This window comes from Enterovibrio norvegicus DSM 15893, from assembly GCF_900115495.1.
Classification (GTDB): Bacteria; Pseudomonadota; Gammaproteobacteria; order Enterobacterales; family Vibrionaceae; genus Enterovibrio; species Enterovibrio norvegicus.
Genome location: NZ_FOWR01000006.1, coordinates 57672 through 115342, shown reverse-complemented (window position 1 = coordinate 115342; position 57671 = coordinate 57672). Strand labels below are relative to the sequence as shown.

Sequence of the window (57671 nt, the reverse complement as noted above, 5' to 3'; positions counted from 1 at the left end):
CTTGTTGACGAGCTTGCTGATTGTAATAAAAGGAAGGGAAGTTACCGCCGACTACCCAACCTACACGTTCAATGTCGTCGTTCTGCAAGATGATGGCTTCGATCTCTCTTGTGGTGTCGAGTGACGCGTTAATGCTGGCTTGGGGAGCAAGAAACACCTGAATTTCAAACATGTCTCTGTCTGATGGTGGGAAAAATTGTTCTGTTAACTGACCTGCCGCCCAAAAGCCCGAAAAGGGCACGGCAAATACCAGTGGAATAGTGAGTAACGGATAGCGAATCGCACCATAAACCGTGGTTCGGAAGGTCTTGCTTAATGCGGGCAAACTGATACCGGCGTGGTACCAACGCGTGCTCGACTCTCCGGAGGGTAACCAGCGCGCGGCGAATCCCGAAACCAATAACATGGACACCGTATAAGAGCCGATCAAAGAAAAGCTCACGGTAATAGCAATGGCACCGACAAATTCCCCCGAAGGCCCTGGCATCAAAAAGATAGGGGCGAATGCAAGGATGGTTGTGAGTGTTGAACCGAGCAGTGGTAGCCACAAATGACGGATTGAACGCATGGCGGCGTCGATGCGTTTCACCCCTTGTTGTCGGTAATGCTGGATGGTGTCGACCATGACAATGGCGTTATCCACCATGATACCGAGTGATACGATCAAACCCGTTACGGACATTTGGTGAATCGGTAGGCCGGTAAAGCTCATCATACCGAGGGTGAAGGCGGCGGCAATTGGCAATGATAAGGCAACAAGCACGGCAGAGCGCATACCTAGCGTGACGAACAACACGGCCAATACCAAGCCGAAGCCCATGGCGAGGCTATCCATCAGATCGGACAATCGTGTTTCCGTGTAGCGGTTTTGTGTGAAAATCGGTGTTAAGACGATGTTGTCGGGCAGTTCAGCACGAAATACGTCAAGCATCCTGTCTGCGGAGGCCGTCCAGCGATCAACACGAATATCGCTCTGCATACGCGCCGACACGAGCACGGACGGTTTACCATCGATTAAGGCTATCTGATCAGGTGGCGAGGCCGCCGAACGAGTCACGGTCGCAATGTCTTCCAATCGTATCAAAAATCCGCTGTTATCAATGGCGACAGGCACTTGTTTAATACGATCAACGGAATCGAGTGCGCCAGCCACTTCTAACTGAAAACGGTTATCTTTGCTGTACAATTCGCCTGCTGAATTTTTCGCATCTGCGCCTGATATTGCGTTGGAGAGGGAAAGCGCGGATTTTCCTAAAGCGCTGGATGCTGCCACGTCTAAGGTCACCAGAATCTCTTCGTCTGGCACACCGTGTGTATCAACAAATTCTGTGCTGCCAAGATTTCGCCAGCGTTTCGCTAATTCTTTTGCATAGCGACCGAGAATGAGTGGATCGACTTGAGAGTCACCTTGCCATTGAAGGGCGGTGATATACGTAAATGCGTTGGAATGGTCGTTATCAAATTGGGGGTCAAAGGCACCGGCTGGTAGCAGAGGTGCGGCATCGCCAAGTTTATCTCTGACTTTTGACCACACGGTTTCTGTGTCGGTGAGTTCGTCATTGAGCTCTATTGTGACGACAGAAATGTTGGGTTTAGACGTGGACTCAATTAGTTTGATTTCATCCAATGTACGCAATGAAATCTCTATCTGTTCACTGACAAGCGCTTCCACACGCTCAGCACTCGCACCGGGGTAGGCGGTTGTAATGGTTGCCCAGCGGTTGATCAACGCCGGATCCTCTGCGCGAGGAAGGGTAGAAAGCGCAGAGAAACCAGACACCAGCAGTAACACGATGAACAAAACCAACAGGCGCGTATTTGAGAGCAATTTTTCCATGTGCTGTTACTCCGCTGCCAGTTTCACGCGTTGCCCTGACACAATGCGATGAATACCGTCAGAGACGACTTTTTCACCGTCTTTCACAGCACCGGACACATACGCTTTATCACTGTCAGCGTGAAGAACTTGCACTGAGCGGCGTGCGATTTGATAAACGCCGTCTTCGTTTTCTACTGCTGCGTAAACATTCCATGTGCCACGGAGTCCATCTGTCAGCCCCGTTAACGGTACCCAAAATCCTTCACCGGGATTCTGGGTTTCAAATTGAAGATAAGCGAGCTGGCCACTTAACACATCAGTGTCTTCAGGCAGCAGATAACGCAGCATAACAGTGCGTGAGCGCATGTCGATCGCAGCACCCGGGTTGAGCAGAGTGACATCGTAAAGCGATTCGCCAATGCGAACTTGCGGTTGTTCGCGTTGACTAAGTTCGAACAATTGCTTAACAGGCACACCGATGTGCGCTTCTTTTTGTGTGTCTGCAAGTAACGTGAGAGTCGGTGCGCCGACATTTACTACGTCGCCATGAGACACAAAGCGTTCGCTGATCAGGCCGCTATAAGGCGCGTACATGGTCGATTTTTCTTTGCGAAGTTTGGTTGAAGAGAGTGACGCTTTAAGTTGACGCACGTTTGCGCGCAATGCATCGCGTTGGCTGATCAATGAGTCTATGTCGGAATCGGCACTGAATCCTTTTTTCTTGAGCTGCCGTTGGCGCTGAAGATTTGTTTGTGTGAGATCCAATTGCGCATCGAGTTGTTCTAATTGTGCTGTGAGCTGCTGTGCTTCCGTGTCGAGCAGTTGTGTATCTAGACTGAGTAATGCAGCGCCTTTTTTAACGCGATCACCGACATTAACGAGAAGTTCATTTACCTTGCCGCCCAGTTCAAAACCCAGATTAGCAGTTTGTCCGGCTTGAACCGTACCCACATATTCACGATCAACCGCGTAGGTCGGTGCCATATTCACCGTCATGACATTGACCGTTGGTGCGGCATCAGGCAAAGCTTCACTCTTGTTCTCTGCTTGTGAGTTACAGGCAGACAAGAACACGGTCGACAGTAGCATGATGAACTGAGGGTGACGTCTTTCCATGGCGAAATTCTCATTGTCCGATTAATATTTGGACTAGACTGTCCAGTCCAATATTTATAAAAGTAGTGTAATCAAACTAGACTGTCCAGTGTGATTCGTACTATATTTGTTGCAAGGTTTTCGTGGAGATAGCGCATGAGCGTGCAGGGTACTGATCGAAAAGAGCAAAAGCGTCAGCAAATATTAAATGCGGCTTCTGAACTTTTCTGCCAACAAGGGTATGGCATATCAATGGATGCAATTGCTCAATATGCAAATGTGTCCAAGCAGACTGTGTATGCGCATTTCAGCAATAAAGATCAACTCTTTGAAACCTGCATCATCGAAAAGTGTAAAAACGCAGGGTTGGATTGGGATTTGGAGCGAGATGAGCGACCACCACATGTGGTGTTGCGTGAATATGGCTGGTTGTTCCAATCTATGCTGTTGGGGCACGAAGCGCGAAGCACGTTTCAAAACACGGTGCGACAATCGGATTCTCACCCAGAACTTGCCAGGATCTTTCTTGAACAAGGTCCGAAACGAAACGTGTCACAGCTTGGTCGCTATCTGCAGAAATTGGTGAACCAAGGAGACATGCCGTTTTGTGAAGATGTCGAATCCGCGGCAATGCAAATGTTGCTGATGCTGCATGGCCGTCCAGTGTACTGGGGTTTCTTTGGGTTTGATGCCAATGAAGATGAAGCAACACGTCGCACTTATATTGATAGCAGCATCGACGTGTTCCTGAGAGGTTATGGTTACACTGAAGCAAAACTTAATGGCGCTTGATGTCGCGCCGTTCCAATCCTTTTATTGATAGTACCTTGAGCACCACTAATTACTGAACACCACTAATTGCTGACCACGAGAGATTTGTATTCATCGAACGCAAATTGGTCTGTCATGCCACTCACATAATCCTGCAGTAAACGACAGCGTAAATAAAACTCCCAAAGGGCTCTGTTTTCGATGCTGGTGTTTATCGCAATGCCGCTTTTGTTTTCCTTGTCGCTATTACGCTCGTTTAATGCTACTTCATACGCGCCAACGTGTTTGCGCGACAGCTTGTTAAATAAGCGCTTCTCAACGGGGTAGCTTCTGCTTCCACCGCCTTTAACGATATCGCTGAATGCGTCTTGAGAAAGCTCGAGTAAGGGACGGTATTCCGTGAGTAACCCACCAATGATTTTATACCCTTGAAGCTCCAAGGTTTCGACTTCCGGGTCGTTAAACACATGCTTGAGCGCGACTTGTTTGAAGGTCTTGGCCAGTGCGTGGAACTGGCTGTTGTCTTCTATCAGTGCGCGGTTGAAGTCACCGTGGTAAACCTGCTCGAGGTTGTCGATAAATTGCTTAGAGGCATGGGCAACCAAAGGGTGAACCATTTCGACACGCAGGCGAATAAAGAACTTGTGGGTTTTGCTTATCTCATCGTGAGATGCGTCTTGAAACACATCTTGAAGCAGCACATCGAACGTTTTGTCTTTTTTGATGGGACGGTTCGCAGGTTCCAGTTCCTCAAAGGTTTTTGATAAATACTTGGTGAGGGTTTCGAGCGAGAGAATACGCTTTTCAACCGCATCTTCAAGATCGGCCAGGCAGTAAGAAATGTCATCAGCCGCTTCCATGATGTAACTGAGTGGATGACGGCAATACGGTGCCATGTCTAGCGCTGTCATCATGGCCTCAACATACGGTTTTTCTGTGACGTAATAACCGACTTTTTTGGTGAGGTAGTTTTTATCTTTCGGTACTTGCTCGGCCGATTCAGTCGCAGGGCGGGTGTATTTCAATACTGACGCAGCTTGGCTGTATGTAAGATTAAAACGGTGAAGTGATTGCACAAGGCGAATGGCTTGCGCATTGCCATCAAAATGACAAAGCTCATGGTGAATGGGGGCGAGTTCATCCTCTGAGCATACTTGAGCCAGCGCTTTCATGGGGGCCAGTGTCGTCATATTTTGCGTGAACCAGCGGTTAATGGCATCTTCCCCGCTGTGACCAAAGGGCGGGTTGCCCATGTCGTGCATCAAGCAGGAGATTTCCACTAAGGATTCCACCGCGCGTTCAAGGCCGTCTAAACCGTATGCGGATTTTTGCTGTTCAGTCAGTCGATCAAAGATGGTTTGAACAATGAAACGGCCCACTTGTTGTACTTCTAACGAATGCGTGAGGCGGCTTCGAACCGCGGAGTTTCGCTCAAGGGGGAACACCTGGGTTTTCTGCTGCAAGCGGCGAATTGGCGCAGAGTTGATGATTCGACCGCGATCGCTTTCCAACGCGCGCTGCAAATCTCGTCCATAGGGAAGAGGGCGCTCTAGGCTGATTTTCTTTTTGAAATCGATGAGATGGGGATCTTGGGGGCGACGATCTGCCTGTGTCATGCATGCTTCCTTGAATGAAAACCGTGTTTTTAACGTATACCCAAATAACTAGAAGATGCCGGATTCAGCGAGCTTTACTGACGTTATGATCAAGGCGTCCTTTTGCCGATGTAGTGAGCTCCATCAAAAAGGGACAACACCGAGCATGGCGTCATTAAACTCGCCTGATGGTCTCTGAAATCGAGCATCTTCTAGTTGTTTGGGTATATATTCATTACCTTAGCGCTGCGTTGAAAAATTGTACACTGGTTCGACGTAGATATGCGGTTTTCGCGTGTTGTAGCGGCATGAATAAGAAAGGAAAAGGGTATAGCCGAAGAGATTAATCTAAGGCATTGATAGGCAGAAAAAAGAGAGCAAAGCGCAATGCGTTGCGCAATCATTGGATGATGCACTTTGCTGTGGAGAAGTGTCCACAAGAAGGCGGTGATTAACGTTGAATAGAGTGGGGCGAGCCCTGAAGACCGTTAGCCGATGACGCCCATGGCGATCGCGATGCTGCCTGCAGCGCCAATACCTGCGCCAATCGTGAATATGGTGAGTCCTAATAGACTTTGTTGCTTTCGTTTTGAGTGAGTCATAGTGTCGTCCTCATTCTTGGTTGCGATGCCAATTCCTTGTCTCTATCAAATACAAACAGCAAGTACAGTGCCAACTTGGTAAAGCATTGAAAATATGTGTATTCAATGTGCTGACCGCGATCTCTCCCTAGACAGACTGTATGAAGTTGGCGAAAATTACCAAGAGTTGGTAAAAATTATACGCAATGAGGATAAAACATGTCTGTAGTATCGGGTGTACACCATGTGGCGCTGATTGTAAGTGATTATGAGGCATCAAAACGCTTCTATACCGAAGTGATGGGCTTTTCGGTGTTGGCGGAACATTACCGTGAAGAACGTGACTCATGGAAACTGGACGTCGCATTGTCGGATGGGAAGCAGTTAGAGATATTTTCGTTCCCGAATAGCCCTGAGCGACCGTCTTACCCAGAAGCGAGAGGGTTAAGGCACCTTGCCTTTGTGACCGAGAATATTGATGCTTCGGTGCACGCGCTTGAAGGGCATGGTGTGAGTGTTGAAGCCATTCGTGTTGACCCTTATACCGGTGCGCGTTTTACCTTTTTTAATGATCCTGATGGGTTGCCGCTTGAACTCTACGAGCTTGCTTCGCTGTAAACACCGTAAAAACGATGGGCTTACGCGCGTCTTTACGGTGTTTTTTTCAAACGACCGTTTAATTTCTATCTGTCTCACTTTTGTTTCACTATGGCGTTATGCGTCTGAATTAATATGGTGATTCAAAGTTAAGATAGGTGTAAGAATGACCGACATTCGTCGTTGGAAACGTTTCCTTTTAAATCCAAGAGTGAAAGGCCAGCTTTACTGGGCTCACAAGTACTTGCCGCGCGTAAGTATTGTGATCACTGATATTTCTGAGAAAGGGCTTGGATTTATCTCTGAATGGAAACTGGAAGAGGGAACGTGTGAGCTTAAAATTACGTCACTCCCGACGCTGCAAGTGACGATCAAACACAAAGTGACCATCAAACGCGGTGGACGTACTTGGTATCGCTATGGCTTATCACTGCGCAGAAAACTGCATTCTATCCAAATGTGGCAACTGAAAGATGCGAAGAAAGCCGCCTAAACAACGACAATGCTTCTTCGCCAACGCACGGCTTTTTTCGACACTGCGAATTGTTAGAACCGTCGTGAGCAATAGAATGTCGGTTTCCGTTTTTGCTTCTGATGTCCGCTCTATTGCCGATATCAATTCTCCTACCGGCAGTTCATCCTTGATGGCTCACCTTTGTTCACCGACAGAACCTACTGTTCACCGATAGAGCCTACCACCGATTCGAACATTCTCTGGCACATTCGTAATTTCTGTGTTTCTCATGTAGATATCGCCGCCCACTTGTAAATCGGGAGGGAGTTGCTTCACCTTTGTATTGGTGAGAAACAAATTGCCTTTAACGTTGAGGCGTCTTGGCAATGCGCGGATGGGTGTATTCACCAAGCTAAGATCGCCTTTCACAGTTAAACCTGCGGGCAGTACCTTGAGTTTTGACCCCGTGAGATTGATGTATCCACCAACGTCGATCTTTGGCAGGGTGGTGAGTTTGGAGTGTGCGGCGTTCAAATGCCCCGTGATGGTGAGCGTGTTGGGTAAACGAATGATCTCACTGCCTTCAATGTCTAGAAAACCCTTCACTATATAGTTTTCTGGTAACTCCGTGAGGGCCGTGTTTCCCAGTTTGAGGTTGCCATAGGAATCCACATAGCCGTGAAGCTTTAGGGTGTCGACAAAGGCGGGTTTGGTTTTGCTCATGGCGTTAGTCGACATGAAAATACTCAATAGAAGTAGAAAAAAGCCCCAAGTACGCAAATCAGAAACCACTTATACAATTAATTATTAGATTTATAATTTAGCAGAAAACGGCACGCTTTTTTATGTTAATTACCATTACAAACTCTGCGTGCTTTATCGCCACATTTTTTTTGGGAGAATTTGCAGGCAAACGTTTGCGCGAAATTAACATCTATTAACAACTAAAAATATTTTATTCATATCTATGGAAATAATGTTTTTAAAATGTTGTCGCTTGGTGTGCGGTGAATGTTTGATCAAAGAAAGATTACCGTTCATTGTTGCTATGGATTTTCTTTAGCCCTTATAGCTATAGGCTCCAAGGTGATCTAGGAAGTAATGCTGGGATGGGTTTCTAGCACGTTTTAACAGTGAGGTTCGTGATTTTAATCTCAAATTGAGAGCCTTGAGATATGTAATTTCACATTACATTCACTGAGTAAATGGGAACGAAAGAAAATTTAAGGTGAAACAATACTACCTGTTGCTTTCATTATGCGAGGCACTACAATACTCCCGCTTGAGACTTAAGCACATATTAAATTTATTTTGTTCGCCTTTATATTTTTGCGGACTTTTTTGGCCAGGAGACTTCCTGGTGATTTATAAGTGAACGTGATGAAATCGAAAATAAGCAAGCCATTGTTGTCGCTGTTCAATCCATACAAACTGGATGCAGTGACGCGATCATTACGCGCGATGCGTGATGGTATGCTTTGGCTCGTGCCGTGTTTAATTGTGTCTAGTATTCTTGGCTTCATTGCAAGCATGCTTGAATTTCTAGGCGTTGATATGCCTGGGTTTATCAATGAACTGAATTTGTTACGGCTCTCTTTAACTGCGCTGTATCCGTATTTGTTTTCAGCATCCATAAGCATGATGCTTGCGATCCAGTGGCGCCTACCAAGGCCGCCGATTGCGGTGCTTTGCATCTCTTACGTTGCGGTGGCTGAAAAAGTACTGGCGTGTGAACCCCAAACGTCATCCATATTGCTGACTTTCGTTGGCTTAACCTTGCCGCTTTATGCTGTTCCGCTCATTTCAAAACTTAAGAAAATGTCTTGGGCGCGATTGGTAGAAGATGAAGTGGCAGGGAAGTTGGTGAAAGATGCCATGAACCTCATCATTCCGGGTGTGATTGTCACTGGAGTGGTCGTTCTGGTCACCAAAGCGCTTGCCTTGGCGAATTTGCATTTGGACGTTGAACTGCTTATGCAGAACTTTGATCCGAGTGCTGAGCCTTACAGCGTTGGCGCAATCTTTGCGAGTTTGAATTCGCTGCTCTGGTTCTTGGGTATTCATGGCTACTATGCACTGACGCCTTTGGTGCAACCGCTTATTGATAGCTTAGACGTTAACCGTGCCTTGTATCTGTCTAATGGCATCCCTGAAAACATCATGAACTTATCGACCTTGTCGTCTTTTGTGTTTATTGGTGGGTCAGGCGCAACCTTGGGCTTGGCGATTGCGATTTTGGCTTTCTCACGCGATAAAGTGTTTCGTGTAATTGCACTAGCCAGTATCCCGCTTGGCTTGTTTAACATTAACGAAATCCTGATGTTTGGGTTGCCGATCATATTTAACCTTCGTTTGTTGCTCCCGTTTGTTATAGCGCCAATGGCAAATATGCTTGTAGCACTGGCAGTGCTGAAGGTTGGTTTGGTTGCAGTTCCTGTGGTTATGGCGCCTATTACTAGTCCGCTCATTTTGAATGCCTTCATTTCGACGGGGGGTGACTACGGTGCTGTGATCTTGCAAGTCGCGCTGGTGGGCTTGAGCACATTGGTGTATTGGCCATTTGTGCGAATGTTGGATTCTCACGCCAAAACCCGAGACCTTTACATTCCCTCACTGGATACGACGTTTACCCGTCGCGAAGAAGAAGCGTATGTGTTAGCTGTCGATCCTGTCACAGAATCCCTCAGTAAAGTGCGCGAATTTGAAGGTGTGCAGAGGCAGCTCGAAGATTTTGCCACACGTGAATTCTACTTGGAATATCAACCTCAAGTGAGCAGCACAACAGGTCAAGTTGTGGGCGCGGAAGCGCTTATCCGTTTGCGCGATAGCATGGGGAATGTCACGTCGCCAGTGACCTTTTTGTCGGTGTTTGAGAAAGCAAACTTGATGACAGACATCGATCTCTGGGTACTGAAACAGGCGCTTTGCCAAAGTAAGAAATGGCGCGAACAAGGTTTTGAGATGCCCATCTGTGTGAACATTTCAAGCCACACTTTGACTAACCGTGCCGCGATGGAAGAGATTGTTACCCTCATATCTGCAACGCCAAGATGTATTCATTTTGAAATCACAGAAGACACTTTCATTGAAAAAGAGTGGATGGTTGAGAAGTCCATTGAGCGCCTTCATTCGGCGGGTTCTATGGTCAACATTGATGACTTTGGAACAGGGTACAGCTCGCTCAGTTATTTAAACCGTTTCGATGTCGATGTGATTAAAATCGATCGCAGTTTTGTGTTGGCGTTAGACACTGAACGCGGTAAGCAAGTGTTCTACAGTCTAACAGGCATCGCCAATCAATTAGGTTTGATGGTGGTGGTTGAAGGTGTTGAAACACAGGAACAATATGACATTGTGGCGAAAGAAGAAGGCACCATTATTCAAGGTTGGTACTTCAGTCGTTCTGTCTCTGCCAGCGAATTCAAAAACTATAGCCTTCAGCGTGTTGCCCTTGGGAATTGTGCTGGGAATATGCCAGTCACGGCGGCGTAAATTTCTTCAACGTTAAGTTGCGTGACTCTGTGATCCGATAAAATACACATGTCCTCCTCGAAAAAGAGGGGGACTTTTTCTGCAAGCTTGTTCCTTCATGGTCCGGTATCAAAGGCCTTTTCAAGGGCTTCTAGCAATCGTTTTCCTTGCTTTCCCGTCATCTCTATATATTTCTCTCGCACAGGCTTTGCGCGTTGCTTGAACGCTCGTTTTTGTTGGCTGTTCAGCGTTAACATCACCATGTCTGGCTTTTCACGTTTAATGGTGTTGAGTTGCGAATGATTGAGTGCTTCTTGGCGTTCATGGATGATGTCTGTCATTTCGGTGATGGTACTTCGTAGCGCTTTTTTTTGGTCCGCGGGTAGGCGTAAATACCACGCTTGATTGGCGATGATCGACGTGATGAATTTCTGCTGACCTGACCAAATCATGTAATCCGTTACTTCGTAAAATCGCATTTCTTCAATGGCAAAGATGGGGTTGCTCTGTCCATCTACACGATAAGACTGAAGCGCGCTGTAGATCTCTGAATAGGGGAGTGACACAGGGTCGGCGCCATACAATCGAAAAGTATCAATGTTTAGGGGGGCACTCATGACACGCATTTTGAACGCATCAAAATCGCGAGGATGCCGGATCAGTTCATTGGTCGTCCAGACCATGTCACCTTCACTGTATAACGTTAATAGCCGCAAATTTTGGTCTATCAGCGCATTCCCTAATACGCCATAAAGCGTCGAGTTTGAGCTGAGAATGCGTTTGTTTCGTTGACCGTCATGAGACAACAAATACGGCAAAGTGAACACCTGCATTTCGGGAATGCGTTTCCCCAAAATACCGGTAGAGGCATGGGCGAGTTGTACCGTGCCTTGCGCGGTTAAGTTGGTCAGATCTTCTGATTCTCCCAATGTGCCATAAGAATAGATATCAACGTCAATCGCGCCTTGAGTTTTCTCTTCGATACGTTTTTTAAACGCTTTGGCGTAGATGTGCTGAAGCGATCCTTCGATCTCTTCCAATCCAAAACGCCACGTAGTGGGCTCTTTTTCGACATCATGCTTTGGAAGCGTTGATGCAAAAAGCACGGTCGTCGATGTGAAATATGAGGCGATCACCAGTAACAGCGAAGTCAGCGTGGACAAACTGAACCTTCCTCTGCGTGATCTCTGTTTTTTTTCCATCAAGTACTCACTCATCAGTCACGGAAAAATTCCTCGCTTTTAAATAGATAATCTATGAAGTGGGGTTTGATCAGTGCTGCGTTTGAGAATGGGAAAAGAAAAAGGTGATGTTGTCTCAGATTTCACAATGAGGCTTTCAAGTCGCTGAGCCCCATTTTGCGAGGCTCCAGTAATTGTCGATAAATATCATTGAGTTAAATTGGTACAAACGGTGGAACTTACTGATGATGAGTAAGGGATATTTCAAGATGTAAATAAAGTGGAAATCCCTCAACCCTACATTGATAAGGAAATTCATCATGCACAAACCGTTACTCTACTCCGCGGTCACGCTAAGTATTGCTGCTGCATTCCCTGCGTGGGCTGTGGATTGTAACTCCCTTCCTTCATGGGAAAGCGGCGCAATCTATACCAGCGGTACAGAAGTCGCGCATCAAGGAGATGCGTACAAGGCAAACTGGTGGACGACAGGCAATAACCCTGCCGATCATTCGGGCCCATGGCAAGAGTGGGAAGCGCTCGGCCAATGTGATTCAACGGGCGAAAATCAACCGCCTTCTGTGTCTGTTAACTCTCCGCTGAACAATGCCCAATTTACCGAAGGTGATGTCATCACTGTCTCTGCATCTGCTTCCGACAGCGACGGGTCTGTGTCTGATGTTGCGTTCCTACTTAACGATGTCAGCTTAGGCGTGGTATCAAAAGCCCCTTACCAACTGACTTGGACAGCAGAGCAAGGCGATTTCATTGTCACAGCTGTGGTGACGGACAACGAAGGCGCAAGTCGTTCGGATGAAGTCAGTGTTTCTGTGGTATCACAAACGGTCGGTGTGCCACCTTCTGTCGATTTAACCAACCCAACGTCTGGCGCTCAGATCAAAGCTGGCGATCAAGTACTTGTTACCGCCAATGCAGTGGATGCAGATGGGCCAATAGCGCGTGTTGATTTTTACGTCGACAACGCCGTTATCAGCTCTGACACCACGGCGCCGTATGAAGCCATCTGGGATGCTGCCGAGGGGGCACACACGTTCAAAGCGAAGGCAACAGATCAAGACAACTTATCTTCATGGTCTGGTGAGGTCACCGTTGCTGTCGCGGGTACTTCGGTGGGTGGCGGTTGCGCTGGCGTACCGACTTACAAAGCAGGTACGGCGTATTCGGCGGGCGATATTGTTCAGAACGCGAATTACAAATATCAGTGTGATGTGGCAGGTTGGTGTTCATCGGATGCAGCATGGGCGTATGAGCCGAATGTGGGCGCGCACTGGCAAGATGCTTGGACCGAATTGGGCATTTGCGCCATCGTACCAACGGTGACGTTTACATCACCTACGGACAACGCAACAGTGCTTGCTGGCGAAACGGTGAATGTCGCGGTTGATGCAACAGATGCTGACGGCAGTGTTGATGGGGTCGAGTTTTTTGCGGCAGGCCAGAGCCTAGGAATAGATACTGTCGCCCCATATAGTGTGGATTGGTTAGCAGCAGGCAAGGGCAATGTCAGCTTAACGGCGATTGCCACTGATAATGAAGGCAACACCGGTGATGCGGGCGTGTTGGTGAGCGTGAGTGACCAATCTTTGGTCGCGAGCTTAACGTCGCCTTCTGCGGGCACAACGGTGGGCTTAGGCAAGGCTGTCACGCTTGCAGCAGAAGCCAGTTCGTTGAATGGTGCAGTATCTAAAGTCGACTTTATGGTGAACGGTTCGGTTGTCGCGACCGACACAACATCGCCATACGATGCCGTTTGGACGCCTGGCGCAATTGGTAGCTATTCTGTGTCAGCACTGGCGACAGACAGTAATGGTCTTACCGTCACCACGGACGGTGTGACCGTCAAAGTGTTTGAGCAATCTGCCGTGAAACACAAGCTGATCGGTTACTGGCATAACTTTGTGAATGGTGCGGGTTGTCCGATGAACCTGAGCGAAATGTCAGATGCGTGGGATATTGTTGATATTGCGTTTGCTGAAAATGACCGCAATAGCGATGGTACGGTGCACTTCAATCTCTACAGCGGCGACATCTACAGTGATTGTCCTGCGTTAGATCCACAACGCTTTAAGCAAGACATGGCAGCGCTTCAAGCGCAAGGTAAAGTGTTCGTGCTGTCGTTGGGTGGCGCTGAAGGCACGATTACGTTGAACAATGACGTGGATGAAGCGAACTTTGTATCGAGTCTTACCGACATCGTGAAAGAGTGGGGCTTTGACGGCTTAGACATTGATTTAGAGAGCGGATCTAACCTGCTTCACGGTTCGCAAATCCAAGCGCGTTTACCGGGTGCGTTAAAACAGATTGAAGCGAACATGGGCGGTGATATGTACCTGACGATGGCACCAGAACACCCGTATGTTCAAGGTGGTATGGTTGCGTTCAGCGGTATCTGGGGGGCATACATTCCCCTGATCAATGAACTTCGTGACACATTAGATCTGCTTCATGTTCAGCTTTACAACAATGGCGGTATGCCTAACCCGTATCTGCCTGGTGCAGCGCCGGAAGGGTCAGTGGACATGATGGTCGCGCAATCCAAAATGTTGATTGAAGGCTTTGAACTTGCGAACGGTCAAATGTTTGAACCATTACGTGATGATCAAGTTGCGATCGGCTTGCCCTCAGGCCCAAGCTCTGCAAATTCTGGTCAAGCACCCACGCAGAACATTCTGGATGCTTTAGATTGCTTAACCAAAGGCACATCGTGTGGCACGGTTGTCCCTGCGTTTAATTACCCGAACTATGGCGGTGTGATGACGTGGTCTATCAACTGGGATCAGCATGACGGTTATAACTTTTCTGGTCCGGTAGGCGACAAACTGGATGCGATGAATGCAGCACAGTAAATCGAACCAATTCTCGCGATGATGCGTGAATGAACCGAAACGGGAGCTCTGCTCCCGTTTTCGTTTTTATGTCTCATTGTAGAGGGGATGTTCCATCGCTTAATCAACATGTTGACTATGATTTCAACAACAACTGATCAGGAGCTGCGTATGCATTCATGGAAAGAACAGTATCTTACGAATTTTGATGTTGAAGTGATTTCTAAGCGCTCCATTGGGAATCCTGGTACAGATTACCAAGCGTCAGGGCATGGTGATGCGTGGCACTATTGCTTAACAGTTGAACTTGAAGGGTTTAATGATATCCGGAAGTTGCGTCTCGATGACATTTGGAAAGATATGATTGAACATAAGAAAACACAATTTTCTGGCGTGGTCTTGGCGCTTGAAACCCTTGTTAAATTTGGCGACCAAGTAACACTCGAAACACCCTATGATGTGGTTATCAACGTTGAGTATTAATGCGCGTTAGCTCTGTCGATTTCTTCTAACGTATTCTCCTCATTCTTTTACGTACAAACGTTACGTTTTTGTAAAATATCATCCTGCAAATCCTTAATAGTCACAAACACCTGCCTAGAAAATTGGAAAAAAGTGGCCGAGAAGATCTATTTAACGCGACGCTCGTTTTTGCAACAGGTTTCGCATGTCATTTGTGTTGTTATGTCATTTTTAGTTTATTAGCAAGTTCGAACGTTCGTTGTCGCCACAGGCTGCGTTTGTTACAGGACGTTAGACAGAAAACATAAGAATAGGACGGCGATTCATGGAATTTCGTTGTCATTCCATCAGTAATTTAGGTTAGGGAACACAACGTAATGCTCAAGTTGACTCTGCTTGGAACCGGAGCCGCTGGCGGCGTTCCGCTCTATGGCTGCGAGTGCTCTGCATGTGATCGTGCAAGGCGACAACCCGCGTTTGAAAGAAAACCCAGCAGTGCGATGATTGAATGGGGAAGGGGAAGCAGTAAAGAAAGGCTGCTTATAGATGCTGGGCTTATGGATTTGCACGCTCGATTTCCTGCGGGTACCTATAATGGTTTTTTGTTAACCCATTTTCACGTGGATCACGTTCAGGGCTTCTTCCACCTAAGGTGGGGTAATCCACCGCTTATTCCTGTGTGGTGCCCGGACGATCCTTCAGGTTGCGCAGACCTACTCAAACACCCAGGCTGTTTGCAGTTCAAGCCTATCCTTCGTCACGGGGAATTATTCACGGTGAATGGCCTGCGCATCGTGCCTTTACATATGCATCATTCACGTATCACGTTCGGTTTTATTTTTGAGTTTGCGAACAAGCGATACGCATACCTAACGGATACCAACGGTTTGCCAACAAGCAGCATGGACATTCTGCTGAGTCAGGAACAACTGCACGCTGTGGTGTTGGATTGTAGCTCTGTAACCGCTGAGGACGATGCAAATCATGGCGGATTGGCAACTGCAAATGAGATCTACAAAAAACTTCAGCCGAAAGAAATGATTGCCACGCACATAGGGCATGAACTTGATGCCTGGTTTATGAAGCACGGCACACCAGACTGGCTTGAAGTAGGTAGGGAAGGCATGGAGATTCGTTAGTGTCCTCCATTTGAGTGTGCATGAGACACATTAAAAACCGCCCATGAGGCGGTTTTTTTCGCTGCTTAGCTTCGTTGTTTAGCATCGTTGTTTATATTGATACTTCGCTAATTTGCAACAGAACGATAGAAGTATTTCTCATAGCTTCCGCCATCCAGCAGTTTTGCTGCACGAGAAATGATACCAACGAGTACCAGCGCAAACAGCAGTCTTCCCCAGAAAATGGTGTTGAAATCTGCGCCAATGACCAGCATCAGTAGGGTGTCTTCGATCAAGCTGTGGAGAAGGCCAAGTAAGGTGATGGCAGTGAAAATATCGCGAGGGGCAATGTGGCCTTTTTGTGCCTCATTGATCAATAACCCTCCGCCATAGGATAAGCCTAATGTAATGCCAATCAAGGTTAGGTTTGTCGCTTCCTTACTGATACCAAGTAAGCGAAGAAAGGGGCTGAGTGCCTTGCCAATAAGCTTCTCGACGCCAATCACTTTGAGAACATTGAGCGTGAAGATCAACACATTGATGATAACGAATACCAGTACCAAGTTTTGAACTTGGGTGAGTGCCCAATTTAGCAAAGAAGGATCTGCAGTCCCGCTCGGTTGCCAGACCATGTTTGCAGGTTGTTGAAGTGCGTCGGTCGCCATGTAGAGTTGGTTTAGAATCCAGCCTAGAAGATAGGCTCCGCCAACACGAACCAATAATGTCCACCAGATTGAGATCCCCGATTTTTTTGCTAACCCAGTTTCAATTGGCATCGAATGCGCTAGCAAAATAAGGGAGCTTAAGATGGAGGCTTGTGCGACGGTCATAGGAACATCAAGGTTGATCAATACCACCAAGCTTGAATAGATATTGATCAGCATCGCTGTTGCCCAGACGATGCCCATTTCACTCGGCAAACCTACCGCATCCATAAGCGGGGAAATAAGCGAAGAGAACCAAACCACACCACCAAATTCTTGGAATATTTTCACGACGATGATGGTTGGGATCATGACTTTGTATAGTGTCATTGATACGTTAAAGCTGTCGACAACGGTACGTTTAAAAAACGCGACCACCTTGTTCATTCGGTACTCCCTGCGTGTGATTGTTTTTCCTTTTTAGTGACGTTATCAGATTTTCGAATTGATAAGTCTCTTTGTTAGAGAATTATTTTCACTTCACTGGCCACAGTCTCGGTGGCGGTCTTGCCGCTGCGGCAGCGATTCTTACGGGCGAGCCTGCGACAGTGTTTGATGCTTCTGGCCTCGGTAATTCGGTGCTAGAAGAAGTGAAAACAGCACTTCGTGCGTCGGGACAAGATGACAGCGTGTGGTACAGCAATGCGCTCAATATTGATAACTTCAACCTTGAAGGCGAGATGGTATCAGATCTTGATTATCAGCAAGATGCAGACACTTTGGGCGTGGATTCGAAACTCTATGGTGATGTGTACTACCTCTCGGCAAATCGTTTTACACCGCTGTTTTTCCTCAATACAGGACTTTCTCGCCATTTCACTACGCCGCTAAAAGAAGAACTCCAATTCTTGTCACAGCCTATTTTCCGCGTTAATACAGCCGATCTCGTGAGCGTCGATAACGACATTGTTCCGTTTCGTTCTCTGTTTTACATCGATTGGACAGATGACACCTTAGATCTTCTCACATGGCAGGTTGAGTATGCCATAAACTCGTTTCCAAGCTTTCTAGAAGATCTGTAGTTATACAGCACAGTGGAGAAGCGTTGATTTGGCATTTCTCCGCGCTGTTTGGATGTAAGTGTTCTCATGTTTCAATGGATTTTAGGGATGCTGCGAGCATCCCTCTTTTTACTCATTCATCGGCTGTAGATTAACTGATTGAAAGAATGAGGTTAATTCTCAAACGGTATCATGCAGGCGATTACGCACTTATGCTCGATAAAATGATCGAATCCCCGCTTTTCAGGGTATTACTGCCATATCTTCTGTTCTAATACCCAAAGAGAATTCATCATCATGCATTTCAATGAAAGCCGTTTAAGCGCGTTAGAACGCCGCTATAAAGCGCGGCTTATCAATAGTCTATCCGGATTCAAAAGCGCAAACCTTGTTGGCACAGTGAGTGCTGAAGGGATAACGAACTTGGCTATGGTTAGCTCTGTGTTTCATCTCGGGGCGAATCCACCATTAGTGGGCATGATCATCCGGCCTCATTCCGTCACGCGCGATACGTTAGAGAACATAGAAACCACTGGCGTATACACACTTAACCAGGTTTCAGCGTCATTTTGGAAACAGGCCCATCAAACGTCAGCACGCTACGATGCGGAAACATCCGAGTTTTATGCAACCGGGCTAGGCGAGCAGTTTCGAGAGGGCATCACCGCGCCATTTGTCGAAGAAAGTGCGTTGTCGTATGCACTTAAAGTGGCGGAGATGACGACCTTGGCGGTGAATGATACCGTCATGGTGATCGGTGAAATCACGGATATCTTTGTGGAAGACATCGCCGTGATGGAAGATGGATACATCGATATAGAGACATTAGATACCGTCGCCGTGTCAGGGTTAGATGCCTATCACGTGACTCAGCGATTAGGGCGATTGGCTTATGCAAAACCTGATCTGCCAACGCGATGTTTGGGTGACGATGAATAACCCATTTTCGTGACCGTTAAGAACCCAATTTATGAATGACGAGAACGCAGCCAAAGAGGCTGCGTTTTTTTGTCTTCACGAGGTATTAGTTGGCGATTCCTCGCAGTGGTTACGAACGTTCAATAGTGCGCGTTTTTTTGATCTTATGGCCGTCTTCATCAATCACAAAGAAATCGATGCGCTGCGTCTGTTGTGGTGACAAAGAGAAATACACAAAGCCATTCTCGTCGGTGGATTTAGAGCCTAATGCGTTGATGGATGTGGATACGTCATAGCCAGAAATTGGCTCACCATCTTGTGTTACTTGAACGAAAGCGCCGCCGCGTACTGTGGTCACACTCAGCTCAGTTGTCGGCGCCTGTGCAAAAGCAGAAGAGGAAGCAAGCATGACTAAAACTGCGGTTAATGTCTTTTTCATTGTTATCTCCAACGTTTCATTATTATTGAGAACGAAATCACCATAACAACGGAGGTTGGTTGCGAAAAGCGATAGTTGAATTGTGTTCAGGCGTGATTCAGCGAGTGATAACACATTGAGCTTTAGCTGAATATCGGCTGAATCATGAACATGAAATCTCGCCCCTTGAGCGAATGCAGTCTTTCTTATTGGGCAAGAATCGTTGGGTGAACTGTCAATTTTGTGCTCGGTATTTGACGACAAAAGAGAATTCTCACTGTGAAGACATAATGTGGGTACAGCAAAACATACAGTTATACCCAAACAACCTGAAGATGCTCGATTTCAGAGGCCATCAGTGCGTTCAGTTCAAGGCAAACTCTTTTAGGAATAGTCATTCTATTTCACAGAAATTTAACGATGAAGTGGACGCACTGAGGGCCTCCCTTCGGGCGAGTTTACTGACGCCATGCTCGGTGTTATCCCTTTTTGATGGAGATCACTACATCGGCAAAGGGACGCTTAGATCATAACGTCAGTAAACCTCGCTGAATCCTGCATCTTCAGGTTGTTTGGGTATAGAGGTAAAGTCACATTGGCAGGGAATGGAATGACAAACTGGCCAGAACCAAGAGACATCGTAAGAACGGGAAACTTTCCGTATGTGTTTAAGATAGAAGAAGACTTCGTTTACGAATCAGGTTGGCAAATTGACCAACACTTTGCATCCCAGTGGCTGGATATATCTACAAACGGAACTATCACCATCAAAGCCAATGAAACGGGATATGCGTGGGATGGGTGCACACCAAAATGGAGTGTGCTCAATCTCGTGATCATTGGAACACCGGACGGACATATTGATTATCGCACCATGAAACCTTTTTGCTTTTATGCATCCTTGGTTCATGACGCGCTCTATCAATATTTGGATTCAGTGCCTGTGTCTAAAAAAGACATCGATCTGCTGTTTTTGGAGATGTTGGGAGATTTTAAACTTCGCAAACTCTACTACTTCTTTGTGAAACATTTTGGAGGGCGAGGTGTTGTTCAACGCGGCTTTTGAGTATTCAAACACTTTTGGTAGAAAATTTTATCGATGCCCCGTAATGGGTAATCGCTGTATCTCCCAGTTTGTCGAAAACCCAGGTTTTCGTAGAAGGTAGGGGCTTGAAACGAATAGGTATCGATGAACAAATTCACAATGTCTCCTTTCTTCGCTTCAGCTTCCACGCGTTCGATGAGTTGGCGACCGAAACCTTGCCTTCTCATGTTCTCATCTAACCAAAGATAGCGAATGTGCATGGAGGTAAAAAATTGCTGACCTGTCAGTCCGCCAACGATGTGATTTTCTTCATCATAAATAAACAGCCCGAAGCTATTTTCGTTCGGCGTAGGAAAGTGCTCCCGATTAAAACCCACTAACCCTTGATAGATGGTTGATACATCATCCTTTGATGGTGCCAATGTAAATGTGAAGTCCAATTTTTCCCCCTTGAGTGGTTTTAATCCTTATGTGTCAGCAATGCGTGGCGTTTTTCTTTTTATATGCGCCAAGTTTTCTAAGTGATTGGTGACTAAGTGTGAATTGGTGCATTTGCACCAAAATGAGTTTACGAATCGCGTACTAAATAGCTCACTAAATTCATGGGAATACGCACTATGTATTGAAAAGTAATCACATTCTTATTTTTGAGATGAGGCGGGTTTTTAGAGTAAATGAGTAATAAACACATCCGACCACATAATTATTCAGTGAGGAAAATAGAACGGTCGTGCTATAACTTAATACAGTCGTATGGGTAGTTGAAATAATGAACAAGAAAAAGCAAACGCGTGAACAGATTCTGATGGTCGGTTTTGAGATGGCAAGCCTTGAAGGGCTTGAAAGCTTAACGATCGGCGAACTTGCAAAGCGTGTTGGCATGTCAAAAAGTGGATTGTTTGCGCATTTTAACTCCCGCACAAATTTACAAGCGGCTGTGGTTTCTTATGCAGGTGAGCGTTTTACGGAGCGTGTGATTGCGCCTTGTCGAGATGCTTCGCATGTTAGCTATGAAGCTAAGCTACGTCAGATGCTGGACAATTGGCTCACCTGGAACAGCTCCTTTCAGGGGAGCTGCATGTTTTTGGATGCGTGGCGCGACGGGCATGCCGACGATGATCCTATGCAAATGATGTTAGAAGTGATCACCAAGCGCTGGTTAGGCTATCTCAATATTCAATTTGAAAAGGGTATTGAGTCCAAAGAGTTTCGCGCTGATCTCGATTGTTGGCAGACTGTTTACGAACTGTACGGTTTGTATTTGAGTAGCCATTTATTTCGAACCTTGTCTCTTGAAACACAGGGTGCACAAAAATTTTGGAAGGGCATAGACGACCTCTTTGCTCGGATTCGATATACCGCAGATTGATCGTCTTTATGGACTGAAAAAGTGCGTATTGATGCGCTTACGTCCAATAAGAATAGGCGTTTGCGTTTAATCAAAAATAGCACGGTCGTTCGATAAAAAAGGGAAAATCTATGAGTAGCAAAATCTACTTCGGACAAAAAAAGGGTTTTAGCTTCCGCCGCAGTGCGCTGAGCGTTGCAACACGTTTTCATCATAGCGTTGCGCCTAAACATGCACTCAAAACGGCGCGTCGCTTGTTTCTTACGCCAGCAAAAATGAAAGACATCAACCCAACGCCAGAAGGCATGGTGGTTGAAGCCATCGACACTCAAGAAGGCAAAATAATGTCTTATCAACTGGGTTCAGGGCCGACTTGGGTTCTCACACATGGTTGGTCAGGCTCTGCAAATCAGTTTTTTCCTTTGATGGAACATATCGCTGCGGCGGGTTACACCGCGCTGGCATATGATCACCCTGCTCACGGCAAGAGCGAAGGGAAAGAAGGCAGTATACCGGCGTTCCTTTTTGCATTGGATGGCATCTTAAACCGACAAGCACAGATTGAAGGCGTCATTGCGCACTCGATGGGCGGTGCTACCTTACTTGAGAGCGAGCACCCATGCTTGCAACATAAACCGATTATATTGGTTGCTCCGGTACTGAAATATTGGGAAAACCTGTTCGGCACCGTTGAAGCATCTGGCTATTCCATGAAGTTGTTTCGTGAAGTCATTGACGATGTTGGCCGTCAGTACAATTTCACCGTGGATGAGATTGATCCGTTTACTAAGCTACAACACCGTGGTGCGCCTGTGGTGATTGTTCACGATAAAGGGGATCGCTTCGCGCCGTTTGCGGTGTCTGAAGAAGCCAATCGTTTTGACCATGTCTCGCTCGTCGCAACCGAAGGGTTAGGACATGGCCGCGTATTAAAAAGCGATCCGCTAAAAGAAGCATTTAATGCGTTGATCAACCGTTAATGCTGCATGTGCTTGGTCTGGCGTTGGTTGTTGGGCGATGCTCGCATGCATACGGTGTCAGCCAACCTAAAGAAGTGCTGCACTTTCGAAAGGTGGGCGTGGTGCTACCTTCGTTGTATTGCTGGTCGCGTCGCTTTGGAACCTTGTTCTTGCTGTGTTCTAAGGTCTTAAATAGTGAGTGTGTAGCGTTAGTTGCACAATGTATGAATGTGTTATGCTCGGCGCGTATTTATTGATGCTAGGTAGGGGAATCCTTTGAAGAAAATCGCTGTTTTTGCCGATGTCCAAAACGTGTATTACACCACTCGGCAGGCGTATGGTCGTCAATTCAACTACCGAGGTTTGTGGAAAAAGCTGGAAGGTATGGGTGAGGTCGTTTCTGCGACCGCGTATGCGATCCGTCGTGATGATGATCAGCAAATCAAGTTCCAAGATGCATTACGTCATATTGGATTTGATGTGAAGCTGAAGCCTTACATCCAACGCAGCGACGGCAGCACAAAAGGTGATTGGGATGTGGGTATTGCGATCGATGTTCTCGATGCTGCACCTTATGTCGACATGGTTGTGCTTCTATCTGGTGACGGTGATTTCGACTTGTTGATGGAAAAAGTGAAGACAGGTTATGGCAAGGAATCTGTGGTGTTTGGTGTTCCAATGCTGACAGCCAATTCCTTAGTAAACAGCGTTGACCGCTTTATTCCCATCGAAGAAGACATGTTGCTCTAGCGTCACGACGTTGAGTGCTTGTTTGACATAAAAAAAAGAGCCCGAAGGCTCTTTTTTGTTAAGTGTTGAAGGCGGTTTATTTACCGGCAATGTTCAGTCGCCCAAAACGAATCAATGGCGAGAAGAAATGACCGTCATAGTTCGGGACGACTGTGTTTCCAACGGCATCGATTTCTTTAATCATGGTGTAGAAATTACCTGCAACGGTAATACCACGAACGGGTTTGATGCGTTTGCCATCACGACAGAGGAAACCGCTCGCGCCGAAAGAGAATTCACCGCTGATCGCATCAGCACCCGAATGTACACCTTGAAGTTCTACAAGCTCGAGGTATTCACCGGCCGTGACTTCTGCTTCACTGCTTTTTCCTGCACCAATCACATCATGACGCGAAGTGACGCCTAGTGTGCCTTTTGCAGAACGCCCAGCATTCGCTGTAGGTGTTACGCCAAAGTGTGCTGCTGTGGCGGAGTTATGAAGCAAGCCGACGAGCTTACCGTCTTCAATCAACGAGGTGTCACCCGTGGCAAAGCCTTCGCCATCCCAGGCTTTGATGGCATGACCACCAGGCATATACGCCACGTCTTTGAACGTAAGCAGTGGGCTGGCGACTTGCTGACCCACTTTTTCACGCCAAGGGTTGATGCCTCGCTTAGCGGACTCCCCAGAGAAGCAACTACCAAACGCGCCAAGCACTTCATTCAAGGCATCTTGTTCGAAGATCACCGAGTACTGACCTGTGGCGATAGGTTCACCTTCAAGCAAGGCTTCTGCCATGTTGTAGGCGTCTCTAATCACGCGATCTGCTTCCAGACCATCAAAGGTACGTGCAACGGACGCAGCCACGTGCATGGCTTGTTTGTCGTTGTGGTCAATCAATGCTGCCGTGTAACAACTCAGGGTGCGCTCTTGGTGCGAGCAACGTGTGCCTAGCGTGTTGCCTAACAACAGAATAGAGCTGCTTTCGCTATAGCCATTGTAAGGCGCAGATTTCGCCAGTGGCTTTTCGCGGATCTGACGTTCAAGCGACAGGGCCAGTTCAATCTTTTGCTCTGGTGTGGCGTTGTCTTGTTGGTATATTTCAGGCTGTTTGGTTCGCAGTGTTAAACCTTCGGCGCGAATTTTCTGAAACGCGTCTTTCTTGGTGTAGCTCGCGTTCGTTAGCGCTTGATTTACCATTTGAGCGAGGCTTTCTGGCTCTAAAGATTCAGAATAGCTAATGGCGACGTGTTCATCTTTAATCACACGTACACCAATCACTTGGCTTGCTGTTACCTTATATTCCGACAATTCACCTTGGTCAGATTTCAAGCTAAAACTTTCGCTGCTTGAGGCAATAACATCTGCCGTTGCACCTTGTTTGGTAGCAAGCTCAAGGACTTGCTCAAGGGCATTTTCTAGGTTGTTCAATTCACTCATTAGCTGCCACCTCCCACAAGAATGTTATCGACCTTAAGCGCTGCTTGTCCCACGGTTGTTGGTACAGAACCACTGACTGAGCCACACATACCCGCAGCCAATGCAAAGTCTTTGCCGACCATGCTGATTTCTTTCAGTACTTTAGGGCCTGTGCTGATCAGCGTTGCCGATTTCAGCGGTGTGGTCACTTTGCCATTTTCAATCAAATAGGCTTCTTGAACTGCGAAGTTGAATTCGCCTGTTCCCGGTTGCACAGAACCGCCGCCCATTTTCTTCGCGTAAATACCACGTTCAATGCCAGAGATCATGTCATCAAATTCGGCGTCGCCAGCTTCGATGTAGGTATTGCGCATGCGTGAGGTCGGTGCATATTTGTAGGATTCACGACGACCTGATCCCGTGCGTTCATAGCCCGTTTTCAAGCCGCCCATGTGGTCAACCATAAAGCCTGTCAGCTTACCGTCTTTAATAAGCTGCGTATGCTGGGTTTCCATGCCTTCATCATCAATGTTGATGGAGCCCCATTCGTTGGTTAGGAGGCCGTTATCCACTGCGTTCACAACAGGGTTGGCGATCATCTCACCCATCTTGTCGTGGAAGACTGAGGCTTTTTTCGCTACAGATGTGGTTTCTAGCAAGTGACCACACGCTTCGTGGAAGATAACGCCACCGAAGCCATTACCAATAACAACAGGCATTTCACCCGATGGGCAGGCACTTGCACCTAACTTAATCAGTGCTTGTTTTGCGGCCATCTCACCGAGCGCTTCGGGGTCGACGCTTGAATTGAACTCCCAGCCCGACAACATGCCTGGTGCTTCATACCCTGTTGATTGCTCTGAACCCAGGGTTGCAACCACAGACGAGGCAATACGGGTGTAGTGACGGGTATCCTGAATGTGTAAACCGGTGGAGTTGAAAATTTCAATGTGTTGTTCGCGTTGTGCAATACGGCCAATTACCTGAGAAATTTTGTCGCTTTCTGCTCGCGCTTTTGCATCGACACGTTTCAAAAAGGCAATCTTCTCTTCAACGCGGTTATCGACGGAAAACGGCATGGTCGCTGGGTGACGATCTGCATTCATGATCAGGTTCAATGCACCCGCATTGGCGATTTGGTCGCGTTTATCTTTTGCGCAGAGCAGGGTAGTGACGCGTTTTAGTTTTTCTTCATCCTGACTGTTGGTGTAGCCATAAAGCACTTTATGACCAAAAAACAGGCGGATACCAATCCCAAAATCAATACCAGAGTTCACTTTGTCGACGTCGCCCGACAGCACTTCTACGCTGCCTGAATGGTGACGCTCTACAAAGAGCTCCGCAAAGTCGGCACCAAGAAACAGTGCGTGATCAATCACCGCTTTGGCAGTGTTCGGATTTAACATTCCTTCCTCCTTTATACAGAGTTGACTCTTTTCTAGTCTTAACACTTTTAGAATATCAGCTAGATAAGAAGGCACCAATCTTCTTTACCTGTTAATGCCATAGGAATAACTAATTGGACGCTCGTTTGGTTATTTATTGTTCAGTGATCACGTATTGGTAAGAGAAATTTCACCTTTATCACTTTTATTTGATGCATATATTTTTTGCGAATTGAATCTTTGTGTTTTTACATTTTCTCAAAATCAGTGTCACTTTGAGAAATGTCTGATTTATATCACATTTACCACTTGTTCTATCATTTTTAATTAGACACCAATATTTAATAAGTTACTGAAATTAAACAATTAAAAATTTAATTGTATAGGTGGCAGGCTTTTTGCTTTGGAGACAGTAATGAAAGGCTAAATGAGGAGGAATTATCGAATGTCATCGATATCTACAGTACCACTGTTAATGTGCGGGATTGTTGCTTTATCAGGCTGTCAGTTAATTCAACAAACGCGCCATGAGCAAATTTATGATCCAACTGAAATTGCTGCATACCAATTACCCGCACTATTAGAAGGTGTAGAGACTGTAAAGAGTTTCCGACAATCACGAAATGATGAAACCTGGTTTTGGACGCAATTAGAAAATAATACTTATCTACCTGGTGAAAATTATGTTGTTCAAATAATCAGCAGGTCTCCATTTAAGCAACCGCCAAACATGTTTTCTTTCACCGTACCAGAAGGTGACGGGCAACTTGTCTACAACGACATTGGACCCTATCAGCAGTGGACCGAAACGAGGGAAGGGGGTGAGCGTTGCTTAATTGCCCGCCAAAGCACACGAGGCGATAACTTCTGGCTCTCTGTGTTTACCCATTACTGTACCGCCAACGAACATCAGGATCTTGTTTGGATCCATCAGCTAAAACCCTCACTTCTATTAGAAGGATTCTAAGATGACGTCGAACTTACCGAAGCAAATATTTAAATTGCTCATGGTATTTTGCGCGCTGTATTGCCTGTTTATGTTGGCGACGCTAAATATTTCAACTGACACCCACATCTGGCTTGCGGGTAGCGCTTTTCTACTGATTTTGTTGTTGTCGCGTAATTTTTCAACGCGTGCAACAACCTTTATTCTCATCATCGGTGCGTTTATTTCATTTCGCTATATCTATTGGCGATTTCACGAAACGTTACCCTGGGAAAGTAGCCTCGATTTACCGTTCGCATTATTGCTCTTTGCTGCTGAGTGTTACGGTATCCTGATTTATGTGATGGGCATGTTTGTGACCGTCAAACCCTATGAACGTAAACGCGTGCCTATCGACACTGAAGCACCGTTGCCTACGGTTGACGTTTACATTCCTACCTACAATGAGCCCATTGATGTTGTTGAGCCTACGATACTTGCCGCTTCGCGTCTTGAATATCCGGGACAGTTTCGCGTGTTTGTACTCGATGATGGCGGCACAGATCAAAAGCTGAGCGATGAAGATGTTGATGCAGCTGCAGCAGCCAAACGTCGTGCGGACACATTAATCGCCTTTTGTGAGGAAGTAGGGGCAACCTACATTACTCGAGAACGTAATGAACATGCGAAAGCGGGAAACATCAATCATGCCCTGAAAAAAACAGACGGCGACTTGGTACTTGTTCTGGATGCTGACCATGTACCGACACGCGATTTCTTGCTCAATACGATTGGTTTGTTCCAAAAAGAACCAAAACTGGGTTTTGTTCAAACGCCGCATTTCTTCGTGACGCCAGGGCCTGTTGAACGCAACTTGGGCATCGAAGATAAAGTTCCTTCCGAAAACGAGATGTTCTATAACAAAATTTTACTTGGGATGGACTTTTGGAATGGCTGTTTTTTCTGCGGGTCTGCGGCTGTTATTCGTCGTGTTGCGCTAGAGGAAGTTGGCGGTATTTCGACCAAAACTATCACTGAAGATGCAGATACTGCATTGAACATTCATGCAAAAGGTTGGCAAAGTGCCTATTTAAACCGTGCGATGGTCGCGGGTTTGTCGCCAGATACGTTTGGCGCATATGTCACGCAGCGTTCTCGCTGGGCGCAAGGGATGATCCAAATATTCTTGCTTAACAACCCATTGCTAAAACGCGGCTTAACGATGGGGCAGAGGATCTGCTACCTCAATTCGACGTTGTATTGGTTCTTCCCAATATTTCGTACCACATTCTTGTTGTCTCCATTGCTTTATCTGTTGCTGGATTTACAGATCTTCGTTGGCAACGCCACTGACTTTCTCATCTTTGTTGTTCCGCACTTAGTGATAAGTGTGATGATAACGCAGCGACTGTTTGGGAAAACACGGCGTGCATTCTTCTCTGAGCTCTACGAGACAGCACTGTCTATTTACCTCTGTTTACCTGCTTTATCCGTGCTGTTTAACCCTAAAAAACCCAACTTCGTGGTGACACCAAAAGGAGAGACCACGCGTAAGGTTTGCTTTTCAAAACTCACGCCTTTTATGGCTTTCATTTTCGGGCTGGTGGTACTTGCTGAAGCGTGGGGGATCTATCGTTACATCCAATTCCCAACAGAACAAAGCCAGCTCATTCTTGTGATCATCTTTAATAGTTTCAACTTGATGCTCATCGTGCTTTGTCTTGGTGCCATGTTAGAGAAGCAACAGCGCCGCAGCGAACCGCGTCTGTTGGTGAATGAAAAAGCCATGATTCAAATGGATAGTGAAAGCTATAACGCAACGCTTAATGATATCTCTATTAAAGGGGCGCGCTTAACCCTACATGAAGGAGAAAACATCTTTCACCGTGGCGACATGGTGGATGTGACGTATTTCACCGAGAAAGGGAAAAGCAAGAAAACCAAGAAACCGATGTATCAAATGGTGCAGCTCAGTATGCGAGTGGTGGCTCTCAAACATGGTCACCAAGGCGTTCAAGTGTGCTGTTTGTTAGAGAGCAATGTTGCGTCGGACATGCAGGTGCAATACGCAAAAGCCTATGGACAAAGTAGCCGTTGGAAAGAGCGCCGTCGCTATGAAGAAAGCTTAAACCAAGACGTGTTGTCGTCTGCATTGAGTCTTTTCTCTCTCGCTTGCTCCAATTTAACACGCGTCTTCACGACATCCGTGAAAAACAAAATCGAATCGGCATCTGCTTCTGGCAAGAAGGAGTTTCAAAATGAATAAGTTCATCATCGCTTTTCTTCTTCTATTTGCGTGTGCGGTGCAAGCAGAGAAAACGGTCAAGATTCCACTGACTTATGCCATGGATACGAAGGAAGACATTGTTCTTCGTGGGCAAAGCCAGATCATGCCCATCCCCATTTCTATTTTGGATGGGCAAGAGGTTGAAAACGTGCGTCTTTCTCTCGCGATTTACAACAACAATATTGTTGATAGTACGGTGTTGTGGCTGGCTGCGGGCAACCGTTCACTGGCAAATATCGAGGTGAAACAGCGTCATCAGTTTCAGTACATAGAAGCCACGTTTCCAGCCGGGTTGCTATCGAAAGAAAACCCGTCACTGAATTTGCGAATTCAGCATCTATCCAACGATCCAAACTTGGTGATTGATACTACTGGGCTGAATACGACCATCAATGTGAAAGCGTCTTTCTATGAACTGAACTATCAGGAAAGTGGCACTTTTAATCAGAAAACGCTCGCATCCTTTGAGGAGATGATGCGAAGTGGCCAGCACCATGATGCACCCATTCACATGATTTCGGCGATAACTGACACTGATCTATCGTTATCTTTGGCTGCCTACTTGGTGCAGGGCTGGACATTGAAAAGTGGGTCTGAGGACTATCAGTTCGATTACCGAATGGAGTCAAAATACGGAGAGCGACGTCTTGGTCCTGTGATTGTTTATGGCACCAGCGACGCACTGCTTAACGCCGGCTGGGTAGATCAAGAAACACATAAGGCTGTTTCTGGCCCTTACCTTGGTATTGGAGACAGCACGAAAGGGGATGAATGGTTACTCATCATTTCGGGGAAAAATGAGCGAGAGGTGAAACGTGCTGCCAAAGTCTTTGCCAACAACATGCGTCGTTTTCCTGAGCGAGGCTCAATGGTGGTCGTCAATGAAGATAACGTCATTGACCGTTCATTAAAAAGTGAAGCCACGTACTTGATGTCAGAGTTTACCGAGCAAACGGACTTGACCGATTCCCCTTTGGAGCTGGATTTGGTGATGCCGAGTAACATTTTGTTTAGTGACGAAGACAACGCAAAAATCAATCTATTGCTGTCGCACTCTAGGGTGGCGCCCGGTGCGGGCTCAATGATTCTTCGTGTGAATGGTGAATACGCAAACAGTCTTCCATTGCGTTCGAGCTATTGGCGAGACACTCAACACTATCGATTAAACATCCCGATGCGTAAATTCACACCAGGTATTAATCGTGTCTCTGTTGAAATCTATGGGCCGGTAGATGTGCAAAATCAAGACCGTCGATTCGCCGTCTATATGTCAGAAAAGTCGAACCTAAGGCTGAGTTCTTGGGTTAAGTTCATTCCCACGGAAGGGCATAAAGTATCAGCGCATGACTTTTTTGCCATTGCGGATGACTGCGGTAAACAAGCACAAATATCAGTAGATAAAAAGGACCCCGTTCAGCTGGCAAACCTATGGCGCCTATTGAGTTATGTTTCACACCGTACGCACAAAGCCATGCCGGGCTTGATGATCACGGGCGAGACGGAACAGCGCCGTCCTTTCCACATTTCGTTGACAGAGATCGAGGTTGCGGAGCCATACATTTTACCAGCCCAGAATGTATCACGTTGGGATGGACTTAAAACGCACTTGTTTGACTTTGTCGCTGGCAAAGGCGAGGCAGAACAAGAGAACTTTTATACCTCTGACATGATGTTTTCTGAACCGACAAGTGAGCTTGCAACCATTAAACACACCAATCAAGAAGGCTGGTACCGCATTCAATTTGCCGAAACGACCTATGAAAAGTTCGATGATTTCATGCGTAGTGAGTCAAGCTCTGCTCCTGCTGGTGTGCTGAGCGAACGCGAGTTTTCAAGCAGCACATCTCAGTTTTTTAAAGCAGCTTTTATTGGCTACCCAGCAGGCCTATCTATCCTAGCGTTATTTATCATTTGGTGGATGTCAGCGTTTGTATCGCGTGCGCTGGAGGCGAGAAAATGAGCAAACCATTACTTTCAATCGCCATGTTGTTTTCGCTGAGCGGCAGTGTTGACAGTACCGCATCGCCATCTATATGCGACAGTGATAAACGTATGTGGACGCTTTATAAGAGCAGCTTTATTGCAAAGGATGGTCGGGTAGTCGATACCGGTAACCACAACATTTCACACAGTGAGGGACAAGGCTATGGCATGTTGATGGCGGCATACTTCAATGACCGTAAAACGTTCCACGGCATCTGGTCTTGGACGAAAACCCATCTTCAACGAGACATGGACCCGCTGTTTTCATGGAAATGGCAACCGCGAAAACCACACATTCCTGACCGAAACAATGCAAGTGATGGTGACATGCTTATTGCTTGGGCGCTGCATCGCGCTGCTGTGAAATGGTCATCCAAACAATACGCGAAAGAAGCGAGCGACATTATTCGGGCACTGCAAAGCTCTCATCTTCGTCCTGTTGGCGGGGAGGTGATCATGTTACCTGGAGCAATGGGGTTCACATTCAAAAACCGCACTGTCGTCAATCCGGGCTACTGGGTGTATCCCGCCATGGATGACTTTGTTCGATACAGTCGTAAATGGTCAACATTGGCAAACAGTGGGTTACGCATTTTAAGTCAAAACCAGTATGGCAAAAGTAAGCTGACGTCTGATTGGGTCGAGTACCAAAACGCGGGTTGGCAGCCAGCACAAGGGTTTCCTTCCCAGTTTAGCTATTCGAGCTATCGCATTCCGTTATACATGGTTTGGGGTGGGAGAAAGCATGCATTCAACCGTCAGTACACGAAGTGGCTAAAACAAAATGACACGGCGTGGGTTGATGTGAAAAGCGGGGAATCTGCTTCCTACCCGCCCCCTGATGGTGCCATCGCAATCAGTCAATTGGTTGCGCTAGCAAATGGCCAAAGGGCGCTGAAAAAGGGCATTTCAGTGATGCCAAAAGGAAAAGATTACTATTCAGACAGCTTAGTGTTGCTTTCACATATTGCGTTTAATGAGAGGGTTTGCAGATGAAAATATTGCTCATGGTTTCAACCATTTTTTCTGTTTCAGCGATGGCAAAAGATCATCATGAAGTGATGGTTTTTGATGAACGCGTCTCGGTTGAAGTGTCGACACAAAATAGCACCGCGATTGATGAAGAGCAGTACTGGACCATGCTCGAAGATAAGGGTTGGAAAACGGCCCAAGAAGCAACGTCAGATTTAGAGGTGTCTGAGGCGCTTCGGGATGAAATCTCATATCGCGCGTCACTGGATTCGCTGTCGTCGATGATAAACGCGGGAAAGCATACCCAAGCCAGCTCGCTGGTTGAGGAAAACCCAGATTGGATGCACTGCGATCGCATTCAATGGATGTGGTTGGATCTAAAGAATGAAAGCAAAACAGGGTATGGGACGAATGTAAAAGCCAAGTATCAGAAAATACTCGATAACTGTGGAGCACACGAACTGAGTACCACACAGAAACTATTGGGTTGGACAGCACCGAGCGCGGCGCAAGACATCCTTTCACGCTATGAACAGTCAACGGCGTATGACCCGCAAGTCGTGGCTCAAATTAAGCAAGATATGGCTCTGGGTAAGCTCTCAAAAGCCTCACTCTCTGAAGGTGAACTTGCCCATGTTGGTGAACTTGTTATTGCCAAGAAAAATGCCAAGGCGGCCGAGGCAATTGGTTGGAAATACCTAAATATGGGGGATGCATTTGCCGCCAATGACTGGTTTGAGCGTGCGATAAGTTGGGCGGGCCCGAGTGCTAAGCGCATTGAAGGGCGTTTATTGACCTTACAAGAAATGGGGGAGAGAGAAGAGTTACTGATGCAGCAGGCTCAATGGTCGGACAGTTACCCTTCCATAGCGGAACTCGATTTTGGCTCAGATGACGGAAACGTGGTGAATTGTGAAGGAGAGATAAAGGCGTGTTTAGAGAGCTTGAATGCCATTGAATCTTTGTCTGCATCGGAATATGCATTAAAAGGATGGACGCTCTATGACTTAAACAGACCTGTGTCTGCAGCGACAGAATTTGAAAACGCATTAGATCTTATGGCGCCTAATGATCCTGACTGGGATCTGACACAATATGGCTATGTATTGGCGCTAGATAAAATGGGGTTCTCAGACAAGGCCACCGTTCTGTCCGCGCAAATCAACGACATCGATACGCGCGCAGAATTGGATAAACAAATCGCCATGAAGCGTGTATTCAAAGCGTTTGATACCAAAGCATACGAGACGACCTTGGCGCAGATTGAAGAGTATGAAGCCGTGTATGGTAAAGACGTTCAATTGATTGAAATAAAGGCGTGGTCACTGTTCAACAGCAATCGAAAACGCGAGGCGCTGAAAGAGTATCGCAAGCTTGCGGACGCTTTCCCCCATAATGAAGATTATCAAGAATCATTCCAGGCCATTAAATGTGGTGTGAGTTCGAAAAGCATGAAATGCCGCTCTTAATACCCTGTTCGCTAAGCAACCTCATGACGCGATATATCACAGCGCATGGGGTTGTTTGGTTATAGGTCTTTCGCATAAAAACCACTGTCATCCCTTCAACAGCCTGATACACTTCTGCCATCCCGCAATTTTAATAGCGCGCTCAGACGCGTACTCGGTACATGGAAATAAACAATGGCTGAAAAACTGACGAAACAAGTCCCTACCAACATCATCACTGGCTTTCTGGGTGTTGGGAAAACCACGGCGATTTTAAACCTCCTCAAACAAAAACCTGCAGATGAAAACTGGGCTGTATTGGTAAATGAGTTTGGAGAAGTTGGCGTTGATGGCGCGTTTCTCAGTGAGCAAGGTGCGCTGGTTAAAGAAGTACCGGGCGGTTGCATGTGTTGTGTCGCGGGTCTACCAATGGCCATCGGCATCAATGCGCTATTGGCACAAAACCCTGATCGTTTACTGATTGAACCTACAGGGCTCGGTCATCCAAAGGACATCATTGGTAAATTGCTCTCCGAGCATTATGAAAACTACATTGCGCTGAATGCGACGATTACCTTGGTGGATCCACGTAATTTTGCTGACGAGAAATACACGACAAATCAGAACTTCCAAGATCAGATCGCTTTGGCCGATGTGGTTGTCGCGAACAAAATCGACATGTGCACTGAGCAAGATCGCGCGGCATTTGATGACTACGTGCGCGCGGCTGAAATTCCAAAATTGGCATTAGGGTACGTGGAACAAGGTCAACTTGATCCTGCTTGGTTGATGCTGCCGCGTGTTAACCGTGACGCGCAATTTGGCCACCATCACTCGCACGACGATGATGACATGCCTGCCTTTGAACTTGAGCCGGGAGAGACATTCCGACGCAAAGAAAACAAAGGGCAGGGGTATGTCAGTTGTGGTTGGATCTTCGAACCAACGACCGTTTTTCCGTTTGATGCCTTGTACGGGCTGTTTGCGAATTTAAACGCTGAACGCGTTAAAGCGGTCATGAAAACGGACGATGGAATGTTTGCCTTCAATGTCGTGAACCAAATGGTCACGGTCAATCCAGTGAGTCTTGACGGTGTCGAATCTCGTGTTGAAGTGATTGATAAAAACCCATTACCGTGGGATGAACTCGAAGATATTCTGCTTTCCTTCATCGCATAGACTTTCTAGCCCCAAATACCCATTTGGGGCATTCACGCTGACGTGGAGAACACTCGGATGTTGCCAGAAATTCAAAGCAAGATAGCGACATATCCAGAGGATGCCAAAGCCCACTTTTCTGCGTTAGAAGCGTTGATTTTTGACGTGGCTGAATCATTAGGCAAGTCCGTTGAAGAAAGCGTGAAGTGGGGGGAAGCAAGTTACTTAGTGAAAGGGGGAACGGCTATTCGTGTCGATTGGAAAGCACGCTCACCCGAATCGCTGTGTATGTTCTTTAACTGCAAAACCTTATTGATCGAAACGTTCCGAGAAGTCCTGCCCGATGCCTTTGAATATCAAGGTAATCGAGAGTTACGTATCCCTCTTCATTCTACCATTCCAATTGAACCGCTTCGCATTTGTATTGCTGCAGCGATGTGCTATCAAGCACGTAAACATGACCCTTTACTCGGTTTATAAAACAGGGCCGAAATTTTTACATTAAATGCCTAGTAAAATGTGCATTACGGCATGTTTATGGGCTTTTCTTTTGCGCCAATTCGTCGGTGTCGGAATAATTCAAACCATAATAATTATGACGATTGGCTCGGAAAGGTTAACAATGCTTACTCGCTTTAGCTATGCCTATGGAAGTACGCTCTACGTACAAATTTGGAATGACAGACTGCGTATTCTTGATGGAAAAACGGGGAATACGTTTGATGAATCACCACTGGTTGCGTGGCACGCTGACAAGCCTTGGCGAAAACGCTTTGCTGGGTTTGGTGATGATGTAAAAACGTTGGATGAAAGCCACCTTATCAAAAACCCGTTTGATCATCCTCGTAGCTTGATTGCTGATATCGAGACGGGCGCAATTTTACTGCGCTGCGCAATGACCAGTTTGATTCAGCGAAACTTCTTTACCAGTCGGATTCAGGTGATTTTGCACCCTATGGAATGCGTAGAAGGGGGCTTAACGTCGGTTGAGCAGAAAGCCTTCAAAACCATGGCGCATGATGCGGGTGTCAGTGATGTATTTCTCTACTGGGGTGAGCCGCTAGAAGCCCACCAACTCAATGTTGATGGACTGTCGACACCGCACTTGCAGCAGGGATGATTACGCGGGAAGAATGTTGTTTCTCACCAATCCACGGCGCACGTTTGTGCAGAGCTTGCCGAAACGTCGAATTTCATCGAAGTTAGGATCGACGCCACGATCCATGGCAGATTCCCAGTAAGACAATTCGCTGTCTACGAGCTCCAGAAGCTTTTTGGGGCATCCGATACAAGAATTGTCTGGGCCGCAGCCAAAGGTATCAGATTCGTACAAGGGTAATTCCTGCTTTACCTGCTCAATGATGAGTCTCATTGCATCCATGCGAGTCGGCTTTTTGGCCATGGTTCTGCCTCGCTCACAAGAAGGCGCCGATTCTATGCCTGACCCTCAAAAATGTCGATAGGGGAGCAAAATAAGGCGCTGTTCCCGCTGTCGCGTTATGTGAACGCTTTGTCTCAAACGCCTTCTTACTGTGAATCGTAATGCTAGCCACAATCGGTCATCACTCAAAATCTACTGTCGGGTGACGGTTTCAACTGCGCTGGTTGTTTTGTATGGTGGTGTGCAGGATGAGGTTCTGTCTTTACTAAAGCTGAATGTGTTTGTTGAGTGAACAGCCTCAATGCAGAAAAAGAAGAGTTAACATGGCAGAGAAAGCATTCCCCTACAAAGGACAATGCTTGTGTGGGCAGATCACGTATGAAGTGGCGGTGATTGAGCCTGCAATGGGACACTGCCACTGCAGTATGTGCCGTAAATTTCATGGCGCAGCGTTTGCGACCTTAGGAGTGGCAAAAGCCGGGAATTTTAGGTTTACGACGGGTAAAGATAAGTTAAAAACTTATCAAGCTGAAAATGGCACAAAACGTACCTTCTGCGAGGATTGCGGTTCGAGTTTATTGTTTGAAGCATCCAACAGCGATGGTAGCTTGGTTGAGTTTTCGCTAGGCACGCTGGATAGCGACATTGCGTTGAAACCTGACGCGCACATCTTCACCCAGTATAAAGCCCAGTGGCATCACATTACGGATGCTTTGCCCATTTTCCCAGAAGGGCGAAATAGCTAATTCTTTACGCCTATGACCACAAGGCTTGAGGACAAGGCTTAAAACGAAAAAAGGCAGCGTGAGCTGCCTTTTTGGTTTTGTTGACACTGTTTACGCGTAGCTTGCCGTGAGGGTCTGCCAGTTGCGTTTTTGCTGATGAAATTCAGATTTCAGAATTTGAAGTTGTTGAACCAAAATTGCGGCTTCATATTTCTTCAAAAGGTTCTTCTTTTTCATATCAATCAAACGCTTTTTCGCTTCGTAATAATCACTCATGCGAGCAACGAGCGCTTCATATTCTTGTTCGATGATTTGTACGCGGTATGAACCGTTCGGGCTAACACTCAAACGTGCTTGAATGTTTTTCAGCAGCATGGTGGCGCGTGCCTTTTCAATGCGGTCTGGCGGTGTGACGCGAAGTTTCTTTGTAAGCCCCAACCAGCTGCCTGATTTGATCAGCCATTTTGTCGGGTCGAACTGCCACCAGTAGATGCCATTGCGGTAATCATTTTCAAAGATGTGGTGGAAGTTGTGGTAACCCTCACCAAAGGTCAAAAATGCCAGGAATCCGTTGTCACGCGCAGAGTTCTTCTCTGTGTATGGGCGTGTTCCCCAGATGTGCGCCAGCGAATTGATAAAAAAGGTGCAGTGGTGGTTCAGCACGAGGCGTGTAAAGCCAATCAATATGATGGCACCCCACAGATCACCATGGAGAAGACCAAAGACAATGGGCACACCGAAGTTCATGATGAACACCAGTGGTAAGTAATATTTATGCTGCCACATAACGATTTTATCTTTCTGTAAATCGCGACAGTTTGAGTAATCAGAATAGCGGTGTTGCTGATATTCACGCAACATCCAGCCGATGTGAGAGTACCAGAAACCACGACCCGCTGAATAAGGGTCTACATCGTTATCATCAACGTGACGGTGATGAACGCGGTGGTCTGAAGACCAATGAAGAATGCTGTTTTGAAGTGCGTATGCCCCGCCAAGTGCGAAGATAAACTTGAGGGCAGGGTGGGCTTCGTAGGTTTTATGTGACCATAGACGGTGGTAACCCGCGGTGATGGACATTCCGCTAAAGGTGAACCCGATGAGTAACATGGCAATTTGTGCCCAATCGAATCCGTGATACCAAGCCCATATTGGTGTGCCAATAGCGGCAACTGAGAACGTGACAACAAACACCGAAAGGTTCAGCCAAATGATTGGCGGTTTTTCTTTTTGATTTGATTCCATTTTAAATATCAAAATTCCAGCGTACACATGTACGCTAGAATAGTGCCCGCTGAGAGGGGGGTCAAGATGGCTGTTAACAATTTGTCTCAATTTCGCAGAGAATTGTGACCACGCGATAAGCCACAAATAAAAGAGTGAAATGAATCACGCCCATTTCACTCTTTTTCGATTCATCCAAGTCAACTAACGTAAGGCTATTTGTCCATTTTCATACGTTAGTCCATTTTCTATGTCGTCTTTTATTAACGCGGCGCCATCCAAATCAACCAATACGGCATGGGCCGCAATAGGAAGCCCTGCGCGCATCGCGATAGAACTGCCTAACATGCAACCGACCATGATCTGCATGCCGTTCTCTCGGGCTTTACGCTCTAATTCAAACGCACCTGTTAATCCGCCTGTTTTATCGAGCTTGATGTTTACCATCTGATATTTGCCGATCAGATTGGTCACATCATCCGCGGTATGACAGCTTTCATCCGCACAAAGAGGGATGGGGCTGCTGATTTCTGTTAGTGCATCATCCTCTCCCGCAGGAAGAGGTTGCTCAATCATTGCAATGTTCAGTGGCGCAATGTGTTTGATGGTTTCAGGAATGTCCAATGATCCCCAAGCTTCATTGGCATCGACAATGACAATGGCATCTGGTGCTTCGGTGCGCACCGCTTGTAGGCGTTCAAAGACAAGATCAGCATTCAGCTTCACTTTGATCAGCGTGGCGCCTTGCGTAATGTATTGGCGCGTTTCTTCGGCCATTTCTTGTGGCGATGCGATCGAGACCGTCATCGCTGTGGTGATGGCCTCTGGCAAATCGAAGTTTGCTGGAAAATTAGGTTCTTCGAGTTGCCATAACGCGCAATCTAACGCGTTACGCGCCGCGCCGGGGGGCAGAAGGTGCAGTAATGTTGCGCGATCAAAATCAGTGCCTTGAAGCGATTCAATTTGTTCCATCACGCTGTCGAAGCTTTCACCGTATCGACCTGTCGGAGAGCATTCTCCGATACCGACGCTGCCGTTTTTCTCGACAGTGACTTGCAGTACCTCCGCTTCGGTGCGTGAGCCTCGAGAAATCGTAAAGGCGCGCTTTAACTGGTAGGTGACAACATTGGCAGTGATGTTCATGCATTATCCTCAAAAACAGTGACGAGGTGATCGACAATGTTTTCCACACCGAATCTTACCGGATCGGTCGCCGGCAGATTAAACGCATCACCCACTTCTTTAAGGTAGTTGATGGCATCTTCTTCGTTCAGTGACGATGTGTTAATGGCGACGCCCACAAAGCGTGGGTTTGGGTTGGTCAATGTGCCCAAACGCAGTGCCAGTGACATGATGTCTTCCATTTTCGGCATAGGTACATGTGGCATGTGGCGAATGTGGTCACGGTTTACTTCATGACAAAGCACAAGTGCATCTGGTTGCGCACCATGCAGCAAGCCCATGGTGACACCTGAGAAAGCGGGATTAAGTAGCGAGCCTTGTCCTTCGATCAATTGCCAATGATCAGGGGCACAATCTGGAGAAATAGACTCTACCGCACCTGCGATGAAGTCAGAGACTACAGCGTCAATCGCAATGCCGCTGCCTTCAATCAAAATACCCGTTTGCCCTGTTGCACAGAATGACGCAGAGAGTGCGCGCTTCTTCATGGCGCCTTCGAGTGCAAGTGTTGTAAACATCTTGCCGACGGAACAGTCGGTACCGATGGTCAATAAGCGTTTTCCAGAACGCTTAATACCAGAGCCAACATCGAGTTTTTGCGTTGAGTGACGTAAATCGAACAGTTCAACACCGGCTTCTTCCGCCGCATCGACAATCGCAGGGACATCGGTCAATCGTTGATGTAAGCCTGACGCCACATGCATGCCTTTTTCAATGGCCGATACAATCAAAGGGATCCAGCTTTCTGCCAGCACACCGCCCGCATTGGCCGTGCCGAGTACAAAGGTTTTCGCACCATGCGCTATCGCCGTGTCGATGTCCATATCAGGCAGACCTAATGACGGCACATCCTCATTCAGGCGCATTTGGCCGACACATTTCTCTGGACGCCAGTAGTGAATGCCGCGCGCCGTTTTGATTGCCAATGGATCCTTGTTATCGCCAAGCATAAGCATGTAAGGGGCTGGAATGTTCATAGGTCTCCTTTATACCTCTATCAATACTGTCGTCGATGTGGTGAAGAGCGATAGCGCTTGTTGGGGCACGATCAACGAAGTGAATGTCTGTTTCTGGTGTGATGCTCTTACTATAGGGTTCTATGTGGCTCGCGATAAATGCCGTTTTCGAGAGGCTAATGCGTAATCGGTATGGAAAATGGACGATTACGTGATCGGTAGCAAATCATTGCCCTGATAAAATGCAACTCCATCGATATACTGATGATGATTGAAGCGCGATGAGGCTGTCTGCGTCATTGGTTTCGCCTATGCATGGAATGATGTCTTCACAAAGAGTGATGTCTACACAAGGACAAGTGAGAATGAACCTAGAGAGTAAATGGCTAGAAGATTTTCTCGCGCTGGCGGAAACGCGAAACTTTTCTGCGGCCGCAGTGCGTCGAAATGTCACTCAGCCCGCGTTCAGCCGTCGTATTCGAATGTTGGAGCGGAGTGTGGGCGCTGAACTTGTTGATCGCGGTCAAACGCCCATTGCTTTGACCGAAAGTGGACGGGTGTTCCGTGTAACAGCGCGAACCTTGATGAATCAGATTGCGGAAAGTGTGGGCCAAATTTCTGCTCTGAATAATTCCGACGGACGAATTGTGCGATTAGCGTCTGCCCATTCCCTCGCGCTGAACCTGACACTCGCAATTCAAACTGAGTTATTAACACAGGTAGAAATGCCCATGCTAAGCGTGGAAGCCATGAACGTTGATGAAGCGGTTGATGCGCTCAAAGAGGGCGAGTGCGACATCTTGTTTGCTTTCGATAATGAACACATGAAGCTTCCGCCTTTCGAACATATTCCCGTTGGTGTGGCGGAGCTTCTTCCTGTTTGCTGTAAACGTGAAGACGGTACGCCGCGTTTTTCCCTCACTCGAAAAACGGTGTTGATGAATGACGACGAAGCACTTCCCACGCCTTGGCTTGCCTATAGCCCAACTTCTTACATGGGGCGACAAACAGAATCAGTACGCCATGAGGTGAACATTGAACCTGTGTTTCTTTCGTCCATGGTCGATATGCTTAAAGCGCAAGCATTGATGGGAAATGGTGTGGCGTGGTTGCCTGACTTTTCGGTGCAAAAAGAATTGGAAGAAGGCGCATTGGTGGTGATTGGTGAACCTTATTTGATTCGTGATGTTGCTTACTTCGCATACAGATATCAGGCAAGGTTGCATCCCTCAGGAGAAAAAGTGTGGAAGGCACTTAAAAGTTTATCGAATGCAGAAACGTGACATTTCTAATGTAACTCATGTGGTTAACGCTACGTTGAGAAGAATGTTGGGGCTGATTGCAATATCTCGTGAAGGAAACTGCTATATTTTTTGAACGTGCTGCCGATACATACCGTGTCGATAATTAGCCATCCTTAACTGCTTTTCGACACCACGTTTTCCTTCTCCGATTTGTTTGACGCTGGGGGTGTCATGCTAGTAAAAGAACCCATCCCGAATTTCGTCAAAGCCATGGGGCATCGCGTCGTCGCGTACATTTTGAACGTGACCGAATCTGAAGCGCGTCAGGTTCTGCAGAATCAATATCGATTGTCTGCAAAGCAACAAGATACGTTTATTTCTTACGTCCAATTGTGTCGCCAAATGCGTGCAGTTGCCTTATCTCAGGGTGATATTGAGCAATCATTCTTTCACCGAATTCCGCATGTGTTGCAGAACGGCCAACACATTTTTTCCGTTTGGCGAAACCAGAATGATGGGTTTCAACCGAGCGTAAGTATCAGTGATCCTCTCGCTAAGAGCTTGGCGGCCGTGGCCACTGAGCTATACCCGTTGTTTCTTGTTAAAGCGGGGACAAAGCCGCACCTTTTCTATCGCGCATCTGGCTATTTGAGCGCAGCGATTGCTCAGTTACCAGGTCACAAAGCGCTTTATCGCCACATTCTTGAAGATCCCTCTTTCGAGCGTGTTTTTGAAACCATCAGTAATGAACCGAGCGAAACGCTGGGGCACTATGTTGATTCAAAGGGCAAGCGAGGTGTGATCACGTTATCTTCATTGCCGTCTGCCATTTTGCTCAACAGCTATGATTTGATGCGTATCCGTGGACCCATGTCAGACAGCACATTCGTCGAAACTGTGCTCGAGTTGCTTGAGATCGCACGCAGTGTAGCCGACGGTGAAGTGGCGCAGATCCCGTTATTCGTTGGGTTCAGAAACGCAGCGTTGGTGGATTTGGATGAGCTTGATACCAAATGGGGAACGATTCGTCGCTATACACCCTCAATTGCCGAATACACGCTGCATTTGCCAAGCCTGATGGCGAAGCGTAAAGACAGTGGCTTCATGCTCGAATCGGGCTATGCCTACGCCATTAACAGCGGCGATCTGCTTGAAGATGATGATTGGCCTGATGATGTGCTTGAAGCTGATAACGAAAAAATGTCAACAGAACTCAACATCACGTTGTGTTTGGCCATGTGCTTTTTGAATGACTCGCCACCGTTTGTTGCGCCTGAGTGGGTGTGGCATGTCGATCCTTTCTCCTTGGAAGGGGCGAAGGAAAACGTTGATACTGTTAAAGAAGCAGATGAGCCAGTTCAAATTACGACCAGAATTTTGGATGATGTTGAAAACTGGAGTTTGTTACTTGAAGACACGGATTCAACAGGTATCCGATTAGCGTTTAGTCGTCTCTTTAGCGCAGCACGCCAACCATCACGTATAGATGGGTTGCTGGATGCGATGGTTGCACTGCGCAACATATTTGGTGCGGGCAGTAACGCAGATGACGTGCCAAAAGCGGTTGAAGCATTAGTATCAGGCGATGCTGATGAAGCTGCACAGCTTGCCCTTGAATTGGCCGAGGATTGGAACCAGATATTGCAAGGCGATGCATGGTGGGACGCGGAAGAAGTTCGCGAGAAAACCATGTTGTGTATTTCACTGTGCCTTACGTGTTTGCACCATCTGTATTTGAAAATGCCAACACTGGTGAGCGACCCCGATCGATTGGCGAAAATTGTCAGCAAAACCAAGGACAATATCGCCTGTTAGATTCCATGATACTTCAATAGCCTTTGGGTTATGCATCACGTATTTTGACCACTTTTTTGACCGTTCACTTCTCCTCTTATGTTCTAATTAGCTTTACCAATCTAATGATGCTGCTGGTTTCTGTGGGTTCAGATTGCTTGGTATTGTTATTTAGGGACTAAAAACAGAACAATAAGAGGGGCAAGTGTGAGCGTTAAAATTAATCAAATTAATGTCTATCCCGTAAAATCTATTGGCGGCACGTCACTCAGCAATGCTTGGGTTGAAAAGATAGGGTTGAGTTTCGATCGACGTTTTATGGTGGCAGACAGTACGGGCAAGTTTATTACGGGTCGTACACATCCCATTCTCGCAAAAGTCACGGCATCCCTTCAAGCCAACGGAATTACCCTCACACATCCCACCATGTCGCCGTTAGTCCTGAAATACGCGCAATTTTCTCTGACTGAAGTTAACACCAATGTTTTCAAAGATGAGTTTGCCGGTTACGCGACAACAGCCACTGCTAACGCCTGGTTCAGCCATTTGCTCAGCGGGCAAATGCAGCTGTTGTTTACGGGCGAAACATCGTCGCCACGTTTTGGTAAAAAAGCCAATGTTAACGTGAGCTTTGCTGATGCATTCCCATTGTTGCTCATTTCAGAAGCATCGTTGGCAGCGTTAAATGCGCGCTCGCCTGATCTTCACTCGATGGATCAGTTCCGTACCAACTTGGTGGCAACGGGCTGTGACGCTTTTGAGGAAGACCGTTGGGCGAAAATCCGTATTGGCACGGTGGAGTTCAGTGTGGATTGCCCGTGTAGCCGCTGCGTGTTCACGACTTTAGATCTTGAGAGTGGTCGATTTCGACCGAATGGTGAGCCGATCACCACCTTGTCGAAGTTTCGCACTGACAACGATGGCAATGTGAATTTCGGCATGAACTTGATCGCTTTGAATGAAGGCATGATCCAAGCGGGTGACGACATCGAGGTGCTGGCATACCGTGATGTTGAAGAATACGAAGATCTTACTATTCCCAAGTTAGAGCTTGTGTGTACGGAAACCGAAGTGGTTTCCCGTGATTTCCAAACTTTCTGGTTCGAGCGCACAGAGGGTTCGCTGCCAACGTACAAAGCAGGGCAACACCTTCCGATCGAGCTCGATATAGACGGTAAACGCATCCAGCGCCGTTACACCTTGTCATCGACACCAACCCGTCCAGAGCGTTTATCCATTTCAGTGAAGCGCATCGATGGTGGTTTGGTATCGAACTGGCTGCATGACAATGTCACGCAGGGTAGCCGTATTGTCGCTCAACAGCCGGATGGGCAATTCCACCTGAGTGACCAAGCCGACAAGCGTAACACCTTGTTGCTGCTTTCTGGCGGCAGCGGCGTGACGCCAATGATGTCCATGCTAAGAGCGTTAGCGGATGCGAATGAAATTAAAGACGTTGTGTTCTTGCATCAATGCAGCAGCGAAGCGGACATTCCTTTTGCAGACGAACTTAACGCCCTTGCCGAGCAGCATAAAGGCCTTACGGTGATGACCTTACTGAGCCAACCTTCAGAACGATGGTCTGGCATGGCGGGCAGATTGGACCAAACGCATTTGGCGCTTGTGCCAAAACTCGCTCAACGAGACGTGTTTGTTTGTGGTCCGCAAGGCTTTATGGAGTCAGCCATGAACGTGCTTGATACCTTGGGTGTGCCTGAGCCACAACGTCACCAAGAGTTCTTCAGCACACCCGGTACTTCGAATGATGATGTTGCCGCTGAGGTGAACATTACCATCGAAGGCGAGTTCATCCGTGGTGATAATCAGCGTCCTATTCTGGTTCAAGCGGAAGAGGCGGGTATCCCGCTGGAATACAGCTGTCGTGCAGGTGTGTGTGGCTGTTGCAAGATGCGCTTGTTGGATGGGGATGTCGATCAACCTGATATGCCAGCACTCTATCCAGGTGAAAAAGAAGAAGGCTTGGTGTTGACGTGTTGTTGTGTGCCCAAAGGCGATGTGACGTTAGCGAGCCTCTAAGGCTAAAAAAACCTAAGCAAAGCACCGAAAAATAATGTATTTTTTCGATAAGCTAACATTTAAGGCTGCCGCATGAGGTATCATTGCGGCAGCTTTTTTATGGGATGAATATTAATGACGAGCGTCAAAACAAAGAACGCAGCTCTACTTTTACTCGGTGCTGCCGCCGGTGGAATACTTGCTAGTGCTGTGTGGTTTGATCAGGTGGTTGAATTAGAAAAACAATATGCTGCACTGAACAGTGATCACACCACACTGGCAAAAGGCATCGAGGCGAAAGAGCTCGCATTGTCGGTGAGCGCGTCTCAGCACGAGAAAACCCAAAGCAATGTTGAAAAGCTGGTGGTTCAATTGCAGGAAAAAGACAAAGAATTGGCAGAGCTCGAACACAAAATTACGATGAAAAGCCGTCAGTCTCAATCTCAAAATAGCGAGCAAACCGAAAAGCTATTGGAAAGTGAAAAAGCACTTGAGGCCCTGCGCACGCGCCTTCAAAACACTGACCGTCTGTATGCTGAGCGCTTTCGTTTAACGAAAGCCGTGAACGAATTGAATGAGAACATTTTAAAAGCGAGCCACAAGGCAGAAGCAAGCCAAAAGGCATGTGATGAGTTTAAAAAAGGCAATTCGTGGAATCGCGTCTCTCAAGATGACTGTGATACTTACGCCAAGATGAAAAAAGCAGCCGATGACATGATTGAAGAGTTCGACGTGATTAGCAGTCAGCTTGACAGCGTTAATCGTCAGTTATCTGCGTTTGGGAATTTGCCATTGGTGAGCAAAGACGCCACAAATGAAAAAGCCGATGCTAAGCTCGTGATTTCAAACTGAGATTACCGCTTTCATTTTTTGATATTCAAGTAAATGCACTTGGCTTGGCGATAAACTGCGTAACTCGCACTATGCTTATGAATAAGTGCCGTATCAATAAGACAGATGCATGATAAATGCGTTATATTTCGCAGGCTTGTTTCTGAATTCTCATAAGATGCATACAGCATCGACAATAATCGGATAGTGGGAGTAAACACGTTGACGACCCGAATATTGATCACTGATGACTCTGCATTAGCGCGAAAGCAACTTGCGCGTTCTCTTCCTGAACACCTGAATGCCGATGTTACCTTTGCTGAGAATGGCAAAATAGCCATCGAAGCACTGCAATCTCAACCCTTTGATTTAATGTTCCTTGACCTCACGATGCCAGAAATGGACGGATTCCAAACCTTGGAAGCCATGCGTGATCAGAATATCAAGGTTCCTGTTTTTGTGGTGTCAGGTGATATCCAGCCAAAAGCCCAACAGCGTGTGTTAGCGCTAGGTGCGCAAGCATTCGTTAAAAAGCCGGTATCTCAAGCTGAATTGGTCGAGATGCTAGAGCCCTATAAAGATCTAGAAAGAGTGCAATCCGCGCCTCAACCCTCTACGCCAATTCAAGCTATATCCGCACCTGCTAGTGTTAAAATCGGTCGACGTGAAATGTACATGGAAGTGGTGAATGTGGCGATGGGGCGCGCAGCCGATTCGTTAGCGCGCTATTTTGATGTGTTCGTTCATATGCCGCTCCCTCAAGTGAATGTGTTTGAGGTAAGTGAGCTCGACATGACCATTCGCCACCTTGCTGCAAACGACAATATGTCGGGCATTTGCCAAGGTTTTAGTGGTGAAGGGTTAGCCGGCGAAGCCTTAATGCTGATTTCCGATTCCTCGATGAAGGATCTGCTCGGAATTTTGGACTACCCCGACGACGGCTCCATCGACAGCGATCTTGAAGTGCTCGTGGATGTCAGCAATGTGCTTATCAGTGCGTTCTTAGCTGGCATTGGCCAACAAGCGGGGCTGGTGTTTGCACAAAGTTATCCTGTGATTCTTGGTCAGCACATGGATGTTGATAGCTTGGTCGATAATATGCGCGGCACGTGGAAGCGTACAGTGACAATAGAAGTGAGCTACGCCATCGACGACACCAACATTAAGTGTGATCTGTTGTTGTTGCTGGTGGACGAATCCTTGCCATTGCTTGATGCGAAACTGGCTTACTTGATGGACGATGAGGATTAACCATGATTGACTCACCAGAATTTGAACAGTTCAACTGGATGGTCGATATGGTGCAAAATATCGACATGGGGTTGATCGTCGTAGACCGAGATTTCACTGTGCACATGTGGAATGGATTTATGGTTCACCACACGGGTAAACACCCAAATAAAGTGAAGGGGAAATCGTTGTTTGAGGTCTTTCCTGAAATCTCTGAAGCATGGTTCCGCGCAAAATGCAGACCCGTGTTCGAGCTTAAATGCCGCAGTTTCGTGTTGTGGAAGCAGCGTCCGTATCTGTTTCGCTGCCGCAATGTTCGTCCTATTACGGGACGAGCGAAATTCATGTACCAAAACGTGACGTTGAACCCAATGGTCAACTTACGGGGCGAAGTGCAGCACATGTTTATCTCAGTGGCGGATGTGACTGGGGAAGCGTTGGCGCATGATTAAGCACCGCTGATACCAAACCTTTGGTGTTCTTCGCGCTATATTGCCTGCAAAACGAAAAAGCCGATCTCAATAGGATCGGCTTTTTGTTTGCCTAGGGCTAGATGTTAGAAACTAGACATTCGGACGGCCACAGTTTGGGGCTTTTCTGTTCGTAGCGGGTAACGCATTAATGGCATCTTGAAGGTCATCAATGCGGGTGTCATGTGAAGGGTGGGTGGAAAGAATCTCTGGCGGTGCGCCTTCAGAGGCTTTCGCCATGTTTTTCCATAATTGAACGCTTTGGTTCGGATCGAACCCCGCTTCGTTCATCAACTGCACACCGATCAAATCGGATTCAGATTCATGTGCTCGGCTAAACGGTAGCAGTACACCGACATTCACACCAAGGCCAAGCCCTTGCATGATCAAATCTGAGTTTGCAGTGCCGCTAGCCCCCAGCGCAATGCTGGTAATTTGCAGTGCGCCGTTGGCCGCTTTTGAACTCGACACCCTTTCATTACCGTGGTTTGCCATGACATGGCCTATTTCATGCCCAATCACAGAGGCCAGTTGATCTTGTGTTCTCGCAACTTTTAGTAATCCTGTATATACACCAATTTTTCCACCTGGCAGGGCGAAGGCGTTCACTTGCGGGCTATCGAAAACGACCACTTCCCATTTTTCGAAATCCGGTTGAGGTGGCGTGACCTTCAAAATGGCATCGGTGACACACTGAACATATCGGTTTGTCTTCGCGTCTGTGCTGATTTTCTCGTTAGATTTCAGCTCAGAAAATGCAGAAGCGCCCATCAGTGCCATTTCAGCACCCGGAACAAGAATAAATTGGTTTCTCCCCGTCGGAGACGTGGAACAGCCCACTAAAAATGCGAGCAATGCGGTGGCGACCGTTGTTTTTAACGCCTTGAATTTCATCTTTCCATTCCCTTGTTTCGCCTTGGGTACATTTTAATCACTCTGCTTGCAGGGGCAAGCGGCATTAGCCGCAGAAAGCAGGTTGGGTATGTTTCATTTTACGTTTTATCACGACTGAGTATTTTCTGTTTTTTGAGTCTCAAGCACCCACAAACCATAGCCGAATCATTGAGAACGGCGGATAATGCCAACGATAATGATGCAAACAAATCTATCAGGAGCTCGGTTTGTCTATGTGGAAAAAAGCCATTTCTCTCGACGGTCTCAATGCAACGTCTAAAAATACCTTGGTTGAGCACCTTGGTATTCAATACACCCATTTTGACGACAATAGCTTAACGGGCACCATGCCTGTCGACTCACGTACACATCAACCGCTGGGCATGTTGCATGGTGGCGCTTCTGTCGTGCTCGCAGAAACACTGGGCTCGCTGGCAGCGAATATATGCGTGGAAGAAAACAAGTACTGTGTCGGTCTAGATATCAATGCGAACCATATTCGTGCAATGCGTTCGGGGTTTGTCACCGGCGTAGCGACCCCGACGCATTTGGGTGCAACGACTCAGGTGTGGCAAATCGAAATTAGTGATGAGCGTGGTCGTCTCGTGTGTACCAGTCGCTTGACCATGGCTGTTTTGCAACATAAAGGGAAATAAGCGTGGTTATCTCAATCCCTGGCGGAAAAGTGGTGGCGACCATGCACGAGGTTATGGTGAAACTCCAAGAGAACCGAATGACGCTGCAAGCGCATACGGATGACATCAGTCTATTGGGTGCGCCTTGTATGCTGATTGCCAATGGTGGCACGGTGAATTGGAGTCTTTCTTTGGGTTCAAAAGAGAACATGCAAGCAGTGAGTGATGCCACAGGCATTGCGATTAAAGGCTGATGCAATCCTTGTTTCTTGAACCCGTGAGTATGTAGAAATACAACTATCCATCTAGCGTTTACGTATTTTCGTGGGTTCAAGGAGAGAAAATGATCATATTCAAAACATGCGCAGCGGCTTTTTTGCTTATCTGGTCGCCATTTTTGTTGGCAGGTAAGGCTGATGTTGTTGATGCAACGCTTTCGCCGTCGGGTGATAGCTACCGTGTTTCTGCAACGGTGAAGCATGCTGATGAAGGATGGGATCATTATGCCGATGCATGGCGCATTGTCACCGCCGATGGTACCGTGCTTGGCACGCGTGAATTGGCGCATCCCCATGTTAACGAGCAACCCTTTACGCGCAGTTTGTCAGGCGTTGTTATTCCTAGTGGGATTCAAGAGGTGCATATCGAAGCCAGAGACAGCGTGCATGGTTGGGGTGGTAAGCGAGTAACACTGCCCGTCAAATAGTGTCATTGTCATTGTCATTGTCGTAGTCAGTGCGAAGATATTGATAAAGAGCGATGTTGACGCCATCAAACTCGATATTTTAGCGAGTGTTGAAAGACTGTCGGTATAGACATAAAGACCTCAGCGTAATTAAAAAAGCCACCGTTCTTGGTGGCTTTGTTTATTTTCATTCTGGGTCAGCGGCTGTTGCCATTTACTCAGTATTCGACATTCACTTCATAGCTGGTGAATTTACGAATATTGATGACGCCAGTGTCGAAAATCAAGTATTGCCCTTTGATGCCTTCCAGTACGCCAGATACCACGGGCTCTTTATCAAAATTGTGGGAGACGATTTTGGTAGGGTGTTGAGTGACAGGGTAACTAATAGTGACGATGTCATGGAATATTGGATCAATCGCATCGAAGCCATACTGAATGCGAAGGCTATACAGTTTGGCATCAATCAAAGGCAGCAAGCGTCTCGCTTCCGCTTTCAAATCTAAAGGCTCGTTATCGCCTTTGAGTAGGGCGCGCCAATTGGTTTTGTCTGCCACAAACTCGGCAAGGGCTATTTCTACTAACCCTGATAGGTGACGATTCTTCACTTTAATGATCGGAAGTGCTTGCGTCGCCCCCTGATCTATCCAACGCGTCGGAATTTGGCTCGCGCGGGTGATACCCACTTTCAACCCTGATGTGTTAGACAGATAAACGATGTGGTCTGTCATACAGAATTGCTCACCCCATTCAGGCTCTCTGCAGGTGCCTTCTGCGAAGTGACACGTTTCAGGCTTCATAATGCACATGTCGCACCGCGCAAGTTTCCTCATGCAGGTGAAGCAATGTCCTTGGCTAAAACTTTTATTGGTTTTATTGCCACAAGCATCGCAATAGATATTGCCAGTGTGCGTGAGGGTGAGTGACTTACCGATAAGGGGTGTTAGCTCAACCTGATTTTCGCCGACGAGAAGGGTGTAACGCACAGTGTCTTCAAGTGCGCTTTTCATTTTGCTCAAAGTACCAGTAATCATGGTTTTATTATTGTTGTCCTTTACGTGGGAGCAGTTTACCAGAAACGGTCAAAAATTTTAGGTGATCAAAACAGCAAACGACATCATTGAGACGTCAGCAAAAAGTAAGGGTGTGCGACGTTCGGGCGTTAGACGAGAAGAGAATGTCAGCGCGAGGATAAAAGGAATTAAAAACCGATGAAACGAGGGCTTATTTCACCGGCCTAGACATTCATGTGTTTGAACACATGCCGTTAACGCAAAGTCTTAGCGTTTCACAATACCGCTGTTCAAATCGATATAAAGAGACAGCGACACAATCAACACATTCTTCTCAATGTCTTCATTGATATCGTCGATCACAAACAAATCAGCATCAGAGTCTGCAGTGTTGTTTTCGGCGAGTTGGATAATGTCTTGTTGAATTTCACCATAAACCGTCAGTTCTTTGACTTTTTCATAGTGTCCATAATCAAGTAAAGCAGCAGGAGCAAGTTCGGGTTTCGCCATCACAGAGGTTGAAGCGATAAGGGCGGCGGCAAGTAGGGGCAAAGTAAAAAAGCGCATCGGGATGGTCCATCATTCTTAGTATTAGCAAAATTTTGCCACACTCATTTTTTATATTTGTCAGTGGTTAGTCAGAATCGCTTTATTGTGCGGTAAAAAAAGTGACTTTTATGGAATAGCTGCGAATTGTTTGGGGTAACTCACATTTCTACAAGGATCGGACAATGATCCGTGAGTCTATAGGTCGCGACAGCATGGTATGAATACTGATACTGCTTCGTTTTAGGTGGGATTACGACATCGATAGCACCTGGGCTAGCAATGATATGGTCGATCAGTTTTCTATAGACAACATGCTCCCAGCGCTTGGTGCGATAGTTATACTTACGGGCTTTACACTTACTTTTCGTGTTCTGTGTCAGATTTACGACATTCTCTTCGCCCACCTCTTTGATGAGCGCCTTCCAAACCCACTCGTTTTTATCGTTTAAGTAATGGTTGAAATCACCCGCAACCACAAACTCTTCATTCAGTTTTGTGCGTGTGTTTATCCAAACGGACAACGCTTCAATTTGTCGGTCGAGTTTCTTGCAACTGTTGTTACGACGGACAGGGGTTTCAAAGCAGCCGGATTTTAAGTGAATAGAAAGTAAATGAAGGGAAGGTTTGCCTTCTCGTTCTACTTCTATGTAAGCGCCATAGCGTAAATTACCATCAGAGAGGAAAGTAGGAAGACCAAGTGGTTTGTAATCGGGATGATCAATCACTGAGATCCCTTTTCTTACTGCCCAACCTGTAAACTGACCACTGCCTCGGCTGTGCTTAAATCGCGCCTTTCTATCAGACAAATAGATGTTGTATTCGTTTATATCGAGCACTTTCGCGAGTACGTCTTCAGAATCGACTTCTTGGAAGGCAATAAGGTCGGGATTAATCACGGCAGACACGGTTTTCAACATTAAGTAATCGTCTTTGGTGCGCTTACTTTGAATCATGTCATTTTTGTCGGATAACCACTCCATATTCCACGTAGCAATGGAGAGAGAGGCGTGGGCGGAGTGCGTGAAAAAGAGTGATAACAAAGCGAAAGCGAGTATGTCACGCCATGCAGATGTGTTTACAGCTTGCCGGGAGCTGGCAATAGAAAACGGGAAGACGCTGTTCTTTACGCAGCTGCTGTCTGTGACGCTAAAACGCATAAAAGTCGTGTTTCTCTCTTTATTATCTTTTCGTTCCATTGAGAGCGAACCACAGCTTCTCAATTGCGTTGACTTAAAGCAACCCCAAGTAAATCGATGAATGACGCTGAATCCTGCGTATCGAGGTTGTCTGTTATATTGGGCGATAGTAGTGCATACAGTATACGATGTTTTTTCAAACTGACATTTTTGCGTTATGCGTATCACTTTTTTACAGCGTTTTCTCAAATATTGAAGCTTATCCGCACTAATCGAATAGATAAAAAACGCATCCTATTTGGCCATGATCTAAATCAATGAATTTGTCCCTTCGTGATCGTCTAATGCACCACATATTGTAGATGTCACTATCAACTTACCCATATTTGGTATTTGTTGACGGGTTGGACACTAACGTGATACGCACCAATTTCTCATGAAATTAGCAGAATAAATGCTGTTAATTAGGGTGCTTTTGTGTGTATCGCCATGACGCCACAGTGATCGAGTGATTTACGTATTTCAATGCTTGCCTTTCTTAATTTAGGCGAGCATGGCTGTTTTTTCTTTATCAGTTACTGGGTGTATTAGGACTATTCGTTGAGGAGTTTTTTGTGAAACCTGTTGTCATCAAACGTGATGGATGTCGCGTGCCATTCCAACGTCAACGCATTGAAGATGCGGTCATTAGCGCTGCACATAATATCGAAGACATGGATCGCGCCTATGCAGCTGCGGTTGCAGATGGCGTTCTTGCGCAATTTATGCGTGCAGACGACGTTGATATCCATCAGATCCAAGACGCAGTCGAAAACCATTTGATGGCAGGTCCACATAAAGCGGTCGCGCGTGCATACATTGAATACCGTCATGATCGCGACAGCATTCGCGAGCGCAAAAGCCGTCTAAACCATGAGATCCGTGGCTTGGTTGAACAGACTAACTCTGACATCCTTAACGAAAACGCAAACAAAGACAGCAAAGTGATCCCAACACAGCGTGATTTGTTGGCGGGTATCGTGGCGAAACACTACGCCACCCAATACATGTTGCCAAAATCGGTTGTTCGCGCACACGAGCAAGGCGATATTCACTACCACGATTTGGACTATGCCCCGTTCTTCCCAATGTTTAACTGCATGTTGATCGACCTTGAAGGCATGTTGACCAAAGGGTTCAAGATGGGTAATGCGGAAATTGATCAACCTAAATCAATTTCAACAGCAACGGCAGTTACTGCACAAATCATCGCTCAAGTGGCGAGCCACATTTACGGCGGCACGACGATCAACCGTATCGACGAAACCCTCGCACCGTATGTTGAAATCAGCTACGAAAAACACCTTGCTGTTGCGCGTGAGTGGAACATTGCTGATGCAGAAAGCTATGCAGAATCACGCACTGAGAAAGAGTGTTATGACGCGTTCCAATCGCTCGAATATGAAGTAAACACACTGCATACCGCAAACGGACAAACGCCGTTTGTGACGTTTGGTTTTGGTTTGGGTGAATCATGGGCTGCGCGCATGATCCAATCTTCCATTCTGAAAAACCGCATCGCGGGTTTGGGTAAAAATCGCAAGACTGCGGTATTCCCGAAATTGGTCTTCAGCGTAAAAGCGGGCTTGAACCTGAAAGACGGTGAGCCGAACTACGACATCAAGAAACTGGCATTGGAATGTGCGTCTAAGCGTATGTATCCAGACATCTTGAACTACGATCGCGTGGTGGAAGTGACTGGGTCATTCAAAACTCCGATGGGCTGCCGTAGCTTCTTGTCAGCGTATGAAGAAAATGGCGAGCTGATCCACGAGGGGCGTAACAACCTTGGCGTGATCAGCCTGAACTTGCCGCGCATTGCGATTCGTGCAAATGGCTGTGAGAAAACCTTCTACAAACTGCTGGATGAAGTGATGGCGGTTGCGCGTGAAGGTTTGGATTCACGCATTGCTCGCTTAGATGGTGTGAAGGCACGTGTTGCCCCGATTCTTTATATGGAAGGCGCTTGTGGTGTTCGCTTGAAGGCGGATGACGACATCAGCGAGATCTTCAAGAATGGCCGTTCTTCGATTTCAATGGGCTATATCGGCCTTCATGAAACTATGAATGCCTTGTATGGCACTGAGCAGCATGTGTACGACTCGCCAGCATTGCGGGAGAAAGCCATTGCCATTATTCAGCACATGAAAGCGGCGACTGATCGCTGGAAAGATGAGACTGGTTATGGTTTCAGCCTTTACAGCACGCCTAGTGAAAACTTGTGCAGCCGTTTCTGCAAAATCGACACGAAAGAGTTTGGTTTGGTTGATGGCGTGACTGACAAAGGTTACTACACCAATAGCTTTCACCTTGATGTAGAGAAAAGCGTTAACCCGTACGACAAGATCGACTTTGAAATGCCTTACCCGCCAATCGCGAACGGTGGCTTCATTTGTTACGGCGAATACCCGAATATTCAGCACAACGTTGAAGCACTCGAAAATGTGTGGGATTACAGCTACGAACGCGTGCCTTACTATGGCACAAACACACCGATTGATGAATGTTACGAATGTGGCTTCATGGGTGAGTTTGAATGTTCGAGTAAAGGTTTTGTCTGCCCAAGTTGTGGCAACCATGATTCAACCAAAGTGTCAGTGACACGTCGTGTTTGTGGTTACCTGGGGAGCCCTGATGCACGTCCGTTTAACGACGGAAAGCAAGAAGAAGTAAAACGTCGCGTTAAACATATGTAAGGCAGTGTCATGAATTTCCATCAATATTATCCGGTTGACGTTGTCAACGGCGAAGGAACGCGTTGTACCTTGTTTGTTGCAGGGTGTGAGCACCAATGTCGAGGCTGCTATAACCAATCTACTTGGTCGCTGAATTCAGGACAGGTTTTTGATAAGCAGATGGAAGATCGTGTGATTGCTGACTTGAATGACACCCGTATCAAACGCAGAGGATTGTCTTTAAGTGGCGGCGATCCGCTTCATCCTGCCAATGTGCCAGCGGTGCTTGCCTTGGTGAAGCGTGTGCGCGCTGAGTGTGAAGGCAAAGATGTTTGGTTATGGTCTGGGTATGAGCTTGCGAATTTAACGCAAGAACAGCAGGCTGTGATTGATCTCGTTGACGTACTGATAGACGGCAAATATGAAAAAGAGCTGGCGAGTCCGTCGTTACCTTGGCGTGGCAGTGCTAACCAAGTGATTCATCGTTTGACACTCGTCTAACAATTCTTATTGATACATATCATAAGCTTAATGCCGCTCACTCAGCGGCATTTTTTATGCCCGCCGAAAAAGGTCAACAGACCTTAGTCATCGAGTTTGATATTATATACTGTTGAACATTCACTCGATTCAGCATTGTCTTCGCACTAAGGACACCGAATGAAACGACATAACCTGCAACGATGCAGAATGGCGCTGTGCAAGTTTGCCTTCTTCTCTTTGCTTTCCTTGGCTTTCGCTAGCCCCTTCTCTGTTTCGCACGCCGCGACCGACTCTCCGGTTTATGAACATGCATCTGACGGCAAATTGCTGCTCGGAGAAAAAGAGTGGGTGAAAGTGGATACCATTGGCGTGGTTGCCAAAGCGCGTGTCGATACGGGCGCAACAACCTCGTCAATCAGCGCCGTCGACATCAAACCGTTCGAACGCGATGGGAATAAATGGGTTAAATTCCGCTTGGCGCATGACAACAAAGAAAGTGATGTGCTGGAATCTCGCGTTGTGCGCACTGTGCGTATCATTCAATCGAGCGCGGAAGGGTATGATCGTCGCTATGTTGTCGCATTGCCAATCACCATAGGGGACGTGACAGAAAAGACGGAGTTCACCTTGCGTGATCGACACCATCTCAATTTCCCCGTTCTTCTTGGTCGTACCTATTTGAAGGGGACGGCACTTGTCGATGTTAGCCGAAAATTCGTTCAACCCAAACCTAACGCGACGCGGTAAAACCTCACCTGTCGATTAAAATGTCAACACGTCTGTAAACGTGTAAAGCGAGCGCAACGGTAATGATTACCTTTGCGCTTTTTTTGATTTGCGCTTCGCGCATGTTCTAGTAATGTAGACGCATCACGTTTTAAATAGCCGTTAAATAAGGAAGTTACCCATGCTAGATCTGCTCACTCCGGCGCAACAAGATCCGATTTTGTCACTCTCCATTGCTTACCGACAAGATGCGCGTGCGGACAAAATGGATCTTGGGATTGGCGTATACAAGGATAGCCAAGGCAATACCCCTATCATGCAAGCCGTGAAAGTGGCTCAGCAGCAACTTGCCGATGAACAAACAACGAAAAGCTATGTTGGCCTTGCAGGCAATGAAGCCTTCAACCAGGCAATGACGGATTTGTTGCTCAAAGGCACTGACGGGTATCAGCGCTGTGCGACAGTGCAAACACCCGGCGCGAGCGGTGCGTTACGTATGTTGGCTGATTTGATGTTCCTCGCCAAACCTGTCACCACGGTTTGGATCAGCGACCCGAGTTACGTGAACCACAAACCTGTCATGGAAGCTGCAGGTTTGACGGTGAAGTTTTACCCTTACTTTAATGCAGCGACCAAACAAGTTGATGCCGATGCCATGCTTGATGCATTGTCTAAAGCTGGTTCGGACGATGTAGTACTACTTCATGGTTGTTGCCACAACCCAACCGGTGCAGACATTCGCCCTGAGCATTGGCAGGTGATCAATGAGCTTGCGCAGAAGAACGGCTTTACACCTTTCGTAGACATTGCGTATCAAGGTTTTGGTGCGGGTTTAGAAGAAGATACACAAGGTTTACGTTTGCTGGCAGATTCCGTCGAAGAAATGCTTATCGCCACCTCGTGCTCAAAGAATTTCGGCTTATACCGTGAACGTACCGGTGCCGCCATTGTGATTGGTAAAAATGCGCAGGAAGCCATGAACGCGAAAGGGCGTGTGCTTCAATTGGCGCGTGCAACATACACCATGCCACCTGATCATGGCGCAGCAATCGTAGAAACGATCCTCACCAGCGACACGCTAACGCAGCAATGG

54 protein-coding genes (2 of these 54 cut by a window edge) are annotated in these 57671 nt (G+C 46.9%); 36 read left to right on the top strand and 18 right to left on the bottom strand.

Annotated elements, in window-relative coordinates; genetic code table 11:
• Together BM082_RS05435 and BM082_RS05430 are read right to left on the bottom strand one after the other, a co-directional pair.
• A protein-coding gene (locus tag BM082_RS05435; protein ID WP_074925622.1) for an efflux RND transporter permease subunit crosses the window boundary here: on the bottom strand, positions 1 to 1837 show its 5' portion. Its footprint begins 1256 nt before the window's first position; only the first 1837 of its 3093 coding nucleotides appear in the window; its start codon is at positions 1835 to 1837; the stop codon falls past the left edge of the window.
• Positions 1838 to 1843: 6 nt separating this feature from the next.
• Entirely contained in the window at positions 1844 to 2935 is a 1092-nt protein-coding gene (locus BM082_RS05430) for an efflux RND transporter periplasmic adaptor subunit (protein ID WP_074925621.1), read from the bottom strand.
• 135 nt (positions 2936 to 3070) lie between these two features.
• On the opposite strand from BM082_RS05430, the gene BM082_RS05425 reads away from it, so the two are divergent.
• Positions 3071 to 3706, top strand: a complete 636-nt coding sequence (locus tag BM082_RS05425; protein ID WP_017010708.1) for a TetR/AcrR family transcriptional regulator — start codon at positions 3071 to 3073, stop codon at positions 3704 to 3706.
• 62 nt (positions 3707 to 3768) lie between these two features.
• Here the strand turns inward: BM082_RS05425 and dgt are convergent, their stop codons facing one another.
• The gene (dgt, locus tag BM082_RS05420; RefSeq protein ID WP_017015683.1) at positions 3769 to 5301 is read right to left on the bottom strand and encodes a dGTPase; all 1533 of its coding nucleotides are present in this window, start codon (positions 5299 to 5301) and stop codon (positions 3769 to 3771) included.
• 779 nt (positions 5302 to 6080) lie between these two features.
• On the opposite strand from dgt, the gene gloA2 reads away from it, so the two are divergent.
• Entirely contained in the window at positions 6081 to 6479 is a 399-nt protein-coding gene (gene gloA2, locus BM082_RS05415) for an SMU1112c/YaeR family gloxylase I-like metalloprotein (RefSeq protein ID WP_017015682.1), read from the top strand.
• 145 nt (positions 6480 to 6624) lie between these two features.
• Positions 6625 to 6951 (top strand): hypothetical protein, encoded by a 327-nt coding sequence (locus tag BM082_RS05410; protein ID WP_017015681.1) that lies wholly within the window; start codon positions 6625 to 6627, stop codon positions 6949 to 6951.
• Between the two features lie 186 nt (positions 6952 to 7137).
• Here the strand turns inward: BM082_RS05410 and BM082_RS05405 are convergent, their stop codons facing one another.
• Entirely contained in the window at positions 7138 to 7650 is a 513-nt protein-coding gene (locus BM082_RS05405; RefSeq protein WP_017015680.1) for a hypothetical protein, read from the bottom strand.
• A gap of 642 nt (positions 7651 to 8292) precedes the next feature.
• Here BM082_RS05405 and BM082_RS05400 point away from each other — a divergent pair.
• Positions 8293 to 10404, top strand: a complete 2112-nt coding sequence (locus BM082_RS05400; RefSeq protein WP_017015679.1) for an EAL domain-containing protein — start codon at positions 8293 to 8295, stop codon at positions 10402 to 10404.
• A gap of 95 nt (positions 10405 to 10499) precedes the next feature.
• Here the strand turns inward: BM082_RS05400 and dctP are convergent, their stop codons facing one another.
• Positions 10500 to 11546, bottom strand: coding sequence for a TRAP transporter substrate-binding protein DctP (gene dctP, locus BM082_RS05395; RefSeq protein WP_017015678.1), 1047 nt, complete (start codon positions 11544 to 11546; stop codon positions 10500 to 10502).
• 338 nt (positions 11547 to 11884) lie between these two features.
• On the opposite strand from dctP, the gene BM082_RS05390 reads away from it, so the two are divergent.
• The 3 genes from BM082_RS05390 (at position 11885) to phnP (ending at position 16011) form a co-directional block, all read left to right on the top strand.
• Entirely contained in the window at positions 11885 to 14431 is a 2547-nt protein-coding gene (locus tag BM082_RS05390; protein ID WP_017015677.1) for an Ig-like domain-containing protein, read from the top strand.
• A gap of 150 nt (positions 14432 to 14581) precedes the next feature.
• On the top strand, positions 14582 to 14893 hold the full coding sequence (locus BM082_RS05385; protein ID WP_017010718.1) for a hypothetical protein: 312 nt from the start codon (positions 14582 to 14584) through the stop codon (positions 14891 to 14893).
• A gap of 356 nt (positions 14894 to 15249) precedes the next feature.
• Positions 15250 to 16011 carry a phosphonate metabolism protein PhnP gene (gene phnP, locus BM082_RS05380; protein ID WP_074925620.1) on the top strand — a complete coding sequence of 254 codons (762 nt, stop codon included), beginning with the start codon at positions 15250 to 15252 and terminating at the stop codon, positions 16009 to 16011.
• A 107-nt stretch (positions 16012 to 16118) separates the two neighbouring features.
• Here phnP and BM082_RS05375 read toward each other — a convergent pair whose 3' ends face one another.
• On the bottom strand, positions 16119 to 17081 hold the full coding sequence (locus BM082_RS05375; protein ID WP_017010721.1) for a hypothetical protein: 963 nt from the start codon (positions 17079 to 17081) through the stop codon (positions 16119 to 16121).
• 71 nt (positions 17082 to 17152) lie between these two features.
• Here BM082_RS05375 and BM082_RS05370 point away from each other — a divergent pair, with 71 nt between their 5' ends.
• Together BM082_RS05370 and BM082_RS05365 are read left to right on the top strand one after the other, a co-directional pair.
• A complete protein-coding gene (locus BM082_RS05370; protein ID WP_017015676.1) occupies positions 17153 to 17716 on the top strand; it encodes a Tle-like phospholipase domain-containing protein in 564 nt (187 codons plus the stop codon).
• Between the two features lie 276 nt (positions 17717 to 17992).
• Entirely contained in the window at positions 17993 to 18634 is a 642-nt protein-coding gene (locus tag BM082_RS05365) for a flavin reductase family protein (protein WP_017010723.1), read from the top strand.
• A gap of 109 nt (positions 18635 to 18743) precedes the next feature.
• On the opposite strand, the gene BM082_RS25275 is transcribed toward BM082_RS05365, so the two are convergent.
• Complete coding sequence (locus BM082_RS25275; RefSeq protein WP_229491766.1) at positions 18744 to 19052, bottom strand: hypothetical protein; 309 nt, start codon at positions 19050 to 19052, stop codon at positions 18744 to 18746.
• Between the two features lie 589 nt (positions 19053 to 19641).
• Between BM082_RS25275 and BM082_RS05355 the strand changes: the two genes are divergently transcribed.
• Positions 19642 to 20097: a hypothetical protein gene (locus BM082_RS05355; protein WP_017010725.1), complete on the top strand. Its 456-nt coding sequence runs from the start codon at positions 19642 to 19644 to the stop codon at positions 20095 to 20097.
• Here BM082_RS05355 and BM082_RS05350 read toward each other — a convergent pair.
• Positions 20082 to 20516, bottom strand: coding sequence for a GNAT family N-acetyltransferase (locus tag BM082_RS05350; protein ID WP_017015672.1), 435 nt, complete (start codon positions 20514 to 20516; stop codon positions 20082 to 20084). The two genes, BM082_RS05355 and BM082_RS05350, sit on opposite strands and share 16 nt — an antisense overlap.
• 329 nt (positions 20517 to 20845) lie before the next feature.
• On the opposite strand from BM082_RS05350, the gene BM082_RS05345 reads away from it, so the two are divergent.
• The 3 genes from BM082_RS05345 (at position 20846) to BM082_RS05330 (ending at position 23133) form a co-directional block, all read left to right on the top strand.
• A complete protein-coding gene (locus tag BM082_RS05345; protein ID WP_017010727.1) occupies positions 20846 to 21445 on the top strand; it encodes a TetR/AcrR family transcriptional regulator in 600 nt (199 codons plus the stop codon).
• A gap of 110 nt (positions 21446 to 21555) precedes the next feature.
• Positions 21556 to 22404, top strand: coding sequence for an alpha/beta hydrolase (locus BM082_RS05340; RefSeq protein ID WP_017010728.1), 849 nt, complete (start codon positions 21556 to 21558; stop codon positions 22402 to 22404).
• Between the two features lie 255 nt (positions 22405 to 22659).
• Complete coding sequence (locus BM082_RS05330) at positions 22660 to 23133, top strand: NYN domain-containing protein (RefSeq protein WP_017010730.1); 474 nt, start codon at positions 22660 to 22662, stop codon at positions 23131 to 23133.
• A gap of 76 nt (positions 23134 to 23209) precedes the next feature.
• Here BM082_RS05330 and BM082_RS05325 read toward each other — a convergent pair whose 3' ends face one another.
• Together BM082_RS05325 and BM082_RS05320 are read right to left on the bottom strand one after the other, a co-directional pair.
• Positions 23210 to 24553 (bottom strand): TldD/PmbA family protein, encoded by a 1344-nt coding sequence (locus BM082_RS05325; protein WP_017015671.1) that lies wholly within the window; start codon positions 24551 to 24553, stop codon positions 23210 to 23212.
• Positions 24553 to 25938 (bottom strand): TldD/PmbA family protein, encoded by a 1386-nt coding sequence (locus BM082_RS05320; RefSeq protein ID WP_017015670.1) that lies wholly within the window; start codon positions 25936 to 25938, stop codon positions 24553 to 24555. Before BM082_RS05320 ends, BM082_RS05325 begins: the two co-directional genes overlap by 1 nt.
• Before the next feature lie 424 nt (positions 25939 to 26362).
• Between BM082_RS05320 and BM082_RS05315 the strand changes: the two genes are divergently transcribed.
• The 8 genes from BM082_RS05315 (at position 26363) to BM082_RS05280 (ending at position 35810) form a co-directional block, all read left to right on the top strand.
• On the top strand, positions 26363 to 26884 hold the full coding sequence (locus tag BM082_RS05315; RefSeq protein WP_017010733.1) for a hypothetical protein: 522 nt from the start codon (positions 26363 to 26365) through the stop codon (positions 26882 to 26884).
• 1 nt (position 26885) lies between these two features.
• Positions 26886 to 29108, top strand: coding sequence for a UDP-forming cellulose synthase catalytic subunit (gene bcsA, locus BM082_RS05310; RefSeq protein ID WP_017017309.1), 2223 nt, complete (start codon positions 26886 to 26888; stop codon positions 29106 to 29108).
• Positions 29101 to 31089 (top strand): cellulose biosynthesis cyclic di-GMP-binding regulatory protein BcsB, encoded by a 1989-nt coding sequence (locus BM082_RS05305; RefSeq protein ID WP_074925619.1) that lies wholly within the window; start codon positions 29101 to 29103, stop codon positions 31087 to 31089. The genes bcsA and BM082_RS05305 overlap by 8 nt, the downstream gene beginning before the upstream one ends.
• Positions 31086 to 32108 (top strand): family 8 glycosyl hydrolase, encoded by a 1023-nt coding sequence (locus BM082_RS05300; protein ID WP_017015667.1) that lies wholly within the window; start codon positions 31086 to 31088, stop codon positions 32106 to 32108. The genes BM082_RS05305 and BM082_RS05300 overlap by 4 nt, the downstream gene beginning before the upstream one ends.
• Positions 32105 to 33553 (top strand): hypothetical protein, encoded by a 1449-nt coding sequence (locus BM082_RS05295; protein ID WP_074925617.1) that lies wholly within the window; start codon positions 32105 to 32107, stop codon positions 33551 to 33553. Before BM082_RS05300 ends, BM082_RS05295 begins: the two co-directional genes overlap by 4 nt.
• A 174-nt stretch (positions 33554 to 33727) precedes the next feature.
• Positions 33728 to 34711: a CobW family GTP-binding protein gene (locus BM082_RS05290; RefSeq protein WP_017010738.1), complete on the top strand. Its 984-nt coding sequence runs from the start codon at positions 33728 to 33730 to the stop codon at positions 34709 to 34711.
• 57 nt (positions 34712 to 34768) lie between these two features.
• The gene (locus BM082_RS05285) at positions 34769 to 35170 is read left to right on the top strand and encodes a DUF1801 domain-containing protein (protein WP_074925614.1); all 402 of its coding nucleotides are present in this window, start codon (positions 34769 to 34771) and stop codon (positions 35168 to 35170) included.
• Between the two features lie 142 nt (positions 35171 to 35312).
• On the top strand, positions 35313 to 35810 hold the full coding sequence (locus BM082_RS05280) for a hypothetical protein (protein WP_017017314.1): 498 nt from the start codon (positions 35313 to 35315) through the stop codon (positions 35808 to 35810).
• Here BM082_RS05280 and BM082_RS05275 read toward each other — a convergent pair whose 3' ends face one another.
• On the bottom strand, positions 35811 to 36092 hold the full coding sequence (locus BM082_RS05275; protein WP_074925611.1) for a hypothetical protein: 282 nt from the start codon (positions 36090 to 36092) through the stop codon (positions 35811 to 35813).
• A gap of 302 nt (positions 36093 to 36394) precedes the next feature.
• On the opposite strand from BM082_RS05275, the gene BM082_RS05270 reads away from it, so the two are divergent.
• Entirely contained in the window at positions 36395 to 36817 is a 423-nt protein-coding gene (locus tag BM082_RS05270; protein ID WP_074925607.1) for a GFA family protein, read from the top strand.
• A 90-nt stretch (positions 36818 to 36907) separates the two neighbouring features.
• Here the strand turns inward: BM082_RS05270 and BM082_RS05265 are convergent, their stop codons facing one another.
• The 3 genes from BM082_RS05265 to dgcN all read right to left on the bottom strand — a co-directional run bounded on the left by BM082_RS05265 (position 36908) and on the right by dgcN (position 40179).
• Complete coding sequence (locus BM082_RS05265) at positions 36908 to 38041, bottom strand: acyl-CoA desaturase (RefSeq protein ID WP_017010743.1); 1134 nt, start codon at positions 38039 to 38041, stop codon at positions 36908 to 36910.
• A 183-nt stretch (positions 38042 to 38224) separates the two neighbouring features.
• Positions 38225 to 39163, bottom strand: a complete 939-nt coding sequence (locus BM082_RS05260) for an enolase C-terminal domain-like protein (protein WP_074925605.1) — start codon at positions 39161 to 39163, stop codon at positions 38225 to 38227.
• Positions 39160 to 40179 carry an N-acetyltransferase DgcN gene (dgcN, locus tag BM082_RS05255; RefSeq protein ID WP_074925604.1) on the bottom strand — a complete coding sequence of 340 codons (1020 nt, stop codon included), beginning with the start codon at positions 40177 to 40179 and terminating at the stop codon, positions 39160 to 39162. The genes BM082_RS05260 and dgcN overlap by 4 nt, the downstream gene beginning before the upstream one ends.
• On the opposite strand from dgcN, the gene BM082_RS24950 reads away from it, so the two are divergent.
• The 7 genes from BM082_RS24950 to BM082_RS05225 all read left to right on the top strand — a co-directional run bounded on the left by BM082_RS24950 (position 40172) and on the right by BM082_RS05225 (position 47725).
• Entirely contained in the window at positions 40172 to 40345 is a 174-nt protein-coding gene (locus tag BM082_RS24950; RefSeq protein WP_159435494.1) for a hypothetical protein, read from the top strand. The genes dgcN and BM082_RS24950 overlap by 8 nt on opposite strands.
• A 178-nt stretch (positions 40346 to 40523) precedes the next feature.
• Positions 40524 to 41441 carry a LysR family transcriptional regulator gene (locus BM082_RS05250; protein WP_017010746.1) on the top strand — a complete coding sequence of 306 codons (918 nt, stop codon included), beginning with the start codon at positions 40524 to 40526 and terminating at the stop codon, positions 41439 to 41441.
• A gap of 192 nt (positions 41442 to 41633) precedes the next feature.
• On the top strand, positions 41634 to 43217 hold the full coding sequence (locus BM082_RS05245; RefSeq protein ID WP_017015656.1) for a hypothetical protein: 1584 nt from the start codon (positions 41634 to 41636) through the stop codon (positions 43215 to 43217).
• Between the two features lie 186 nt (positions 43218 to 43403).
• Entirely contained in the window at positions 43404 to 45233 is a 1830-nt protein-coding gene (locus BM082_RS05240) for a hybrid-cluster NAD(P)-dependent oxidoreductase (protein ID WP_074925603.1), read from the top strand.
• A 114-nt stretch (positions 45234 to 45347) separates the two neighbouring features.
• A complete protein-coding gene (locus tag BM082_RS05235) occupies positions 45348 to 46064 on the top strand; it encodes a hypothetical protein (RefSeq protein ID WP_017015654.1) in 717 nt (238 codons plus the stop codon).
• 201 nt (positions 46065 to 46265) lie between these two features.
• On the top strand, positions 46266 to 47294 hold the full coding sequence (locus tag BM082_RS05230) for a response regulator (RefSeq protein ID WP_026025029.1): 1029 nt from the start codon (positions 46266 to 46268) through the stop codon (positions 47292 to 47294).
• A 2-nt stretch (positions 47295 to 47296) separates the two neighbouring features.
• Positions 47297 to 47725 (top strand): PAS domain-containing protein, encoded by a 429-nt coding sequence (locus BM082_RS05225; protein WP_017015652.1) that lies wholly within the window; start codon positions 47297 to 47299, stop codon positions 47723 to 47725.
• Positions 47726 to 47836: 111 nt separating this feature from the next.
• On the opposite strand, the gene BM082_RS05220 is transcribed toward BM082_RS05225, so the two are convergent.
• Entirely contained in the window at positions 47837 to 48637 is an 801-nt protein-coding gene (locus BM082_RS05220; RefSeq protein ID WP_017015651.1) for a M48 family metallopeptidase, read from the bottom strand.
• 227 nt (positions 48638 to 48864) lie between these two features.
• Between BM082_RS05220 and BM082_RS05215 the strand changes: the two genes are divergently transcribed.
• From BM082_RS05215 to BM082_RS05205, 3 genes are all read left to right on the top strand, one after another.
• Positions 48865 to 49293: a hotdog fold thioesterase gene (locus BM082_RS05215; protein ID WP_026025194.1), complete on the top strand. Its 429-nt coding sequence runs from the start codon at positions 48865 to 48867 to the stop codon at positions 49291 to 49293.
• Between the two features lie 2 nt (positions 49294 to 49295).
• Positions 49296 to 49526 (top strand): DUF3389 family protein, encoded by a 231-nt coding sequence (locus BM082_RS05210; protein WP_017017322.1) that lies wholly within the window; start codon positions 49296 to 49298, stop codon positions 49524 to 49526.
• An 89-nt stretch (positions 49527 to 49615) separates the two neighbouring features.
• On the top strand, positions 49616 to 49978 hold the full coding sequence (locus BM082_RS05205; protein WP_017015649.1) for a hypothetical protein: 363 nt from the start codon (positions 49616 to 49618) through the stop codon (positions 49976 to 49978).
• 197 nt (positions 49979 to 50175) lie between these two features.
• Here BM082_RS05205 and BM082_RS05200 read toward each other — a convergent pair whose 3' ends face one another.
• From BM082_RS05200 to BM082_RS05190, 3 genes are all read right to left on the bottom strand, one after another.
• Positions 50176 to 50991, bottom strand: coding sequence for a DUF2797 domain-containing protein (locus tag BM082_RS05200; RefSeq protein WP_017010756.1), 816 nt, complete (start codon positions 50989 to 50991; stop codon positions 50176 to 50178).
• Between the two features lie 246 nt (positions 50992 to 51237).
• Positions 51238 to 51537, bottom strand: coding sequence for a hypothetical protein (locus tag BM082_RS05195; protein WP_017010757.1), 300 nt, complete (start codon positions 51535 to 51537; stop codon positions 51238 to 51240).
• 140 nt (positions 51538 to 51677) lie between these two features.
• Positions 51678 to 52715, bottom strand: coding sequence for an endonuclease/exonuclease/phosphatase family protein (locus BM082_RS05190; protein ID WP_244275936.1), 1038 nt, complete (start codon positions 52713 to 52715; stop codon positions 51678 to 51680).
• Between the two features lie 554 nt (positions 52716 to 53269).
• On the opposite strand from BM082_RS05190, the gene nrdD reads away from it, so the two are divergent.
• From nrdD to BM082_RS05165, 4 genes are all read left to right on the top strand, one after another.
• The gene (nrdD, locus tag BM082_RS05180; RefSeq protein WP_074925601.1) at positions 53270 to 55390 is read left to right on the top strand and encodes an anaerobic ribonucleoside-triphosphate reductase; all 2121 of its coding nucleotides are present in this window, start codon (positions 53270 to 53272) and stop codon (positions 55388 to 55390) included.
• A gap of 9 nt (positions 55391 to 55399) precedes the next feature.
• Positions 55400 to 55870 carry an anaerobic ribonucleoside-triphosphate reductase-activating protein gene (gene nrdG / locus BM082_RS05175; protein ID WP_017017326.1) on the top strand — a complete coding sequence of 157 codons (471 nt, stop codon included), beginning with the start codon at positions 55400 to 55402 and terminating at the stop codon, positions 55868 to 55870.
• Positions 55871 to 56059: 189 nt separating this feature from the next.
• Entirely contained in the window at positions 56060 to 56599 is a 540-nt protein-coding gene (locus BM082_RS05170) for an ATP-dependent zinc protease family protein (RefSeq protein WP_017017327.1), read from the top strand.
• A 160-nt stretch (positions 56600 to 56759) separates the two neighbouring features.
• Positions 56760 to 57671, top strand: the 5' portion of a protein-coding gene (locus tag BM082_RS05165; protein WP_017017328.1) for an amino acid aminotransferase. Its footprint extends 273 nt past the window's final position; 912 of the gene's 1185 nt are visible here — the first part of the coding sequence; the start codon lies at positions 56760 to 56762; the stop codon falls past the right edge of the window.

Bases quoted from the DNA above. Each gene is read 5' to 3' on its own strand.
- BM082_RS05430 (WP_074925621.1), bottom strand. From the start codon at position 2,935: ATGGAAAGACGTCACCCTCAGTTCATCATGCTACTGTCGACCGTGTTC.
- BM082_RS05425 (WP_017010708.1), top strand. From the start codon at position 3,071: ATGAGCGTGCAGGGTACTGATCGAAAAGAGCAAAAGCGTCAGCAAATA.
- dgt (WP_017015683.1), bottom strand. From the start codon at position 5,301: ATGACACAGGCAGATCGTCGCCCCCAAGATCCCCATCTCATCGATTTC.
- gloA2 (WP_017015682.1), top strand. From the start codon at position 6,081: ATGTCTGTAGTATCGGGTGTACACCATGTGGCGCTGATTGTAAGTGAT.
- BM082_RS05410 (WP_017015681.1), top strand. From the start codon at position 6,625: ATGACCGACATTCGTCGTTGGAAACGTTTCCTTTTAAATCCAAGAGTG.
- BM082_RS05405 (WP_017015680.1), bottom strand. From the start codon at position 7,650: ATGTCGACTAACGCCATGAGCAAAACCAAACCCGCCTTTGTCGACACC.
- BM082_RS05400 (WP_017015679.1), top strand. From the start codon at position 8,293: ATGAAATCGAAAATAAGCAAGCCATTGTTGTCGCTGTTCAATCCATAC.
- BM082_RS05390 (WP_017015677.1), top strand. From the start codon at position 11,885: ATGCACAAACCGTTACTCTACTCCGCGGTCACGCTAAGTATTGCTGCT.
- BM082_RS05385 (WP_017010718.1), top strand. From the start codon at position 14,582: ATGCATTCATGGAAAGAACAGTATCTTACGAATTTTGATGTTGAAGTG.
- phnP (WP_074925620.1), top strand. From the start codon at position 15,250: ATGCTCAAGTTGACTCTGCTTGGAACCGGAGCCGCTGGCGGCGTTCCG.
- BM082_RS05375 (WP_017010721.1), bottom strand. From the start codon at position 17,081: ATGAACAAGGTGGTCGCGTTTTTTAAACGTACCGTTGTCGACAGCTTT.
- BM082_RS05365 (WP_017010723.1), top strand. From the start codon at position 17,993: ATGCATTTCAATGAAAGCCGTTTAAGCGCGTTAGAACGCCGCTATAAA.
- BM082_RS25275 (WP_229491766.1), bottom strand. From the start codon at position 19,052: ATGAAAAAGACATTAACCGCAGTTTTAGTCATGCTTGCTTCCTCTTCT.
- BM082_RS05355 (WP_017010725.1), top strand. From the start codon at position 19,642: ATGACAAACTGGCCAGAACCAAGAGACATCGTAAGAACGGGAAACTTT.
- BM082_RS05345 (WP_017010727.1), top strand. From the start codon at position 20,846: ATGAACAAGAAAAAGCAAACGCGTGAACAGATTCTGATGGTCGGTTTT.
- BM082_RS05340 (WP_017010728.1), top strand. From the start codon at position 21,556: ATGAGTAGCAAAATCTACTTCGGACAAAAAAAGGGTTTTAGCTTCCGC.
- BM082_RS05325 (WP_017015671.1), bottom strand. From the start codon at position 24,553: ATGAGTGAATTGAACAACCTAGAAAATGCCCTTGAGCAAGTCCTTGAG.
- BM082_RS05320 (WP_017015670.1), bottom strand. From the start codon at position 25,938: ATGTTAAATCCGAACACTGCCAAAGCGGTGATTGATCACGCACTGTTT.
- BM082_RS05315 (WP_017010733.1), top strand. From the start codon at position 26,363: ATGTCATCGATATCTACAGTACCACTGTTAATGTGCGGGATTGTTGCT.
- bcsA (WP_017017309.1), top strand. From the start codon at position 26,886: ATGACGTCGAACTTACCGAAGCAAATATTTAAATTGCTCATGGTATTT.
- BM082_RS05305 (WP_074925619.1), top strand. From the start codon at position 29,101: ATGAATAAGTTCATCATCGCTTTTCTTCTTCTATTTGCGTGTGCGGTG.
- BM082_RS05300 (WP_017015667.1), top strand. From the start codon at position 31,086: ATGAGCAAACCATTACTTTCAATCGCCATGTTGTTTTCGCTGAGCGGC.
- BM082_RS05295 (WP_074925617.1), top strand. From the start codon at position 32,105: ATGAAAATATTGCTCATGGTTTCAACCATTTTTTCTGTTTCAGCGATG.
- BM082_RS05290 (WP_017010738.1), top strand. From the start codon at position 33,728: ATGGCTGAAAAACTGACGAAACAAGTCCCTACCAACATCATCACTGGC.
- BM082_RS05285 (WP_074925614.1), top strand. From the start codon at position 34,769: ATGTTGCCAGAAATTCAAAGCAAGATAGCGACATATCCAGAGGATGCC.
- BM082_RS05280 (WP_017017314.1), top strand. From the start codon at position 35,313: ATGCTTACTCGCTTTAGCTATGCCTATGGAAGTACGCTCTACGTACAA.
- BM082_RS05275 (WP_074925611.1), bottom strand. From the start codon at position 36,092: ATGGCCAAAAAGCCGACTCGCATGGATGCAATGAGACTCATCATTGAG.
- BM082_RS05270 (WP_074925607.1), top strand. From the start codon at position 36,395: ATGGCAGAGAAAGCATTCCCCTACAAAGGACAATGCTTGTGTGGGCAG.
- BM082_RS05265 (WP_017010743.1), bottom strand. From the start codon at position 38,041: ATGGAATCAAATCAAAAAGAAAAACCGCCAATCATTTGGCTGAACCTT.
- BM082_RS05260 (WP_074925605.1), bottom strand. From the start codon at position 39,163: ATGAACATCACTGCCAATGTTGTCACCTACCAGTTAAAGCGCGCCTTT.
- BM082_RS24950 (WP_159435494.1), top strand. From the start codon at position 40,172: ATGTTCATAGGTCTCCTTTATACCTCTATCAATACTGTCGTCGATGTG.
- dgcN (WP_074925604.1), bottom strand. From the start codon at position 40,179: ATGAACATTCCAGCCCCTTACATGCTTATGCTTGGCGATAACAAGGAT.
- BM082_RS05250 (WP_017010746.1), top strand. From the start codon at position 40,524: ATGAACCTAGAGAGTAAATGGCTAGAAGATTTTCTCGCGCTGGCGGAA.
- BM082_RS05245 (WP_017015656.1), top strand. From the start codon at position 41,634: ATGCTAGTAAAAGAACCCATCCCGAATTTCGTCAAAGCCATGGGGCAT.
- BM082_RS05235 (WP_017015654.1), top strand. From the start codon at position 45,348: ATGACGAGCGTCAAAACAAAGAACGCAGCTCTACTTTTACTCGGTGCT.
- BM082_RS05225 (WP_017015652.1), top strand. From the start codon at position 47,297: ATGATTGACTCACCAGAATTTGAACAGTTCAACTGGATGGTCGATATG.
- BM082_RS05220 (WP_017015651.1), bottom strand. From the start codon at position 48,637: ATGAAATTCAAGGCGTTAAAAACAACGGTCGCCACCGCATTGCTCGCA.
- BM082_RS05205 (WP_017015649.1), top strand. From the start codon at position 49,616: ATGATCATATTCAAAACATGCGCAGCGGCTTTTTTGCTTATCTGGTCG.
- BM082_RS05200 (WP_017010756.1), bottom strand. From the start codon at position 50,991: ATGATTACTGGTACTTTGAGCAAAATGAAAAGCGCACTTGAAGACACT.
- BM082_RS05195 (WP_017010757.1), bottom strand. From the start codon at position 51,537: ATGCGCTTTTTTACTTTGCCCCTACTTGCCGCCGCCCTTATCGCTTCA.
- BM082_RS05190 (WP_244275936.1), bottom strand. From the start codon at position 52,715: ATGGAACGAAAAGATAATAAAGAGAGAAACACGACTTTTATGCGTTTT.
- nrdG (WP_017017326.1), top strand. From the start codon at position 55,400: ATGAATTTCCATCAATATTATCCGGTTGACGTTGTCAACGGCGAAGGA.
- BM082_RS05170 (WP_017017327.1), top strand. From the start codon at position 56,060: ATGGCGCTGTGCAAGTTTGCCTTCTTCTCTTTGCTTTCCTTGGCTTTC.